Here is a 57,671-nt window from a genome sequence, read left to right as displayed (position 1 = left end):
ACGTTATTTCCGTAGGCAGAAAAGAAGATTCCTTGTTTTTCATTATCTTTTTCCCCAAAGACTGCAGGATAAGAAGATTTAGATATTGCTGCCCGCGTATCATCTAACAATGCGCTTTGGTGACTGACATCTGCAAAACCTGCGGAAAACAAAGCGCTCAACACTATCATATAAATATCATGAATATTATGCTATTTTTCTATTCATAAAACAGGGAATTTTTATAAAAAAAGCATTTTTTTTTGTCATAAAAGAAAGATTTCTTATTTTGGCATAATAATGACAAGCCTTACTTTTAAAAACTTTTAGTTGTAAAATTGCCATATAGAGCTTTTTTGTTGTATGTACATAAATGTAGAGTTAATGAAATTTGATATCTTTAAAGTCGGTATTGTTCCCAATTTTTTTAAGATCACTGTAATGTTTAATCTTTGAAATTGAATATGATGAGCATTGCAAAGCGTATTTATGGAAGAGATAATAGGAAATGATCTAAAGACGCTTTGATGGATTATTTTAAAATGTTAATGAGCTTTCTTCTAATTTATAGAGTGTGTAATAACATACGAAAATTCTGCAAAATTCTATTTTTATATTATCATAAATGAACGCATTTTTTTATTTAATCGAAAACTATAGAATATCATTTCACTTTTAGAGAATTGCAGAAGATAATTGATGATGACAAGATAAAATCTCTAAAGAAATTAAAAAACAACTATACAGTAAAATAAATGAGCCTAAGACCTTAAGGTTTTGAGAGTTTTTACAATAAAGATCGGTTTTATTAAAAATTGGCTGGGGAACCTGGATTCGAACCAAGATTAACGGAGTCAGAGTCCGCTGTTCTACCATTAAACTATTCCCCAGCAGACAGGTGTTGCCATTTTTAGCAGATTTTGCAGTGTGTGCAAGCACAAAAAGAAACTTTATGACTATTAGCGATAGGGGAACTTATTGATAATAAAGGGCGATTGGTACACCATTAATTGTTTCGATCTGAATATCGACATCATAAATATCTTTAAGAATTTCTGGCTGCATAACTTCTTTCGTTGTGCCATAATAAGCTGCTTTACCATTTTTAAGTGCAACAATCATATCGGAGTATGATGATGCAAAATTAATATCGTGCATAACAATGAGAATAGTTTTTTTTAGCTCATCAGCTGTACGGCGTAATTGCTTCATCATGGAAACGGAATGTTTCATATCAAGATTATTTAAGGGCTCATCCAACAAAAGATAATCGGTATCTTGGCAAAGGACCATCGCTATAAAGGCACGCTGACGTTGTCCTCCAGAAAGTTCATCTAAAAAACAATCCTTCAATTCTTGTAAGCCTAAATATCGGAGCGCACTATCAATAAATTGTTTATCTTCATTGGTATAGCGACCTTTAGAATAAGGATAGCGTCCAAAACTGACTAAATCATGTACAGTTAAACGAACAGATAAAGGATTATCTTGACGCAAAAGTGAAAGCTTTTTCGCCAAAACATTGTGTGGTGTTTTATAAATATCTAAACCATCAATATGAACTGTACCTTTATGATTGGGGAGAAGGCGTCTTATCATCATTAAAAGAGTTGATTTCCCAGATCCATTTGGACCAATAAGAGAGATAATTCCTCCTTTTGGAAGACAAAGACATAAATCATCGATGATCAATCTAGCTCCATACGCTTTGGAAAGATGATTGATTTCGATCATTTAAATTTCCCCTTCATCAGCAAGATTAAGAAACAAACGCCACCACAGAATTCAACAATAAAGCTCAGACGTCCTGCCATATGAAAAATCTGTTCTAACATAAATTGTCCACCTACTAAACAAATAATAGCCAATAATATTGCAACTGGCACAACAACAATGTGTTTTGCTTGAGGTGAAAGTTCATAAGCGAGATTAGCAACTAACAACCCAAAAAAAGTGACAGGTCCGACAAGTGCTGTAGAAACGGATACAAGGATAGAAACAAGAATGAGAATGGTCATTGCGATTTTGTGGTAATCAATTCCAAGGTTGAGAGCTGTTTCACGTCCTAAAGCAAGAATATCGAGCATATAACGTAAGCGCCATACAATGATGCTCACAATAAACACAATGATTGCAGCAATACCTATCAATGATCTGTTGAATTTGTTAAAATTTGCAAACATGATGTCCGTTAAATTCATCATTTGGTCTGGATTTAGCTGTAATTGCATGAACATGCGTAAGCTGAAAAAAAAACCTCCTAAAATGACACCAATCAAGAGCGTTAGATGCAAGCCTTTTAGATTGCCCGAAAATAACCAACGAAATAGCCCTACTGAGAAGAGAATGAGAATAAGAGCTTCAATGATTAATTGCCCTTCTTCATGCAAAAAAGGAATAGAAAGAGAGCCGACAAAATAGATCGTGACGGTTTTGATTAAAATATAAAGCTGGTCAAATCCCATAATAGATGGGGTGAGAAGGCGATTATTAACAATTGTTTGAAATAAAACCGTAGAGACTGTAATTGTGTAAGCAATGAGAAGAAGAGAAGCAAGCTTTGTGAAGCGGAATGGCCATGTATAGATATTGATATTCCATGTCATGTAAAAGCTGACTACGATGCACGCCATTATGGTAAGAGTTGTCAACACAAGTGTTGTTGCTTTCTTTTTACCCAAGACGGTTTCTCCAACGTAAAAGCAATGTAATAAAGATAAAGCTACCAATAATTCCCATTATGGTGCTAATGGGAATTTCTAGCGAAGGATGAATGATTCGTCCTAAAAGGTCGCAGATTAATACCAGTCCTGCTCCGCAGATTGCTACCCAGGGAGCCGTGTGGCGCATGTTATCGCCCATGAAATTTGATACAATATTGGGAATGATAAGTCCTACAAAGGGGATTCGACCAATTGTAGAAATTGTTACGGCAGTGATGGAAGAAACAATAAAAAGACCAAAAAACATAACGGTGCGATAATTGAGTCCAAGGTTGTTTGTTAAATCTTCTCCCAGACCTGCAACAGTAAAACGATCTGCAGTGAAATAGGCAAGAATGCACAAGGGCAGAGATAGCCATAAAAGTTCATATTTTCCATCTATAATCATAGCAAAGCTGCCAAATAAATAGGCTTGAAGAGAGGGGAGTAGCATCTCATAATCGGCAATAGCATTGGTTAAAGAACCAATAATGTAGCCCAGCATAATGCCTGTAAGTGGAACGATAAGGATAGATTTTAAAGGAATTTGGCGCAATATAAACATAAAAAGTAATGCGCCGCTCATAGCAAAAATTGTCGCAACAAGCATTTTGCCTAAAACAGGAATATCAGGGAAAAAAATCATAACGACAAGAATGCCAAGAGATGCAGATTCAACGGTTCCAGCGGTTGATGGTTCAACAAAACGATTGCGTGCAAGCAATTGCATAATCATGCCAGAAAGTGCAAGCGATGCCCCTACCAAAAGTACTGCAATTGTACGAGGAAGACGCGTTTGCCAAAAAATAAGCCATGCATGTGGATCATTTGAAAATAGCTCGGAAGGTGTTACGTCAGAATAACCAACAAAAATGCTAAGGATAGACAATAGAACAAGAACTATTATAGCTATCCAGTAGTTTTTCATGTTAAAGTATTTCCTAACAAAAAAGAGTAGAAGTTATATATTAAAACTTCTACTCTTAAATTTTATTTTTATTATAAGCAAGCCATTTGTATATGATTATTTGCTTTTCATAAAGGAATCACTAATCTGTTTAGTTGCTTCGTTAAGCCCGGTTAATCCACCGCTAACACGGTACCAGCTCCAAGAATCTAAATAAATAATTTGATTTTGTTTTCCAGCTGTTGTGCGTTTAACAAGCTCATTATCGAGTAGCTGTTCTGCTGATAATCCTTCTCTTCCGATAGCTGCATCGCGATCAATAACCAATAACCAGTCGGAGTTTGTTTCGAGAATAAACTCAGGAGAAATGAGTTGCCCGTGTTTTTCTACAGTTAATTTATCGGTTGCAGGAGCAATTCCAAATTCTGAATGAAGAATATCAAAACGGGACTGAGGGCCAAAAGCGCTTATTTTCCCACCAGAAGTCATTAATATAAGTCCTGTGCCTTTTCCTTGCGTACTCTTACGCACCATGGCTAAATTTTCATTGAGTGTTGCAATCTCTTGTTCTGCTTCTTTTTCTTTGCCAAAAATTTTCCCAAGAATTAACACATTACGTTCAATATCTTTAAGAGAATTTTGATTACTAACAGTTAAATCAATAGTTGGTGCAATTTTGGATAAATCTTGATATTTTTTTTGAGTCCGTGAGGAGATGATGATCAAATCTGGTTTAAGAGCAGCAATTTTTTCATAATCAGGTTCAAAAACTGTACCAATTTTTTCATATTGAGCACTATCAAACTCTTGCAAATATACAGGTTTTTTTCCTTCAGGAACACCAGCAACGGCCTTGATTCCGAGATGATTCATATTATCAAGCGATGCAAGGTCGAATACGACAACCTTTTTAGGAGAAGCGGGAACAGGAGTCGTGCCCGAAGCATGATTAATGGTAACGGTCGCCTTAACATTGACATCTGCCCACGAAAAAGTCGTCAAGCTCATCATCACAGCTAAGACAAAAGCTGTCCATTTCAGAGATTTCGTAATCATCATTTTATCCTTTTAAAAACATTATAAAAGTTTTTTGTCTTCCCTTTAAAAGGTCCAATTTAGGCATTTTTATGAGTAATGCAACAACTTTAATAGACCTTACCAAGCAACATTATGTTATAAAATTGTTTAATATGTGTTGCAAAATGTATTCTAAATCGTATATGAGTGTCCTATTTCGTGTTTCCTAGTGCTCTTACAAGAAATATCAAGGTTTATTTAATTAGAAAGTTGGACAAATGATTAACGTATTTAGAAATCATGCGCATTTGTGTGCTATTACAACGAGTGTTTTCTTATTTTTACAAGGTGTGGACGTTTCTGTTGGAAAGAACAATGAGGGCGTTCTTGTTGGAAAAGAGAATCGCGTTAGTATGGAGTTTCCATGCGTTTCTGCTACTATTGCTAAAAGAAGTAAGCAAGGGCAGCAACTCTCTTCTGCTCCCTACGTTTGTCAAAATGATGTGGCGAATATGCACGAGATAAGTGGATATACCATTAAAATTACTGACCCTAAAAGAAGTGCTTTGTATGTAGGAGTTGCAGAGGAAGATAGTCTGTTTGTTCAGGGATTGAAGGAAATTGATGAAGTTGTTGTAGGCCCTCAAGCGGTTAGTCGTACGGGTAATCTCCCATCCGATGCGTTGTTAGGGCGCCGTGCGACAGGGCGAGATATTGCTGTGAAGGAGCAAAAAATTGCTCAACTAGCGAGACAGTATTCTTCGCACCGGGGTGTTGAAGGAGGGGTCAACAGTTATGGTAACCATGTTGGTGGTGAAATTGGACATATTGATGGAGCATATGGTCTTCAAAGATCAGAAGATGGCAAAACAGTGATTATGGCATATAAGCTGACACTTGTTGGCCCAGCTGATTCTGATACATCCTTTAAAACAATGGATGGAGAGGGTATTTATGAAAAATACTTAAAAATAACGGATGATGAGAGGAAAGATAATAAGGGTCCTGATTTATTGAGTGGTGTTTATGCAGGAGAGGACGGGGAAATTTGGTTGATGTCACAGCCGCAGGGCACAACAGGTAAGGGTAGAGGTGGAAATGGAGGTAGAGCCCGTACTGTTGCGCAAAGTGAAAAAGGAAAATTTGAACTTCAAGCTTCTTCTATTAAAGGGTTTCCAATTGGACTTGAGGCTGAGTCCGGTGGAAAGATTATCATGAATGGAGGAAATATTGAGTCCTTTTACATAGGCGCTTTAGCCTCTCACATAGAAGTAGATGGTGCAGCTAATCCAGCAGATTTTTGGAACGTCTCTAGTATTGTTTTAACTAATGCGAATATTAAAGTGAGTGGCCCTCGTGCCTTTGCTGGTTTGGATAGTAATGGCGGACGCATACGCATGGACTCTGGATCGATTACTTTTTCTAGTGAAAAAGGCGTTGCGGCAGAGGGTGGAGGAATTGTAACATTAACAAACGTTACAGTGAATCGTGATAACCCATCGGATGCTCAGAGCGGTGATAATACGAAGGATGATAGTTCGGCTTTCTTTTTGGAAGGGGGAAGTTACATTAAATTTGATAAGGGAGAACTTACAACCCGTGGTAAAGGTATTTTGTTTGGGGAGCCTCTAGATGAAGATAGAGAATTGGATAGTAACTTCGTTGAGATAGAAGGTTCAAACATTCAAGTACAAGGTGAAGGATCCTACGGTATATATGGTAGATATGTGGAAAATGCTTCCTCTGAAAGCAATTCATTAGTAGTAGCTAAGACAATTGCCGAAAAGGTGCAGATTGTTAAGGATGCAATACATACTTTGGACAGTACTGGACCTCTAGAAAGGATGAAGGGGTTTCATGAGAAAGCGATTGTCTTTTTAGATAATAACACCAAATTTAAGGTTCCGGACGGTACGGCCTTTTACGGTGATAATTTATATGGTGCTGTCTCTTTAGAAGGAAAAGCAGAGCTTTCTGGTGATTTGCTATTGGTGTCTAAAAATAATTCTAATTTGTCTATTTCAGCTAATGATTCCAAAATTATAGGTGGGGCCTACACTGATAAAAAATCTCGTACTGCTATTGAGTTATTTAATAAATCTGAATGGCAACTAACAAATAGTAAACATACACATGATAATAGAGTTGCAAACCAAAATTCTTATACTTCATCTATTTCGTATATAAGTTTGATCAATAGTGCTATAAGGTTTTCAGAATCTTCTTCGGAATCTAACAAATATTCATTTCAAAAGCTCCAGGTTGGAAATGGATCAGGACTTGCTTATAATGCAGGTAGTGACGCTCGCATTTACTTTAATGTGCGTCCGGATTCTGTTGAAGCTAAAGGAACGCAAATATCTGATCAGCTTATAGTCAACGGTGATGTTTCTGGTAAAACAATAGTACATGTGCAAGCAGTTTCTGGGGGTGCAGGAAGTAGAGGCGATAATGGACAGCCTTATGATATTTCTACTTCTCTTATTCAGGTTTACGGAAATGCCAATTCAGATTCTTTTGTATTGGACAGCGTTAATGGTAATGGTGGATATGTCACATTGGGGAATCTTCCGTATCGATATTCCCTTCGTGTTCATGGTCCATTTGAGGTAAATGGTGAGACTCTTACTAAAAGTGAAAACGGCTCCTATGATTATAATTATGATAAGGAATTAATTAAATCCGGCCAAAAATTTTGGGATTTCCGCTTAGAAAGTGAGTATATTCGTGTTGCTTCCGTTCACGCCGATCCTGCTTCAGATGTGCGTGTACGTCAGCGTGTGCACCTTGTAAAACATGTTGCTAATAGTGAAGGGAATGGTATTGCTGAAGATATTTATGTTCTTGACAATCCCTATTCTCGTTCTGATGCTGATGAAGCACTTGCTGTACCTGCTGTGCGTACTCTTCTCTCTGTAAAGGGTTCTGATACTGCTAAAGTACGTGCTGTACCTGCTTTGTATACTACTCCCTCTTTGAAGAGTGGAAATACTGGTTTGTACAAAGCTCCTGCTTTGGATCCTTCTTTGGATCCTTCTTTGGGTCCTGATATGGGTCCTGATTTTGCTTTAATGGCTGCTAGGTCGGGTTTAGATACTGATGGTGATACTTATTATTATACTGATGATGAGTATGGTGAGTATGGTGAGTATGATGAGTATGATGGTGTTGAAGATCCTTCATATACGACAACAGGAAGAATCCTCCAGAATACAAATAGTTTTCCTTATGGTGTTACAGAAAGGGGTGATAGGAGGGTTGTTCCCACTAGCTTTACGGTTTTAGCTCGTACTGATTCTGATACTACAGAAGGTGTTAATAGTGGGTTTGTTTCCACTAGCTCTACAATTTTACCCCCTACCGCTACTACTACTACTACTACTACTACTACGGTTGAACCCATAAAACATCAGACATCATCTAGTGCCGATTCGAGCAAAGGTGTTGTAACTACAGATACAAAGGCAAAGGCCCCTAAGCCGAATATGAATTCTGAGATTACCGCTCCTAATAATGCCAGACCGGTTGGTCGTGTATTATTAGTGTCCGGATCTACTCCTACAAGCACTTTACCTCATGTTGTATCTAATGATATTACTGATTCTAAGGTTCCCACGCCTGTTAAACAGGTTCTATCTGCTGCATCCACTAATCGGATTCTACCTGCTGCAGCATCTAAAGCGCTTGTTGTTGAATCTGTTGCACACTCTGGTCAATCTAATCAAGAATCCAGTTTTACATGTTCCGTTAGTAATGGAGTTGCTTCCTCTAAAAATGGAGCTGCAAAAGGAGAAAGTTCTAAATTTTACTGGTGTAACAGTGGTACATCAAATGAAATAAAAGATCAGACTTTGACGATGAGTGACAAAAATACTCATGTTATCTATGCAAAAGGACAGCAAGCAGCTTCTAGTGAAAAAAATAATGGGAAACAGGAGAAGAAAACAACCATTGATGCAGAGAATGTCACTATTACTGGTATAGGCTTTAAAGATAGCAGTGCTAGTTTGGCTAACATTAAGCAGGAAGATCTCGTAAGTGCTGTGCTTGCAGAACAAGATGCAAAAATTATGGTTAAAGGGGATAAAACGAGCATTTCTGCTTTCCCAATTGGGCTTGAAGCGCGAACTGGTGGATTGATCGAAATGGACAAGGGGGAGATTGCAGCTCTTTATGTTGGTGCTTTGGCCGATTCTAAATCGTCAGCTGTTAAGCTGAATGGTACAAAAATTAATGTAAAAGGTTCTTTGGCTGTTGCTGGTTTGAGTGCTAACAACGGTGGTGTAGTAGAGATGGATTCTGGGTCAGTTAGCTTTACAAATGGGGTCGGGGTTCGGTCAGAATTAGGAGGACATGTTAAATTAAAAAAAGTTAATATTGTGAAATCAAAAGAAGAGAATGCTGCTACTGGAAGAAGCAAACGTGCAGACAAACATGTAGACACGATTACGAATTTAAAAAATATTGCTGATGGGGCAGCTTTTTTATTAAGTGATGGTGGTATTGTTGATTTTGCTCAGGGTACTGTTTCGACTAATAGTCATGGATTATGGTTTAAAAATATTAACGGGAACAGTAGTGCCCATAATATAGCCAATATAGAATCTTCAAGCATTACAATAAGTGCTAACGAGCACAGATCCTATGGTATATATTTTGATGGAGTAGGGAAAAAGCCTAGTGAATTAACAAATAAAGTAACAGCGGCACAGGCAAATTCAGGAAAATCTCCGGTAAAGGTGCCAGCAAAATCGAGTGTTGAGGAGCGAAATGTTATCGAAAATAACTCTATAGAGGAAAATGTTGTATCGGAACAAAATAATGGTAAAGTTTCGAATGTGATAACAACCACACTTGACACGAAAAAAACGCTTATAGCTAATGGATCTACCGAGAATAATGAGATTGTTTTAGAACAAAAAGCTCCGATAGTTAAGCGAAGCGTTCCACTCTTACAAAATAAAAGTATTAATTTGAAAGATCAGCCTACGAACGTTTTGTTGAAAGCAACCGAATTTGCAGTTTTTGATGGTGTGGCTGTTTATGCAAATAATTCTGAAGGAACTGTTTCTTTAGAGGAAAAAGCAATACTTAAGGGTGGTATGCTTTTGATCGCTAAGAACAATAGTAATGTGTCAATTTCAGCTCAGGATTCTATTCTGAGAGGTGGCGCTTATACTGATAGCAATTCCAATGCACATATTGCTTTGCATGGATCGCAGTGGCTTGTAAGTCCGATTAAATATACGAATTATCCAGAAGTTGTAAGATCGGATTGTTTAGATACGTGTATTTCATCTCTAAATATGTATGAAAGAAATGGCGGCACTTTAGATTATAGTATTATCACCTTTTTACTGTCAGAATCTCAATCAAATCGATTTCGCACACTCCGTATTGGGAAAGGAAGTGGGACTGTTTACAGCGTTCATGGAAAGGGTGAGATTGATCTTTCTGCAGATCTGAACCCTGAATTTGATTCGAAGGGTAAGCAAATAACTGATAGGCTCCTGATCCATGGTGATGTTTCTGGAACCACTACGGTGAATGTGCGTGCTAATCGTTATCATGATAAGAAAGATTGGAAGGATCATGTTCCTCAAAGTGTTTCAATTATTCAGGTTCATGGAAAAGCGGAAAAAGATTCTTTTAAGTTAGCAGGTGAATATGTTACGACCCATAACTCACCTTACCAGTATACTCTGCGTTCTTATGGTCCAAATGCCGTTTCAGATACAGTGTACTTTGATGAAGAGTTAGGTAAGAAGGGTGGAGAATTTTGGGATTTTCGTTTAGAAAATCAATATGTTACGCCGACAGTTTCTGTACAAACTTCTGTATCTTCTGGCGGCAAGCCTTCTGTGGTGACATCAAATGTTGGTTCTGAGATTAAACCTGTTTCTCCTTCTGAACATTTTGTGAGATCTGTTGTTCCGCAGGTTCCAACTTACTTACTTTTACCAAATACTGTATTTCATGCTGGTTTAATGGATATAAGCAATCAGAATAAGCAATTGGAAGCGTTACGAGGGGCTTCTAGTAATGGTATGTTGGAAATTCATGAAAATCCCGCTTTATTCTTACATAGTTATGGTGGTAATTACGGATATGTTTCAGATCTGTCTGCACTTGAATATGGTTACGGAGGCAATCTCGATTATCATGCTGTAGAGGCAGGGATTTTATTAAAAACAATTGAGAGTGCTTACAGTAATGTAGCTTTTGGGGTGATGGGTTCCTACGGAAGGGTTTCTCTACAACCTATCGATGTTGCAAAAAGTCAAAAAAGTGCCTTTGATAAATGGTCGGTTACAGCTTATAGCAGTATGCAGCACGATGGGGGATTTTATGTAGATGGTCTTTTCTCTTATGGTGCTCTTAAAGGTGATGTTCTTACCCTTGCACGTGGTAAGACAGCAACTCTAGAAGGTAATCCTCTAAGTGTTTCATTTACTGGTGGTCAGACATTTGCAACAGGATATGAAGGGTTTGTTGTGGATCCGCAAGTTCAGGTTGTTTATCAACGCCTCCAATTTAAAGAGGAACGCGATGTTGACAATTTTGACATTAAGATGGGGAATCTTGATCAGTGGATGGTGCGTTTGGGTGGACGTTTAGTGAAAAATCCGATAGGATTTGATAATGTACGTACTGTTTCTTTTTATGGTAAGGTGCACCTTTCTCATAACTTTGGAAAGAAACAATCTGTCAACTTTAAAGAGGATTTCCAGTTAGGAGCTCTGGGATCTTCTTTAGAGGCTGGATTAGGTTTTAATGCTCAATTACTTCCGAAGCTGACACTTCATGGTGACGTCATGTATCAGCATAAATTGACCAAAGCTGGTTTTTCTGGAGCGAGTTTCTCTGGTGGATTGCGTTACCAGTTTTAAAATAAGATAAATATTGTTTATACTTTGGTAAAAAGGCAGCACAATGTGCTGCCTTTTTTGTTTATTAACGATTTACAATAATCTGTATTGTTTCAGTAAAAAACGCGCGCCTTTTTGATATGACAAAAAGGGTTGATCATATTTTTTCTCTCGTTTGCAAATAAAAGGATGGGATGATTACATCCTTTTTCTTTATGGAAAGCGGCTTTTTTGAAATTTTTGATATAGCGTAATATTAATCGGTTTACTCTTAAGATTTTGAATAGCAAAGAATTTCGTGCCAATGCACCATATTTTAAAAGCTTTTACTTTATGATTATTTGAGTATTTTCCAAAATTTATTTTTTATAACCCGTTTTTCTACTGGTTTTGGTTATTTTTCTTACTTTTATTTGAGTTGAATCTTTTGAATGTTGTAAAGATAATTGCAATTATAATGATACATACTGTTTTATTTTCTCTTTACACGCGCCACATAACGTATTATACACGTATAAATTGTTTATAATGATTATTTATTTATCATAAGTTGTTATTGACGTGGAGGTTTGTCGTAGAGCAATTTTGTTTAGAGAGTTTTTTCATGAGTTAAATTGAGTATGAGACGCATCCTTTTTGTTTTGTTTGGAGGGTGTGGAGATGGGTGTTTTTATTTTTAATGAGGGGGGAGAAATTAATGGAGATATAGTCAAAGTGTTTAAAAATCATGTACGTTTATGTGCTTATACAACGGCAGCCATTTTTTTCTTACAAAGTGAAATAGGGGTGAGTGCTGATTCAAGAAGTCCTCGTGATTATAGTGAAGATTCTTATTATAGTGGAAGTTCTTCTTATTATTATAGTGGAAGTCCTTCTTATTATAGTGGAAGTCCTTATGTTATCGAGGTTACCCCTTTACCTCCTGTAGAATCTCCTGCAGATAGTTATTTTTCTCCCTCCGATCCCTCTGAAAAGCTTTATGTATCTTCTAATGGTCCTGGTACTTTTTTTTATTTCGGAAATTCCTATGATTCTTATCTTTCTGCGGGAAATTTCTATAAGTCTCTTGAAGGAGAGCGTTCTGATATAGTCTCTCCCAAAAATGACTTGAGCTATTCTAATAGAAGCCATCATTCTAATAGAAGCCATTCTAATGATGGGAATATGTATTATAGCATTGATGAAGAAGATGGTGATGCATCTGGTAATGATCGCATATTTTTTACATATTATACTAAATGCGATGATCCTATTTCTGGTTTATGTACTGAATTGCGTCTTTTTGGAGAGAAAGAAAATGGATATAACAAAAAGACTTTAGGTTTTGTTATTACTGATTGGGATAAAAAACACGGTCAATATATTAGTGAGACTTTATCTTTTCCTAAAATGTTTTACTTATGTACCACTTGCGGAGAAGAAAAAATTGATAATTACAGTTTTATGATGGGAGCTCATGTTTACGGGAAAGTGAGTGGTGAGAGTATTTATGCTATAAAGGTAAATAATATTCCGCAAACTGAGAATAAAAAAGCAAAAGTTGTTGGGAAAGGCGTAACTGTTAAAAGTGAAGTTTCAAGTAAACCTTATGGATATGCTGTCTTTGTCTCAGATAATGGCGAAGTTAGTTTGACAGATTTGACCGTTCAAGATGCAGAGGTAGCATTGTATGCTAATAATGGAAATATCGAGGTAAATAAAGGAAGTATTAAAGACGCTCCTACAGTTGCTGTTGCGGTAGGAACGTTAGCAAATGTTCATTTAAGTGATATGACAATCGAAACAAGCGGTGGAAAGACAAGCATTTACAGCGTTGGGGGATCAGAAATCACTGTTTCAAACGGACAAATTCACCTTAAGGGCAGTCATGGGGTTTCTGCGGCATACGATGGATCGGTAGAGCTCAGTGATGTGACTATTACTGGAGAGGGGGTATCTACTGGAGAGGGGGTATCCGATCAAAATTATGCTGTTTTTCTTATGGATGCAGGGGGAAAGATTACTTTTAGAGGGAAACCTGAGAAAAAAGCGGTTATAGATGTTAACAATATGCATGCTATAATGCGAGAAGCTCAGGTGCATATCACAATAGGGGGGAACGCGAATGGTGCGTCACAGGAGGATGAGGCTGTGACAGCGAAGAATAATATTTATCTTAAAGATTCTGACGTTCGTGTGAGTGGTGCTGGATATTACGGTGTATATTTTAGGGGAACAGAATGGCAATTTTATTATCCACAATTAGACACTGTAAATAGGCAATGGGTTACACTTAGAGAAGAACATGTTAAGTTAGAAAATGTGGATTTTAAAGTTACTGATACAGCTATTTATGGCTTTGGTGCTGTTTATGGCATTGTTGATTTGCTGCAGAGTACTCTCAGTTCAGAAAATTTATTGCTAAAAGCTGAGCAAGGCTCTTTTATAAGAGTTTCAGCGCATTCTTCTACTCTCCAAGGAGGGGCTGATACTGATGAGAGTTCTACTGCAGAGATCCTGTTAAAAAACAATTCGAGATGGAATATAAAATATCAGAAACAAAATCATTCACGTGAAGAGCAGTTACGAAATGCTTCTTCTGTTTCATATATAACACTTAATGATAGTGCAATTGATTTTGGTGAACAGGAATCTGGCTCGACTTATGATTATCAAGTGCTTTCTGTTGGAAATAAAAACAAGTTTGATGATGTTTATCACGCGCAAGGTGAGTCAAAGATTTATTTTAATACACATCTGAGCGCTAAAGGCTTGCATGATAACGCACAAACCGACCGTGTTTTGATTAACGGTGATGTTCAGGGACAAACGGAAATTTATGTGCGCCCTGTTTCAAAAACATCAACGAAACATGCTAAGAGCAAAAAGGATAGTGAAGGGATTTCACTGATTCAGGTTTCTGGAACAGCCCATCAAGATTCTTTTAAGCTGCATGGCGACTATGTTGCGTTGCGTGGTTCCCCTTATCAGTATAGGCTTCATGCTTATTATGGTGTAGCAGATGGTTTAAAGGGAGAAGTTGGTAAAAGATTTGTAAAAGGTGAGGGAAAGTTTTGGAATTTTTATCTCAAAAGTGCGTATGTCGGGCGCCCTGGTCATCCTAGACCTGATGAACCAGAGATAAGAGTTGTTGTTCCGCAAGTTCCAACCTACCTCCTTTTGCCCAATACGTTATTTCAGTCTGGTTTAGCCGATCTCAACAATCAAAATAAGCGTTTGGAAACTATGCGCTTTTCTGTTGGAGGACTGTTAAAAAGTGATCCCATATCTGCTATTTTTTTACGCGGTTATGGAAGTAATTATCAATATACTTCAAACCTGTCTGCTTTTGAATATGGTTACGGGGGAGAACTGGATTATAACTCTGTCGAGGCCGGTGTTTTATTGAAAACGATCGATGGGGCATATAGCACGACATCTTTAGGTATTATAGGCACCTATGGCAAAGTTTCTCTACAGCCTCTTGATGTTGATCAAAGCCAAAATAGTGCTCTTGATAAGTGGACAATGACAGCATATGGCAGCACGCGGTATGATAATGGTCTTTATGTAGATGGTCTTGTGTCCTATGGTTTATTTCAAGGTGATGTTTCGACCCTTGCACGTGGTAAGACAGCAACGTTGAAGGGTAATCCTCTCAATGTTTCCGTCACAGCAGGGAAAGCGTTGATGGCAGGGTCGAGAGATCTTGTTTTTGATCCGCAAGTTCAGGTTGTTTATCAACATCTCCACTTTAAGGAGGAGCATGATATTGATGGTTTTGACATCAAGATGGGTCATCTTGATCAGTGGGTTATGCGTGCTGGTGGTCGTTTAACGAAGACGCTTCCTGTCATGAAAGATGCACGGGTTGTTTCTTTTTATGGTAAGCTTCACCTATCTCATAGTTTTGGAGAAAAACACTCTGTCCATTTTAAGGATGCTTTTCAGTTGGGTGCTTTTGGTTCTTCTCTAGATGCTGGAGTGGGTTTTAATGTTAAAGTACTTTCCAATTTAGCACTTCATGGAGATCTTACATATCAGCATAAATTGACCAAGGCTGGTTTTTCTGGAGCAAGTTTCTCTGGTGGAGTGCGTTACCAGTTTTAAAATAAGATCAATATTGTTTATACTTTGGTATAAAGGCAGCACAATGTGCTGCCTTTTTTGTTTATTAACGATTTACAAGAATCTGTATTGTTGCATTAAAAGACGCGCGCCTTTTTGATATGACAAAAAGGATTGATCATATTTTTTCTCTCGTTTGCAAATAAAAGGATGGGATGATTACATCCTTTCTCTTTATGGAAAGCAGCTTTTTTGCAATTTTTGATATAGCGTAGTATTAATCGGTTTCCTCTTAAGATTTTGAATAGTAAAGAATTTCGTGCCAATGCACCATATTTTAAATGCTTTTACTTTATGACTATTTGAGTTGAATTTTTTGAATGTTGCAAAGGGAATTGCAATTATAATGATACATATTGTTTTATTTTCTCTTTACACGAGAAACATAATGTATTATACACGTATGAATTGTATATAATAAGCTGTTGTCCTAAAGATAGTTTCTGTGTTGTGAGTAGATTTTCACCGAGCTTATGCGGGTAAATTTTCACCAATTCAAGGGATTTAAGGTGTGTCCTTTTTGTTGGGAAATGTCCTGTATAGTTGTTTTTATTTTCAACAAGAGGGGAAGGGAGTTTTTTATGGGGCTATGGTTAAATTTAAAAATTACATATACTTATGTGTTTTCACAACGACTGTTTTTTCTTTTATGCAGAGTGGAGTGATAGGTTCTGCAAATGCAGAAGATGATGCAGAAGACGATGCAGAAGACAGAGCTCCTCAGTTAGATAAAAGGAGGAATGTTTCTTATGTGAATAATTCTGTTCCTCCTCGGGGTATGGAGACGTTTTTTTCTGGGATTTGTAGCAGAGAGAGTTGTTATATTTCCAGTATTGACAATCTCAGGTCCGGTAATAACAACTTAATGCAAATTGAAAATAGTAACGGCAGTTATTACATTAGCTTCCCTCCTGAGCAACCTCATCAGCGTCAAAGTGATAATTCCGATTCCGAGGAGAACGCGCAAAATTCTCAGAGAGTTTCTTTCATGTATTTTATTCATGATGGGGAAAATAGGAAAATTCGTGTTGATAATTACTACGATCCTAATAACGGTATTTGTGCTGAATTCAAACATAATCCTGTTTCATCTAATAATCAGTATATAGATGAAGATCTTGCGAATGGCTTTGTCGCTAACTATTACTATTCTCATTCCAGTGGTAGAGAGAGTTCTAGTTATGCGGATAAAAACTTTAAACCGTATATGTATGTCTGCGATAAGTGTGGAACTAACAACACGATTGATAATTACTTTTTTAGCATTACTTCCCAAAACAGTGATACAATTCCTGCTGATTATATTGCTGTTAATGTTAAAGTAGATAAAAGGGGGGATAACAATCATGCTGGTAATGCAGACATAAAAAAAATAAGAGCAGATGTTAAAGGTATCAATGTAAAAATTATTAGTGAAGTGCCAGAGATATCGTCTGAAGCGTTGGGCGTATCTGTATCGCAGGGGGGAAGAATTTCTTTAACGCATTTTACTGCTAAGAATATAGGAATAACTCTTTTTGCTGATGAAGGAATTATTGATCTCAGTAATGGAGATATTGAGATTAAAAAAGAGGATTCTGAAAATGGTATTTTTGCTGTTAAAGCAAAAGGTGGGAAAGCGGTTGTTACTTTAACTGATGTAAAAATTAAGACAAGCAATGAGGAAGATAATATTTTTAAAGCAAGAGGTGGAGAAGAGAACATTTTAAATAGTAATAATGGTGCAGAAGAAGAATGTGATTGTAGCGAAAACGATTCAGAAGTTCAGAGGAATGATGAATCAATTGATTTAACGAATGTTGATGGGGTTTCTCAGACAATAAATAGCGATGAGGAAGAAGAAAATCAAAAAGATCGTGCGGCTATCTTTGTGCAGCAAAATGCTTTTGTCGATTTAAAGAATGGAAATATTAATGTCACAGATTTTCATGGCTTTATGTTAAGTAATTCAGTTAAGTCAGAAAATGATCTATCACTTGATGAGAGATCAGATCTAATTGAGGATGATTGGCTTAATACTGATGTTGGTGCTAAGATTTATGTTAAAAATTCTCGTATTAGTGTGCAAGGTAAAGGATCTCATGGCATACATTTTTTAGGAAGTGATCCGTTGGAAGAACAAGAGAATGAAGAAGATGTAGAGGGAGAGGGAAAGCCTTTACCTAAAGTAAGTCTTGTTAATATAAAGGATGACACGATACTTTTTGTTGAGGATGTGGCTATTTATGGAGATGCTCTCTCTCATGGTGTTGTTAGCTTAGTGTATAGTACAATTAGCTCAGAAAATTTATTGTTGAAAGCTCAGAATGGTGCTTTTATAAAAGTTTTAGCTGATGCTTCTAGTATTCAAGGTGGTACCAGTGTAGATAATAATTCTAATGCTGGAATTTATTTGCAAAATAGTTCAAGGTGGATTTTACCACAAAGGCAACGGAATAATTTGCATGAATCTGATGATAAAGATGTTTCCTCTATTTCATTCGTAAGCCTTAAAGATAGCGCTATTAGGTTTGCAAAATCAAAACATCATCCGTTTTACGACTACCAAAAACTGTATATTGGAAATGGAGAATGGGGCGGATCAGTTTATGAAGCAGAAGGTGGGGCGAAGATTTATTTTAATACACATCTGAGTGCTAAAGGCTTGCATGATAACAAACAAACCGACCGTGTTTTGATTAACGGAGATGTTTCTGGGAAAACTGTGGTTTATGTGAATCCTGTTTTAGAAAATTTTAAGAAAGATGCCAAAAGCAAGAAGGATAGTAAAGGGATTTCACTGATTCAGGTTGCTGGAAAAGCCCATCAAGATTCTTTTATGCTGCATGGCGACTATGTTGCGTTGGATGGATCTCCTTATCAGTATAGGCTTCATGCTTATCATGGTTTAGAATCTGGTTTAAAGGGAGAAGTTGGTAAAAGATTCGTAAAAGGTGAGGGAAAGTTTTGGAATTTTTATCTCAAAAGTGCGTATGTCGGGCGTCCTGGTTATCCTAGACCTGATGAACCAGGGATAAGAGTTGTTGTTCCGCAAGTTCCAACCTACCTCCTTTTGCCCAATGCGTTATTTCAGTCTGGTTTAGTAGATCTTAACAATCAAAATAAGCGTTTGGAAATTATGCGCTTTGCTGCTGCGAGAGGACCGCTGAAATGTAATGGGATTTCTACCATTTTTCTACGCGGTTATGGAAGTAATTATCAATATACTTCAAACCTGTCTGCTTTTGAATATGGTTATGGAGGTGAACTGGATTATAATGCTGTAGAAGCAGGTGTTTTATTGAAAACGATCGATGGAGCCTTTAGCGCGACATCTTTAGGTATTATAGGCACCTATGGCAAAGTTTCTTTACAGCCTCTTGATGTTGAGCAAAGCCAAAAAAGTGTCTTTGATAAGTGGACAGTGACAGCATATGGAAGCACGCGGTATGATAATGGTCTTTATGTAGATGGTCTTGTTTCCTATGGTTTATTTCAAGGTGATGTTTCGACCCTTGCACGTGGTAAGACAGCAACGTTGAAGGGTAATCCTCTCAATGTTTCCGTCACAGCAGGGAAAGCGTTGATGACAGGGTCGAGAGATTTTGTTTTTGATCCGCAAGTTCAGGTTGTTTATCAACATCTCCACTTTAAGGAGGAGCATGATATTGATGGTTTTGATATCAAGATGGATCATCTTGATCAGTGGGTTATGCGTGTTGGTGGTCGTTTAACGAAGACACTTCCTGTAATGAAAGATGCACGGGTTGTTTCGTTTTATGGTAAGCTGCACCTATCTCATAGTTTTAGAGAAAAACACTCTGTCCATTTTAAGGATGCTTTCCAGTTGGGTGCTTTTGGTTCTTCTCTAGATGCTGGAGTGGGTTTTAATGTTAAAGTACTTCCCAATTTAGCGCTTCATGGAGATCTTACATATCAGCATAAATTGACCAAGGCTGGTTTTTCTGGAGCAAGTTTCTCTGGTGGAGTGCGTTACCAGTTTTAAAATAAGATCAGTATTGTTTATACTTTGGTAAAAAGGCAGCACATTGTGCTGCCTTTTTTGTTTATTAACGATTTACAAGAATCTGTATTGTTGCATTAAAAGACGCGCGCCTTTTTGATATGACAAAAAGGATTGATCATATTGTTTCTCTCGTTTGCAAATGAAAGAATGGGATGATTATATCCTTTTTTTTATGGAAAGCGGCTTTTTTGAAATTTTTGATATAGTGTAATATTAATCGGTTTATTCTTAAGATTTTGAATAACAAAGAATTTCGTGCCAATGCACCATATTTTAAAGGCTTTTACTTTATGACTATTTGAGTAGTTCTCAAAATTTATTTTTTATAACCCGTTTTCTACTGATTTTGGTTATTTTCTTACTTTTACTTGAGTTGAATTTTTTGAATGTTGCAAAGGGAATTGCAATTATAATGATACATATCGTTTTATTTTCTCTTTACACGAGTAACATAACGTATTATACACGTATAAATTGTTTATAATGATTATTTATTTATCATAAGTTGTTATGTGCGCGGAGGTTTGTCGGAGAACAATTTTGTTTAGAGAGTTTTTTCGTGAGTCAAAGTGGGTATGAGACGCACCCTTTTTATTTTGTTTGGAGGGTGATGAGAGGGGTAGCTTTGTTTTTAGTGAGGGGGGATAGATTAATGGAGATATAATCAAAGTGTTTAAAAATCATGTACGTTTATGTGCTTATACAACGGCAGCTATTTTTTTTCTACAAAGTGGATTAGGGGTCAGTGCTGTTTCAGAGAGGGATAGCAATCACGTATCTCCCCAGGATGGTTTTAGTGTAGTTAGCTCTCCTCCTTATACAGATACTTATCATAATGCTTATCAATTTGGCTATAGTCCTGATGGCTATTCCGGACGTGAGTATAGTTATTCTCCTTATGAGTATTATTCCAGTTATCCTTATGATCATGGCAATGATTATAGTACTGGTCTTGGTGATTACGGAGAGAGTGATGCCAGAACTTACCCTGAAATTGGTTCCGGAAGAATTTACCACACTGCAACGGTTCTTCCTGAAGATACTCCCAGGACACCATCCAGTGAATCTTTATCCCGGCATACTCATAGTTTACCTAGCTATCAAGAACATTCTCCCGAAAGTGTTTCTAGCTATTTTGATCGTAATGGATATATGATTACAGTTACCCCTACAGATAATAATATTGTGATTATTCCTAAAAATAATCACAATAGCGTTGAATCTAGGGATAGAAATGCTTCCTCCCGTGCTAATATCCCTCCCGTTTCTCCCTCTCGTTCACGTATTCCTCTTGTCATGCCAAATGATAAGGAGTGGGTGTATTATACGTGCATTGTTTGTGGAAAAAATATAACACTTGATAACAATAAGATTTATAAGATTACTAATGATGACGTTAAAAATAAAGATAAAGCTCTTCAATTTATTGCTGTAAGTGTGAAGAACGCAAAAGATAGTAATCAAAAAATTCAAAACGCAAGAGTTACGGGAAATAATATAACTATTTATAGTGAAGTACCAGAGAGACTTTATACATACGGTGTTCGTGTGTTAGACCATGGGAAGGCTATTTTACCTGGTCTTTCTATCAAAAATGCAGAGGTAGCTCTTTATGCCCATGCCGGAAAGATTATAGTAAGCGACGGAAAAATTGATGAGAGCCATGTTGCTGTTAAAGCAGTCGGAAAACCGGCACAAAAAAATTCAGCTTCCATTATTTTAAAGAATACAACAGTTAAGACTACAGGTAGTAAAGAGGGTAAGGCGAGTCCTTACAGTTTTTATGTTTATGAAAACGCAAAAGTTGAGATGACTAAAGGATCAATTGATTTCACGGATAGTAATGGAATTTATTCAGCAATTGGTGGTGAAGCGGTTTTTGATGGTGTTACTATTACCGCAAAGGGACAAAAGAACAACCCCGATAATTTTGCAGTTTTTGTTTTGGATAAAGCTGGAAATATCTCTTTTAAGAAGGGGAATGTTAAGGCGACTGATCTTCATGGTATTTTATTGAAAAACACACACAATGATCCTAATGCAATTCCGTTAAGGGAGGATTTCTCAGGTCAGTTTTCTGTAACTAAGATGACAGTTAAAAACTCCACTATCAAAATAAACGGCGAGGGATCCCATGGGATATATTTTGGGGGAGAGAAGCAGTGGGAAGACGCTGAAGGTATAAGACACGGCCTAGTAGAATATAAAATTCCTCCTAGAAGGGAAATTGTTGATTTACAGAAAACAGTTTTAAATGTTACAGGTGGTGCGGCTGTTTATAGTATGAGTGCTGTTGAGGGTACTGTTAATTTATTGGAGAGTACTCTCAGTTCAGAGAATTTATTGCTAAAAGCCGAGAAGAATGCTCTTGTAGTCATTTCAGCGCATTCTTCTACTCTCCAAGGAGGGGCTTATACTGATGAGAGTTCTACTGCAGAGATCCTGTTAAAAAACAATTCGAGATGGGATATAAGACATCAGAGACAAGGTCATTCACGTGAAGCGCAGTTACAAAAAGATTCTTCTGTTTCCTATATAACGCTTAATAATAGTTCGATTGATTTTGGTGAACAAAAATCTGGTTCGACTTATGATTATCAAGTGCTCTCTGTTGGAAATAAAGGCAAGTTTGATGATGTTTATGATGATGTTTATCATGCGGAAGATGGAGCGAAGATTTATTTTAATACATATCTGAGCGCTAAAGGCTTGCATGATAACGCACAAACCGACCGTGTTTTGATTAACGGTGATGTTCAGGGACAAACGGAAATTTATGTGCGCCCTGTTTCAAAAACATCAACGAAACATGCTAAGAGCAAAAAGGATAGTGAAGGGATTTCACTGATTCAGGTTTCTGGAACAGCCCATCAAGATTCTTTTAAGCTGCATGGCGACTATGTTGCGTTGCGTGGTTCCCCTTATCAGTATAGGCTTCATGCTTATTATGGTGTAGCAGATGGTTTAAAGGGAGAAGTTGGTAAAAGATTTGTAAAAGGTGAGGGAAAGTTTTGGAATTTTTATCTCAAAAGTGCGTATGTCGGGCGCCCTGGTCATCCTAGACCTGATGAACCAGAGATAAGAGTTGTTGTTCCGCAAGTTCCAACCTACCTCCTTTTGCCCAATACGTTATTTCAGTCTGGTTTAGCCGATCTCAACAATCAAAATAAGCGTTTGGAAACTATGCGCTTTTCTGTTGGAGGACTGTTAAAAAGTGATCCCATATCTGCTATTTTTTTACGCGGTTATGGAAGTAATTATCAATATACTTCAAACCTGTCTGCTTTTGAATATGGTTACGGGGGAGAACTGGATTATAACTCTGTCGAGGCCGGTGTTTTATTGAAAACGATCGATGGGGCATATAGCACGACATCTTTAGGTATTATAGGCACCTATGGCAAAGTTTCTCTACAGCCTCTTGATGTTGATCAAAGCCAAAATAGTGCTCTTGATAAGTGGACAATGACAGCATATGGCAGCACGCGGTATGATAATGGTCTTTATGTAGATGGTCTTGTGTCCTATGGTTTATTTCAAGGTGATGTTTCGACCCTTGCACGTGGTAAGACAGCAACGTTGAAGGGTAATCCTCTCAATGTTTCCGTCACAGCAGGGAAAGCGTTGATGGCAGGGTCGAGAGATCTTGTTTTTGATCCGCAAGTTCAGGTTGTTTATCAACATCTCCACTTTAAGGAGGAGCATGATATTGATGGTTTTGACATCAAGATGGGTCATCTTGATCAGTGGGTTATGCGTGCTGGTGGTCGTTTAACGAAGACGCTTCCTGTCATGAAAGATGCACGGGTTGTTTCTTTTTATGGTAAGCTTCACCTATCTCATAGTTTTGGAGAAAAACACTCTGTCCATTTTAAGGATGCTTTTCAGTTGGGTGCTTTTGGTTCTTCTCTAGATGCTGGAGTAGGTTTTAATGCGCAATTATTCCCCAATTTAGCACTTCATGGAGATCTTACATATCAGCATAAATTGACCAAGGCTGGTTTTTCTGGAACAAGTTTCTCTGGTGGATTGCACTACCATTTTTAATTGAGTTATATTTTAGATCAAATTGTTTAAAAGCCATAAGCATAGCTTATGGCTTTTTTAGTAGGTTTATCTCGTTAGAAATTTTGAAAACAAGTAGTAAGTATTTTGCATATCTTTAAAGATTTTTTTCAGTATAATCTTTCTGATTTTTTCTTAAAAATTGATTAGGTGTTCATACTGAGAGTTTTTCTAACATCTCCATGTCATAATGATTTATAAATTTTTTAAAGCTGTTTTAGAATAATTGCTTTTTGAGTAAGTTATATTATTCTTTTTTAATCATATTTTCTTGTTTCTTTATAAAAATCCCAAATTTTAATTATGGTTTTTTTGTTATTTTTTTAATTCTTGCTTTACATAAAACACAAAATGGATTAATAAAATACAAAATGTATTATACATGTAGCGCACGCAGTTAAAGAAAATAAGCAAAATGCGTGTTTTTTGTTTTTAATGTGAAGGGGAAGAAAGTTTGTAGTAAAATAATGGTTAAAATGTCTAAAAATTATCTACCTTTATGTACTTTCACAACAGTTATTCTTTTTTTTATAACTGATGTTAATACGAATGCACAGCCTTCTAAAAAAACTGCATCTCAATGTAATAATAATAATGATTTACCTTATCGATGTAGTGATGGCCAAGAGCATACAATTTCTAGCAAAACTTATACGTTATTTGGATCTGGGCAAGGTTCTGAGGATGTTGCAGTTATAGAAGCATCTAAAAAAAACACGAAAATCGATGCAAATAATATAACCGTAACCGTTAATCCCGCTATGAGGAAAAATGGTGATTTAGAAAAAAATTCTTTAAATTATGGTGTAAAAGTATCAGAGGAAGCGACAGTTAATTTAAATTCTTCACTTTTGAAGAATGTGCCAGTCGGTGTGAATGCTGAGTATAGTACGGTTAAAATGGAAAAGGTATTGATTGATGCAACGCGTGTAGGTGTTAGTGCTACCGGAAAAGGATCGTCTACGACTTTAGAGGATATAACAATTAAGACGGATTCTAATGGAATAAGTCTTTTGAGTATGAGTGGTGCAAATATTATGATGAAAGGAGGAGAGATTGGTTTTAAGAATGGCATCGGAGTTCAAATAGGAGGGGATGATGGAAAAATTTCCTTATATAATATTTCCGTTACCGATAATGGCAGTTCGGGTGCAAATATAGAAAAGAGTCATAAAAATGCAGCTTTGCATATGCTTCAAGGTCAAGGTGTTATTGACTTTCAGAATGGTAAGATTGAAGTTAAAGATGCGCATGGACTTTTTTTGGAAGGAAATAATAATAATAGCGCAAATATAAAAAATTCTCACATTTTAGTAGAGGGTAATCAATCTTATGGCATGAATTTTCTTTGGCAGGCAATGTTGAATGGGCAACAAAAAATAATGCTTGGGAAAGGAGCTGTTAACCTAGAAGCTACGACTTTAGCCGTTCCAAATAGTACAGCCATTTATAGTAAACGATTTGATAATTCGATTACACTTTCGAAAAATTCGACAGTGTGGGGAAGTGTATTGCTTAATGCTACTGATAAATCTTCTGTAAATCTTGTAGTTAACTCCTCTATCATTCAAGGGAAGACTTATGTTGATGACAGTTCTACTGCTAAAATTAAGCTTGAAAATAAATCGAAATGGATTTTGTCGGAACCAGAACGTAAACAGTTTAAAAGTGCTGAAGTGAGTAAGCCGTTTTCTAGTATGCCATCGATTTCAGAATTACATCTTAAGGACAGTTCTCTTTTTTTTAAAGATCCAGAATCTAAAGCAGCTTATAATTACCAAGATCTTCGTATAGGAGAGGGACAAGGTGTTGTTTATCAAGCAGAAGGTGATACACATCTTTATCTCAATACATATTTGGGTAAAGAAAGTGATGCTAAAAGTATAAAAACCGATAGGCTTTTCATTGATGGTGATGTTTCTGGAAAAACAATAGTGCATGTGAAAATCACTTCAGAAGGTCGGGGAAGAGAGGTAGGAAAGGATAGAAGTGACCCAGGGATTTCACTTATTCAAGTTTCCGGAAATGCGAGTGAAGACTCCTTTAAGCTGCAGGATGGTTACGTTACGCTGGGTGGGACTCCTTACCAGTATGATCTTGTTGCTTATAATAAACGTTCTTATTGGGATTTTTGTCTCAAAAGTAAGTTAATGGCGCCTACATCTCGTGTTATTATTAATCCTGTGATCGAAAGCAATTCTAATGGGGTAGAGTCTGAAATTGTTTCTCCTGCTGTTGATGCTGGTTCTACTTTTGTAACACCTATTGCTCCAGTTATGCCGGAATCCGGTTCTACTTTTGTAACACCTTCTGTTCCGATTGCGCCTGAAGCTGATCCTTTTATTATTCCACCTGATTCTGCAGAGACATCTCATTATGCGCCCGATGTAATTTCTGCTATTTCTACCTCTGTTGTGCCTGAATCTCATTCTTCTGACACTTCATCTGTGAAACCTAATATTGAATCTATTTCAAAGCCTGTCTCGCATTCTCAGCAATATATAAGGGCTGTTGTTCCACAAGTGCCCGCTTATTTGCTTTTGCCAAATAGTCTGTTTCAAGCTGGTTTGCTAGATATCATCAACCAAAACAAGCAGTTAGAAGCTGTTCGCGCTGCTCCTAATCGATTATTGAAAACGGACGAGAATCCTGCTCTTTTTTTCCGTGGTTATGGTGGGATTTACCATTATGCTTCCAATTTGTCTGAGATTGAATATGGTTATGATGGTGATCTTGATTATAAAGCCTTTGAAGCTGGTATTTTGCTGCAAAAAATCGAAAATAAGTTCATTACTACCTCCTTTGGGGTTATGGGAACTTACGGAAAATTTTCTTTTGAGCCTCAAAATGTTGAGCAAAGTCAGCAAAGCACATTCGATAAATGGGCAATTGCAGTGTATGGTGGTGTAGAACATGATGTTGGTTTTTATATAGATGGATTTTTATCTTATGGTTTGTTTAATGGTGACGTTTTCACTTTTGCACGGGGCAAGACGGCAACATTAAATGGTAGACCTTTCAGTGGTTCATTAACTGCTGGAAAAGTGTTCACGACAAAATGTAAAAATCTTGTTTTTGATCCGCAGATTCAGGTTATTTATCAGCGTCTTCAATTTAATAAGGCACATGATATTGATGGATTCGATATAGATATGAAAAAGTCTGATCAATGGATGATGCGTTTTGGTGGGCGTTTAACTAAAACGATTTCTGTAATCGGAGATTCTCGCGTTATTTCTTTTTATGGTAAGGTTCATTTTGTTAACGATTTTAGTTACAAACAGTTTGTGTATTTCAAGGATTCTTTTGAATTAGGAGCATTTGGCTCTTCATTAGAAGCAGGGTTTGGTATTCATTCACAATTATCTCCCAATATGACATTTCATAGTGACGTAGTGTATCAGCGTAAACTTGCTAAAGCTGGTTTTTCTGGAACGCACTTCTCTGGTGGTTTAAGTTATCGTTTTTAAGCTGTATTTTGGACACATTGATAAAATAGAGAAGCATGTGTTTGTTTTTTTCCTTAAGCAAGTATTTTGGTTGTTAAAAAATGGAGAAGGGAAATTTGAGACAAGTCATGATGAAAAGTTTTAAAACAAGAGTTTCTTTTTTTCTTTGTGAATTTTTATCGTCATCATTTATCCCTTTTCATAAATTGTCGGTTATTGTGCAAATTTTAAAAATGGTAAATCTCGGCGTGTCATTTCTGCTGTGGTGTGCAAAGAGAGAAAAAGTATAGAAGATGAATGTGTGGTGGCCGTCGGTATTCCGAATGCACGTATTGAAAAAAATAACTAGCCAGAGAGCTGGAGAAGGTAAATGTTAGCATTATGGATACAATAATAGAGACATTAAAAGAGTGTGCCTTTTTATTAAAAGGAATGATCTTAAATGTTAAAATATACATCGCACATCTTATTGATGTGCATTTTTTTTAATGGATGTATATTTTGTAGAAGATAATTGATGAATTCTTCCTTTATTATGAGGAATAGTCAGCATGCTGCCCTTATTGATAGGGGCAGCAATGTTTTTAAAAAATCTTGAAAACAAATAGCTTATGTCTTGAAAGATATTTTAGTTGAATTTTGTTGTTTTCGTTCTGAAAAAGAAGTTTTCTATTTATTTGTTTTTTATCTCACTTGATATTTTCACAATCATTTTGTTTGCTTGCATAAGCTTACAGGTACTGTTTTTGTGAGTGCGCATGGTGAGTGTTAAATTACATTTTAATTCTATTCTTTAATAATTCTTTTGTTTGTAATTGCGGCTGTAATGTGCCTGACACATTTTAGCTTTATTTTTTATACGAAACGTGTTATATGTCCGTTTAGCACATAAGCATATTTTTATTTTCTGATGTTTTTTAAGCTTTTTTCATATTTTAATATAATAGAAGAGGAAAGTTTTAGGTGCAATCATGATTAGAATGTTAAAAAAGAATGTATTTTTATGTGTTTTTACAGTGGCTGTTTGTTTTTTTTCACAAATCATGAGTGCGAGTGCACGCTTTTATGGACATAAGTCTCATGAAGCTATTTCTATGTCTGAAATAGTACAAAAAAACAACAAACTAACGAATTTAGTCGTTATGGGCGCTCTCGATAGAAGTACCAGAAATGAAAAAGAAGATACAATTGGGAAATTGGGAAAGGTGAGCCCTGTTGCTTTAGCTACAGCAACCACCGGACTTTTCAGTGCTATCTCACAGGGAGTAATTGTAAGTCTTATTAGTACGTTTGTTTTACAAATTGTACAATATTTATCGAAGCTTTTTAAAATTGCTTAGAAAATAATTCTAAATTGACTTCTCTAATCTCAAATATGTTCGTGCTATTCATGATAATGGCAGGCGGCTTATACCAAAATTTATGGTAAGCAGCTTGTCATTTTTTAGTATGTTTTCCGCATTTGGTGTATTTCATTTTGATTAAAAGGCAGATCGCATTTTAATGCTAAGTGCCTTATAAAGATTATTTTTTAACATATAATATGTAACATATGGTTGTAATTTTTATGCTATTCAACCATTTCACTTTACGTAAAATACATAATGTGTTATTTATATTGAGCATCTAATAATAAGTGTGTTCTCACATTTTGAGATTTTTTATTGGGTGCTTTTTGAGCTTTGCTCGTATTTTTTAAGAGGGGAGAAAGAAGTTTGAGGTGATGTTATGAGTAAAATATTTAAAAAAAAGAAATCTCCATATACTTTGATAGTATTTCTTTATTCTTTTTTGCAAGCGACCGGTGTCAGTGCCAGTGCAAATTTTGAAATGATGCAGCCTCGATATGTTTTTTCCGCTGTTACATTAGCAGAAAAAAATATGCAGGAAGTCCGTAGAGCAGTTGTCAGTATTGTAGATGAAAGTGCTGAAAAAAATAAAGTATTGACCGACAAAAAATTTAAAAAGGTAGCTGTTATTCTCGTAGGGGGGGCCCAAAGAGTATGGGGTGATCTTGGATTATGGTTTCAGTTTCTCTTTAAAAGTTTTTTAAAATTAGGTGTTGGTAAATGGCTTACAAATTTTGCTAGGATGATGTAAAAAGTAGAATTGTGAACTTTATTTTTTATTATTTGTATTATTATGGAGGAGCATATTGATATTAATCATGTTGACAGTGAGCCGTTTTTTCTAGGAATTTTATAGATGAGCGGCTTACTGTTTTTTATTGAGCTTATTTCTCAAGTCTAGTCTGTTGGTTCTTCAAGAATAAAAGAAGTCAGGGATTTAATTACTCAGTCATGGTGGGGAGGTTTTGTATGACCTTTTTTAGCCTGCGAAGACTGTTGTTTTGAATATTTTCTCAAGTGGTGATGTTTATAACGCCGCATGCACCATCTTCGCTCCCGAATGCGAGATTGTGTCCTGTCTTGTCCCAGTTTAGTGCGGAAATAGCGCTTTTTCCACAATTTTTGAGTTTGGCTTCTTTTCCATCAGGGAAATGTACACATGAAATCATGCCGTCATTAAAGCCTATCGCAACAACTTCTTCTTTTGGATGGCATGAAACTATGCTGACAAATGCGTCTGCTCGTGTACCAAGTTCTAACGGTGTTTTACCCATGGGCCCATCTTTTGTATGAAAAGGCCAAACAATAGCGGCTGATGCACCTGATGTGGCTAGCCATTTTCCTTTTTGGCTCCAAGACCAGCTTTTAACTTTGTTTGGATAGCCGCTCATGCGTAAATGTTGATTATCTGCGAGACGCCAGCCATGTAGAGCATTTTCTTGCATAGTAGAAATAACATAACGATTATCGGGTGAGAAAGTAACACCAAAATGTGCGCCTTTCCATATTAATGTTGTTGGGGCTGCTTGTGTTGACAACCAATGAAGGGTAACACCATTGTAATGGGCAACAGCAAGTCGCAAACCTTTTGGCGCAAAAGCAAGACCTTCTACACTATGTTCATGAATAAGTTCTTGTAACCCTTTACCGATATTCGCCATTGCTAGACGTGAAGAAGAAAAGGCAAACACTTTCTGTGGTCCAAAAGCGACATTATTGATCCATTTTCGTTCTTTGTTCCCTAGCATTTTTATGCAACCATCGGCTGTTGTTTGACAAACATTTCCATCTTCACCACCTGTGATGATTGCCATGTTATCATGAGAAAAACCGCTTGAAATGATGCCCTGATGAACTTCAATGGTTTGCGGGGTTGAGTCTAAAAAAACAATAAAACCTTCTGCTGAAACAAAAACTGGTTTACCATCTATAAAACCGCAGGAAAGGCAATAACTCTGAAGATCGTAATGAATAATGCTCGGCATTGTCACTCGCTTATGCGCAATTTTCAAAACCAGTTTTCAGTTTTTCGGCATCGAGGGTGCGACCGATAAAAACAAGCCGGCTTTCACGTTTTTCATTTTCGCGCCATGGTCGTTGATGTTGTCCTTCAAGGATCATGTGTATGCCTTGAAGGACATAACGATCATGATCCCCTTGAAATGCGATAATGCCTTTTAAACGCAAAATATCAGGACCTTGCTGTTGGGTAATTTGTTGAATCCATGGGAAAAATTTTTCTGGTTTTAGAGCTCCTGTTTTTAAACTTAAAGAAGTTATTGTAACATCATGAATGGTAGATACGTGATGATGTTCATGATCATGATGGCAATTGGAATCACATACATGGCTTGAGTGTTGGTGGTTTAGAAAATGAGGATCATTATCTAAAATGCGTTGTAAATCAAAAGAGCCGCGATTAAGAAGTTTATCAAGAGGGAGATTGGCGTGTTCTGTTGCGTAAAGGATAGCCCAAGGATTTATTGCAAGAATGAGTGATTCAACGTGTGCACGTTCTTCTGTACTAACAAGATCGGTTTTATTGAGAAGAATAATATCAGAGAAAGCAATTTGTTCTTCGGCTTCACGGCTTTTTTTTAGCTGGAGTGGAAAATGCTTTGCATCCACAACTGCTATGATACTGTCAAGAGCAGTTTTTCTATGTAGAGTATCATCCATAAAAAAAGTTTGTGCAACAGGAGCTGGGTCAGCCAGTCCTGTTGTTTCTATGATGATGGCATCAAATCGGTGTGCACGTTGCATCAAGCTTTCTAAAACGCGGATAAGATCTCCACGTATGGTGCAGCAAACACAACCATTATTCATTTGATAAATTTCTTCATCGGATTCAACGATAAGATCATTATCGATGCCAATTTCACCAAATTCATTGACAATGACTGCATAACGTTTTCCATGGTTTTCACTAAGAATGCGGTTCAGAAGAGTCGTTTTTCCTGATCCAAGGTAACCTGTAAGAACTGTAACAGGAAGTTTATCGGATATATTTTGTGTTTTTTCCATGGCTATTTCTTTTATTGTAAGGTGTCTATTTTAAATCGACTGATATCATCAAGTAAACCATGCAGCCCATCAAGAACATGAGAAAAGATTGCTTCACCTGCTTGGGATGTTGCTTCTTTTGCATTGCCTGCTGCTCCTTGTGGGTTAAGATCACGCATTTTCCACCCAAAGGCATGAGGTCCATAGGCGCGCAAATACTGATAATTTGCAATCATATCAGCTTGCCTATTATGAAAATTTTTAGCTTTTTCGATATGCACCTTTTCTGGTGCTAAATAAAGCATTAAGGAGGTTTCGATAAATCCTCCGTGGATATCAAGATGTTGTTGAGGTGGTTGCATTAAACCTGGTGGCAAGCCAAAACGATTCCAGCTTGTTGCTACAGCAAGCATCGAAAAACGTCTCCGTAATTCGGTAATGACAATACTCATTAAGGGGGAATTGCCTCCGTGGGCATTGAGAATAAAAAAACGCTTGATACCTTTGCGATAGCAGTTTTCACCAATGCTTATCCACCGTTCTATAGCCTCAGAAAAGGTAAGTGTTTTTGTTCCAGCAACATCCATATGTTCTACCGAATAACCGATCTTTTCAACAGGCAAGAGTGTGATATCAAATTGTTCTTTTGTTTGTAAAGTAAGTGTTTTTGCAAAAGCTTCAGCGATAATCCAGTCAGTTTCAAATGGGAGATGGTTTCCGTGGTATTCGTGTGCACCTAAAGGCAAAAGAGCGAGGAAAGGTGTGTCGGGTGTCATAATTTATTGCCAGAAAGAAAAATTAATAAACAGAGGATCCTAAAATGAAGTGAAATTACTCTTCTTGATCTTACTCTATATGTAAAAAAAAATACAAACAAGAATGTTTTGATATCAAATATAAATATGATGCAGTGAAAATGAGAGTTTTTTAGTTAAACATGATGAGAAAGTTTATCGAATGTTTTGTTTAAAGATCAATATTTTGATATTTAAAGATTGAATATATTTTGTAAAACTTGTTGATTAATGCTGTTTTTTTACGATTATTATAATGAAAAAAAACAAAATTATTGTTCTTTGTCATTTATATTTAACAGCCATTGAATGAACATACTTCTTTTTTTAATATAAAAACAAATTTTTTCATAATTTTAGCGATAATGAATAGTGATTGAGATCAGCGATGGAGTTTATTTTACTCCTATAGAGTTTTCATCATTTTGTCTCAGCGCTTATACAAATGATTTTCCAATATAGATGTTTAGAAAAAATTTTTCTTTAGACAAATCAAGTTAAGCTGGCATTTCAGAAAAGCATTTTTAGTCAATAATTTAAAAAAAATAAATTGTGGCTTTTTTGTGTCTTTACATGTAATACATAATGTGTTATATGTATAAATATAACTTATATAACATATCCTATAATATTTTTTGAATAAGATAACTAATTCAATGTGAGCCTTGATATTTATATTTATAAATAATGAACATTATTTAGCTACTTCAATGAATAAAAAAGGAGTGAAGTAAGTTATGCTTAAATTATTTAAAAATAGCATCTATTCATGTATTTTTGCATCATGTATTCTTTTTTTTGCGCATACTATAAATAGCAATGCAAATGTTATAAAAGCTCAATTGCAAGAAGAAATAGCTAAAACTGTATCAGGAAAAAATGCGGTTATGAGGGCAGAGGATATCGCTGTTATATTTGATACTGAGAAACAGGAAAAATTGGCTTTGGGTCAAGTTGAGAAAGTCGCTTTCTTTAATGAATATGCGGGAGTTTGGGGAGGTGTAGGGATTATCTCATTGCTAACCACTTTACTGACAGGAGATTTTCCTAACATTTTGTTGTCTCTTATAGCGCTATTGCTTTAATGACTCAATGACACCTATCTCATTGGTAAGTTTTGTTAATCATTTTATTACTTTTGAAAAATCAATATCCGAGAATGGTCTTTTCCGCATCGGATAGAGGGGGAGGGGAGGATTGATTGGTTAGATTACATAATGATTTTATAAATTGAAGACAATACCAAATATTCTTTCCTCTATGCACCAGAGAAATACTCAACTTTCTAATTTATACTTTTCCTCTTCAAAAGGGTAGTGTCTTCTTTTACAGGCTTATGAACTTTTTGCAATAAAGAGAATAAAGTTCTTAAGCATGAGCGGGGGGAAGGGAGCTTAACAAAACATCTTGCTTCGCTCTAAGTCGTGCAATCCATTGGTTTTCCCTAATAGTTGTATTATACACTGTGATAAGCTCATTCTTTTTAATTTCAGCTGTAACTGTTGCTTTTTCTAGAAGACCACATGGAATAGCTTTGTGAGCGCGCGCCTCTTTAATATTCATTATCCAAGCACGATAACTGTAAAGACCGATAAAATCTAATTTATCACCAGGATGTAAATCTTTTTTAGCAACAGCACAGACTTCTACTACCGGATGGTTAAGTGGTACCATATCTTTTTTACCATAAAGCATAACGCGTGCACAGGTTAAAGGCACTTCCATTGATGTTAAATGGTAGGGACGATGAAAGGTAAAGTAGGGACCTTGACCAATTTTTAAGTCTTCCATACGTTCTCGTAGACGTGGATGTGCTATTTCTGCAATGACAAAAACACCAGGAGAAACTCCTGGACCTATTGAGTATTCTACAACACCATACTGATCTAAAATACCACCATCTTTTTTGGGAATAAGCACTTTGCTTAAATCTTGGAGTTCTGCTTGTGGTCCATGCATGCCGGGGCGATCGGGAAGAAGTCCTGTTGCATTGGCAATAGCTGCCATTTCAACCATTGTTTTAGAGCCATCAATAAATTCAACAAGCATTCGGACATTCATATTACGTTTTAATGCTTCCTCTTCGTAAAGATCAGGTGTGGCATCAAAGTTAAGAGGATTGTTTTTGCCTTTTCCGGCTGCAACAATCTTGTGTCCAAGGGCTGAAACAAATTCAATGAGTTCCATGCAAGCAGAGGGTTCATCACCGGCGCCAAGTGTATAAATAAGTCCCCGTTTTTCTGCTTCATATTTTAAATAAGCGCCAATCGTCACATCTGCTTCAACATTCATCATGACAAGATGTTTATTGTTTTCAATTGCTTTTATACCGATTTCTGCACCAGCTTCTGGATATCCTGTTGCATCAACAATAACATCAATTTGTTCGTTGTATAAAACAAGATCAATATCGTCTGTTGCTGCAATCAAGTTTTCTTCAATAGTTTTTGTTAAGGCGCTAGCATTTTCAACTTCACGCGCATGACCAGTTTCGCCATAAGCGAGTGTTGCTGCATCAAAGATCCGTGATGGTGTTCGGCTAGCAACGGCTGCAATAGTTATGCCATCCATATGTGCAACGCTTGACAGCAAATCTGTTCCCATTTCACCGCAACCAATCAGCCCAATCCGGATAGGCTGATGATGTTCTGCACGTTGCTTTAAATCATGTGCTAAACCCGTCAGCTTTACATTGCTTGCCATTATTGTTTTCCTATTTTACCATCCTTTTTTCTCATTCAGAAGTTATTCTACCAAAAGAGATTTGTCTATTATGGAAGATGTGTTTACTCTTGATGCTCTAATCAATGGGCTTTATAAAAGCAAGAGGGCGTGTGGTCTTTTACTCAATAAAACAGGAATAGCGTTATGCAACGAAAAATAGCAGTGCACGATATAGCAAACTTCATAGGGAAAGAAGTGGGCTTATCGCAGTGGCGTCTTGTTACACAAGATATGATTAATCAATTTGCGTGCGCAACAGATGACCACCAGTGGATTCATGTAGATGAAGAAAGAGCAAAAGATACACCTTTTGGTGGCACTATTGCTCATGGTTTTTTGACATTATCTCTTTTGTCAACTTTGGCTTATGAAGCACTTCCAAAGTTAGAAGAGGCAACAATGGGGATAAATTATGGCTTTGATAAAGTACGATTTATGAGTCCTGTAAAAGCGGGAGCAAGGGTGCGTGCTCGTTTTGTTTTAAGTGATGCTGAGATTCGCCCTTCAGGTCGGGTTGTTTTTCATTATGAAGCTACCGTAGAAGTTGAACAATTAAAAAAACCAGCTTTAACTGCTCAATGGCTTATTATTGCTATGGTTGAGAAAAAAAATTAAATTTCAAATGATTTTAATGTTTTGTTTTATCAATCTTTTGTACAATTTTATCAGAGGACCACTGAATAATAACATTTAAAATGATTAAAAGAATGATAACTATTGTCATGATAGAGGTATTATAGCGTTGGTAACCATAGCGGATTGCCATGTCTCCCAAGCCGCCTCCGCCCAAATATCCAGCAAGTGAAGTGGCTCCGATAAGAGAGATGACCATGACTGTAAATCCCGTAACTAAGTGCGGGAGCGCTTCCGGGATAAGAACGTATCTGACAATTTGAAGACGACTACCACCCATGGAACGGACGGCTTCAATTAAGCCATTGTCGACTGTTCTAAAGGAAAGCTCTGCCATTCGTGCATAAAAAGGAATGGCTGAGATGGTGAGAACGAAAATGACAGAAGATATTCCTATACCGCTTCCCACAACCATACGGGTGATAGGGAGAAGGTAAAATGCAAGAATAATAAAAGGAATGGCACGAATACTATCAACAATAATGCTTAAAGGACGGTTTATAAGGCGTGATGCAAAAAGCCCTCCGCGTGCGGTTGTATAGAGTAGAAGTCCAAGCGGAAGTCCCATAAGAAGTGCCATCAAAGAAGCGCTTATTGTCATAAATAATGTATCAAAAATAGCACGGGCCAGTTCATGAGAGAGGACATTAAACATAGCCCAAAACCTCGCAATATCGACTTTTTTCTGTCAACCAGTCGACAGCTTTTTTCAAAACTTCTTTATCTTTCCCAGGAAGACTAAGGAATAGCCGTCCAATACTTTCTCCTTGGATTGTATCAATACCGCCATGCAAAATACGTGCCCTTAAACCAGTTGCATCTTCAAGTAGGCAGAGAAAAGGTTGCTGAGCAATTTCGCCTGCGATATTAATTTCAATAACGGCTTCTTGTCCTGTTGGTTTAAGCTGTTTTGCAAATTTTTCAGGAAGCTGTGGTGTAACAAGCTTGAGCATGGCAATGGTTGTTTCGTCTTGTGGTGATGCAAAAATATCTTTTACACTTCCTTCTTCTACAATACATCCTTGATTGAGAACAACAACACGATGTGCAATGCTGCGCACAACTTCCATCTCATGGGTAATGAGCACAATAGTAAGATGGAGACGTTTATTAATATCGGAAAGAAGTTCTAAGATAGATTGAGTTGATTCAGGGTCAAGAGCAGATGTTGCTTCATCTGATAACAATATTTTGGGATTAACTGCCAGAGAGCGTGCAATTCCCACGCGTTGTTTTTGTCCTCCTGAAAGTTCTGCGGGATAAGAATATTCTTTGCCACGTAACCCTACCAATTCAATCAGTTCAAAGACACGTTCACGACGTTGCTTTTTGTTTATGCCGGCTAGTTTTAAGGGTAATTCAATATTATGAATAACCTTTTGTGATGATAAAAGATTAAAATGTTGAAAGATCATACTAATGCATTGACGATAAGGTGCCCATTCTACTTCTGAGAAATTTGAAATATTGACTCCTTCGAAAAAAAGAGATCCTTTATCAATCCGTTTTAATCCATTTAAGCAGCGCATAAGCGTGGATTTTCCTGCACCACTGCGTCCGATAATACCAAGAATTTCGCCTGCATAGATGTCAAGAGATAGATTATTAATTGCTAAATTATCTTCTATCTTGTTAAAATAGCAGCTGACATTTTTTAAAGAAATAAGTGCAGGATTTTTCATTTACACTTACCAAGATGTTTGGGCAGCTGTACCAAAGATTTCTTTAATTTTTGCGCGGACAGGTTCACTATTGTAGGCTGCAACCAATTTTTGAACCCATGGTTCATCTTTATCAGCGCTACGCACAACGATAACATTATTATAAGGATTATTTTCTGTTTTTTCCCATGCAATGGCATCTTTTTGTAAGTTTAATCCGGTTGTTAAAGCCCAGTTCGTACTTACAATCACGATATCAAAATCATTAATTGCACGTCCTAAAATACCAGAATCTAATTCACGGATTTTCAAATTTTTGGGATTTTCAATAATGTCTAGTGGAGAGGCAAGAATATTTTGTGGATCTTTTAAGGTAATCAGATCTAAAGAATGGAGAATGAATAAGGCTCTTGCACCATTTGATGGATCATTAGGGATGCCAATATTTGCTCTATTTCGCAGTTCTTTGATATTTTTAATTTTGTGCGAATAGACCCCCATGGGAGTTATAAACGTATACCCTGCAATTGAAAGTTGATAGCCATGATTTTCAATTTGATTATTAAAATAGGGGGCGTGCTGAAAAGCATTTGCATCGATTTCTCCTGCATTTACAGCATCGTTAGGTAGAGCGTAATCAGAAAAATAGACCAGTTCAATATTTAAACCTTCTTTTTTGGCTTGTTCAACAGCAACTTTCCAAATGTCAGCCTCTTCTCCTTCCATAACACCAAGTTTGATATTGAATTTATCTGCTGCCATCAAAAAGGTTGTAAACGAAAAAAATGAAAAGAAAAAAAGAAGGAATCCTATGGTGGCACTTTGAGCCAGTTTTTTTGATATTATGTGCATTTAGCTTTTTTCCAACATATTTTTAAGGAAAGGCTGTGCTATACTTTGTATTACTGTAGAGAGGTCAAAAAATACAATAGTTTCTTATAATATTCAATTATTTTTATTCAAAACATGATTACTTTTTTGCAATTGTCGCATGTTATAATGAATAACTTTTAAGCAAGTAGCATGTATTCGCTGAAAAATATTTTTGTATTTTAGCCGTTTCCGATGGGAACCAATAGCTATTTTAAAACTTCTTTAAATGATGGTTGTCTGAGTAGAAAACAATCAGATTGTGTTATTGCAAGTAGTGAATCCATAAGAGACACACTGCTGTTTAGGCAACAAAACATATGCATAAAGTATAAAGCGTACAGGACAAAATAAGAGAATTATTCTCAAAATGTGTGGTGGACCTCTTAAAGAACAGATTATCACCACTTTGTATTGAGATCAGCAAATTTTTGTAAAAAGAGAGAAATGTTTTGTCCTCACATTATGGAGAGGAATAAGAGATAATGTTAAGTAGAAGTAAAAATTTGTTATCAACCGCAACGGTTTTATTGTCTGTAATAGGATCAGGATTTGGAGTTTCAGTATCGTATGCGAATGCTGGAATGGTTGCTCGTATAGCAACAGGACATGTCGTTTTACGTACAGGTCCATCTACAACTAACAAAATTATAGCAGTCATTCCAACTGGAGCAAAAGTACAAATTAACGGCTGCTTATCTAATAGAATTTGGTGCTCATTTAAATATAACGGAATGATTGGTTGGGCATCTGCACGTTATTTGAACACTAAAAATGTTCCGACAATTTCTTTTACCCCTATATATGTAAAACCAAATCCTATGATGAAAGAAAAAAAGAGCAAGACTGCAAAACAGGTTGTTCCACATGCAAAAGTGATTACAGTTCCCCAAAAAGTAGAAAAACGTATACAAAAGCACCATCAAAAACATGCCCCAATTCGGCATACAGGTGTAAAAAGAGATGAACGAATAATTTTGAATCCTTCAATGGAGGCACAGGCTATATCTGTCGAAAATGTAACTGCTTATAATCCTTTTTTTCCAGAAAACGTTAATTATAGAAATTTTGAACGTAATGAAACGCGTTATCGCATTGTGACATACCCTGCTTCTGTTGCCAGATAATGTTAATTATAGCAATTTTGAACGTAACCCATAATCGTATTATAACATATCCTGTGTTTCACTACAGGTAAAAAACTCTCTGTTACTGAAGGTGCAGAGAGTTAACACAGCAGCATAAGGCGTTTTTTGCTTTATGCTGCTGATTTAGGTGCTATTAAATTGCGGGAAACGAGCAATTCAGCAATTTGAATTGCATTTAATGCGGCTCCCTTTCTTAAATTGTCAGCAACAATCCAAAATGATAAACCATTTTCGACAGTAATATCTTCGCGAACACGACTAATAAAAACGTCATCCTCTCCTGTGCATTCATAGGGGGTTATATAACCGCCATCTTCATGTTTATCGATAAGTTGGCAACCGGGCGCATCACGCAGAAGGTTTTTTGCTTCATTGGCAGTTATTGGTTTTTCAAATTCAACATTCACAGCTTCGGAGTGTCCGATAAAGACAGGAACACGAACAGCAGTGGCTGTTAGTTTAATTTTAGGGTTAAGAATTTTTTTGGTTTCAGCAACCATTTTCCATTCTTCTTTTGTATAGCCATCTTCCATGAAAACATCGATATGAGGGATAACGTTAAAAGCGATGCGTTTGGTGAATTTTTTTACTGTAATGGGGTCGGCAACAAAAACCGCCCGTGATTGTTCAAATAGCTCATCCATTCCTTGCTTTCCAGCTCCAGAAACCGATTGATAGGTTGACACAACAACACGTTTAATAATTGCTGCATCATGGAGAGGTTTTAAAGCGACAACAAGTTGGATTGTTGAACAATTGGGATTAGCAATAATATTGCGCTTGGAAAATTCACTAATGGCTTCTGCATTCACTTCGGGTACAATTAATGGAACATTGGTATCATAACGCCAAGAGGATGAGTTGTCGATCACGACGCAACCAGTTGCAGCAATTTTGGGAGCATAAGCTTGAGAAATGCTTCCCCCAGCAGACATAAGACAGAGATCTGTATCGGAAAAATCGTAGGTATCAAGTGCTTTGACCTTTAAAGTTTTATCGCCATAAGATACGTTCTGTCCCAAAGACCGTCGGGATGCTAAAGGAACAACTTCACGTACAGGAAAACCCCGTTCTTCCAGAATTGTTAGCATTTCACGACCAACATTTCCGGTTGCGCCAACGACTGCAACTTTAAAACTCATTCTTTTAACGCTCCTGTCCCTCTCAGCTCATCTTCCTAGGTGTGCCCAAGAGAGGGCAAATTTTCTAGGAATATTAAATTATATTGCCAGTTTTCATAGGTTTAATTTTTTACACCCGCCAACTACAACTCACAAAGGAATACTCATCGGTTTCTTTTAAATGCACCGTTTTCTATTTCTTTGAGAGCTGAGAAGGCTTGAATATTTCATATCAAGTTATGTGAACATCTCTTTGATAACTTTTCAATCTAGTGGATCGCTCATATTCTGTCAATTTATTTACTTTAAGAAGTATGATTTTTGTAACAGTTGTGTTGCGCTATTGTGGGAATAAAATTTTTTCAATTTTTAGTTTGTGGTTTTCGTAAGCCAAAGCCTTTTCACATTCTCGATAAAACAGATGTTTTTATTAAAAATAAAGATGGGGTGGAAGTGTGTATTTTTATTATGGTGTTAATTTTATGTCATTGCCGAAAAGAGAAGTTTATTTAAACTTGTCTTATGTTGTTTTAAACAGATAACGCTGAGAATTTTACATAATACGAGAGATGTTCTTTAAGAAAAAACAATTAAGTAAGAGTGTGCTGTAATAAAAAATTCAATGGAAGGACTTTATTTTTTGAGGTGTTGCTTTTTATTTTGCTGCAAAGGACGCGCTTCTGAAGCAAGCATAATGGGAACGCCATCGCGAATGGGATAAGCAAGCTTTGCTTTGAGCGAGATTAACTCCTGCGTTTCACGATCCAAAGAGAGCGTCCCTTTTGTAAGAGGACAGACGAGTAATTCTAGCATTTTTGGATCGGTAGTGGCTTTTTTCATAATTAATTTAAATGATAATGTGTTCCTGTTTGTTTCATAAGTGAGCGTTCCGTTAAAGCGAGAAGAGTTTGGGCACGACTTCCAATATCTGGCGCTTCCAGCAGAGCTTGCTTTTCTGCTGGTGTAAAAGGAATGAGTGTCGAAAACGCATTAACCAATATTGTCGTAGGCGTTTGTACGATACTACTCCAATTATATTCTATTTCATGTATTGTAAGATATTTTTCAACAATATCTAATAGATTTTCTCGATTAATGCTTTCTGAAATAATAGTCTCTTGTAAATCTTTTGCATTTGATTGGATAAGAGCAATCCGATAAGATTTGGTACTCAAGAGCTCTTTTTCTAAAGTGAAGCGACAAATTCCTTGTAATATAATGAAAAGCTGACCATTTCCTGTTTCATTATAGTTTGTGATGCGACCTATGCACCCTGTTTTATACAACTCCGTAGAAAGACAATCTGCCTTTGATGGTGATGGAAGTGGTTGAACAATCCCTAATAGACGATTAGATAACATCACATCTTCAATCATTTCAAGAGATTCTGGTTCAAAAATATTCAGCGACAAAACTCCTCCTGGTAATAAAAGAGCACCTTCTAAGGGGAAAATAGGAATTTGCTCTGGGAGATCATTTTCGTCATTATAAAGGACATTGCCAGCTTTCATCCGTGTTTATAACCTTTGTCCGATAAGGTTTAGTATATGAATAATCGCACTTCGTGGTATTTTTTAGCGATAAAAAACTAAACCCTCATGCATTAAGATCGTTACCTTAGATATCTTCAGTGTTTACTGCTAAAAGTAAGAAAACTCTGTAGTTATCTCGAAATTGTACAAAATAGAATAATATTGTCCACTTTGTATGCAAAATTTTATACAGTTTTCAAGTGGTATATTTGTTTGTAGTCCTTGCTAATTTTTTTCTCCTTGCACGCTAACGTGTGCAGATTACTCGGCATTATTTACCATGTTAAAAATATCCGCCATTATAAGCCCTTTAAAACAGCCTGTGCAAGTTAAAAAATTAAGATACTCCATTCATTTTGCAGATGACAGTGTGAAAAAGATAGTTTATAGACCAAAACATGTCGAAAAGAGCATTATTGCATCTTTTATTCTTTTGCGGGAGAGTGCATGCGGGGAGAGTGCAGATTGCAAATTTTCGCGCCTGCCGCCGAAGGGGAAAACAGCCCATAATCTCTCAGGCTTTATGGACCGTAAAAGAAGAAAGGCAGATCTGGAAAGTCGGGATGACCCGCGCCGAAGGTGTAAGCGGAATTTTTTCGCGAGTCTCTCAGGTTTTGTAACAGAAGGGTGCAGAAACGACAACTGTGTGAGCGTTAGTGCAGCTTTGGAGATATCATGGGCACATTACAAGAATTTGAAACATCATCTTTAAAAACACTTCCTTTATATGAATTGCATGAAAAAGCTGGAGCTAAATTTGGTGCTTTTGCGGGTTGGAACATGCCTTTAACTTATCCTCTTGGGGTTTTGAAAGAGCATCTTCATACGCGTGCTCATGCAGGTCTTTTTGACATTTCTCATATGAAATTGATTAGCATTGAAGGAAAACAAGCAGTTGAATTTTTATCATATGCTCTTCCTCTTGATGCGGCAGCTTTAAAAATTGGACAATCACGGTATAGTTATTTGCTCAATGAGCAGGCTGGTATTCTAGATGATCTTATCCTGACCCGCTTAGCAGAATCGCGTTTTATGCTGGTTGCCAATGCCGGTAATGCACAGGCCGATCTTGCTGAACTTAAAAAACGTGCGGTTGGCTTTGAATGCCAAGTAACCGCTCTTGAAAGAGTCTTACTTGCTCTTCAAGGACCAGAAGCTGCAGCGGTTCTTGCTGATGCAGGTTTGCCTGGAAATCAACTATTATTTATGCAAGGGTTTGAGCCACAACAAGATTGGTTTGTAACGCGTTCTGGTTATACGGGAGAAGATGGTTTTGAAATAGCACTTCCAGCAGATCAAGCGCGTGCATTGGCTGAAAAATTGTTAAGCGATTCTCGTGTTGAGTGGATTGGTCTTGCTGCACGTGATAGTCTTCGGTTAGAAGCAGGGCTATGTTTACATGGTAATGACATTACGCCTGATACGACCCCTGTTGATGCTGCACTAACATGGGCTGTTCCAAAAGCTGTGCGAGAAAAAGCGCAATTTTATGGAGCAAAAGCTTTTCTTGAGGCTCTTCAAAAGGGTCCCTCTCGTTGTCGAGTTGGTTTAAAACCACAAACGCGTCAACCAGTGCGTGCTGGAGCACCGCTTTTTGATGATGAAGGAAATCAGATTGGGATAGTAACATCGGGTGGTTTTGGTCCTTCTTTTGACGGCCCTGTTGCGATGGGTTATGTGCCTGTTGATTGGAAAAATGTAGGAACGGAAGTCTTTACTGAGTTGCGAGGCAAAAAGATTGCGCTGTCTGTTCATTTACTTCCTTTTGTTGAACAACGTTACTTTAAAGGATAATTTTTATGTCTAAAATTTATTTTACAGAAGATCATGAATGGCTTAGCGTTGAAGGACAAGTCGTGACTGTTGGCATTACGCATTATGCTCAAGAGCAATTAGGTGATTTAGTTTTTGTTGATTTGCCGCAAAGTGGGACGCAGCTTTCTAAGGGAGAAGCTGCCGCTGTCGTAGAATCGGTCAAGGCTGCTTCCGATGTTTATGCTCCTCTTGATGGTGAAGTGATTGAAGTTAATGAGGCATTGGCAAATAGTCCTGAATTGGTCAACCAACAAGCCGAAAAAGAGGGTTGGTTATGGAAAATGAAATTACAGGATGAGACACAGCTTGAAGGGTTGTTGGATGAAGCTGCTTACAAAGCGCTGATTGGGTAAGATGCTATGCAAGAACGTTCTTTTTCTTCTCGGCATATTGGGATTCGTCCTGATGAAGTAAAAAAAATGCTTGATGTTTTAGCTCTTGATTGCGTTGATACATTAATTGCTCAAGCTGTTCCTCAGTCTATCCATTTGGGGCGTTCACTTAATTTACCAAAAGCTGCTAGCGAAGAGCAAGCTTTGGAAGAATTGTCTCAAATCATGGGGCAAAATCATGTCCACAAAAGCTTTATTGGACAAGGATATCACGGAACATTTGTGCCCCCTGTCATTTTGCGCAATTTTTTTGAAAATCCAGCTTGGTACACTGCTTATACACCCTATCAAGCAGAAATTAGCCAAGGACGTTTAGAACTTTTGTTTTATTTTCAAACTTTGGTTAGTGAATTAACAGGTTTACCTGTTTCTGCGGCTTCACTTCTTGATGAGGCAACAGCTTTAGCTGAGGCTAATGCGGTAGCTGTACGTTTCGCGCGTGGAAAAAAAACAAAGATTTCCATTCAAAGTCTTTTGCATCCTCAAACTCTGAGTGTTGCACAAACACGTGCACAAACACAAGGCATTCAAATTAGCGAAAAGAGTGAAATTTGTTCTGAGACCGCTGCTGTTGTTTTGTCTTGGCCAGATACAAAAGGTTTCTTTAATGATTATACTGATATCATTAAGCAAGCAAAGGAAAAAGGAGCGCTGGTCATTGTTGTTGCAGATCCCTTGGCGCTAACTTTAATGGAAGCCCCAGCCAAATGGGGTGCTGATATTGTGGTTGGCTCTATGCAGCGTTATGGGGTTCCAATGGGGTTTGGTGGTCCTCATGCAGGTTATCTTGCGGTCAGTGAAGCTTTAACGCGCTTAATTCCAGGACGGATTGTTGGTCAGTCCATAGATACAAGAGGACGAGTTGGTTTTCGTTTAGCATTGCAAACACGCGAACAACATATTCGGCGCGATAAAGCCACGTCGAATATTTGTACAGCGCAGGCTCTTTTGGCAAATATGGCAACCGCTTATGCAGTTTGGCATGGACCACAAGGTTTGCAGACAATTGCTCGGCGGATTCATCATTTAACATGCCGTTTTGTTGCTAGTTTAGAGGCAGTTGGTATCCCTTGTGAAGGGGAACATTTTTTTGATTGCGTAAGCGTTTTTGTGAAGGGAAAAGCTAAAGAGATTGCCGCTAAAGCGAAGATGGGTGGACGTCTTATCCGCATTCTCAATGATGATACAGTTGTGATCAACTTTGATGAATTGTCAACCCAAGAGGATGTTTGTGCGCTGGCAGAGCTTTTTGGTGCACAATTGGTTGAGCAGGCTTCTCCACGGCTTTTCGGAAGAGAGCGTGATGGAACTTTTCTTTCGCAGTCATTTTTTCATGCGGTTCATTCTGAAACAGAGATGATGCGTTTCTTGCGTCGTTTATCGGACAAGGACTTAGCGTTGGATCGAGCAATGATCCCGCTTGGTTCTTGTACAATGAAGCTTAATGCGGCAGTTGAATTGATGCCTTTAAGTTGGCCGACAGTTGCTCATATGCACCCTTTTGCTCCTCAAGAGGATGCGATAGGTTATAAGGAAATGATTGACCAATTAGGGGCGTGGTTGTGCGAAATTACAGGGTTTGCACAAGTGTCTTTTCAGCCAAACTCCGGTGCTCAAGGGGAATATGCTGGGCTTTTGGCAATAAGCCGATATTATCAAGCACGCGGAGAGCATCAACGTACAATTTGTCTTGTTCCTGCATCAGCGCATGGTACAAATCCAGCCTCAGCCCATATGGCGGGAATGGAAGTTGTTGTGGTAAAATGCTTGAGTGATGGCGATGTTGATATTGACGATCTTAAAATGAAAGCACAGTTGCATAAGGATCGTTTAGCCGCTTTAATGATTACTTATCCTTCAACCCATGGTGTTTACGAAGAAAGTATTAAAGAGATTTGCTCTGTTGTTCATGAAAATGGAGGGCAAGTTTACTTTGATGGTGCTAATCTTAATGCGCTTGTCGGGCTTGCGCGTCCAGCAGATATTGGAGCTGATGTTTGTCATATGAACCTTCATAAAACATTTGCAATTCCTCATGGAGGAGGTGGCCCAGGTGTTGGTCCGATTGGAGTTGCGGAGCACCTAAGAGCATTTTTACCCGGCCATGAACAAGAGGGAACGACACATGCCGTTTCAGCGGCTCCTTATGGAAGTGCATCTATTCTTGTTATTACGTGGATGTATATTCGGATGATGGGTGCTGATGGACTGAAATATGCAACACAAATAGCAATTTTAAATGCTAATTATGTTGCTGCGCGTCTTTCACAGGCTTATTCCATTCTTTACAGAGGTAAGCATGGGCGTGTTGCACATGAATGTATTGTCGATACACGTATATTAAAAGATCAGTATGGGGTTACTGTTGATGATATTGCAAAACGCTTAATTGATTACGGATTCCATGCGCCGACGATGTCCTTTCCGGTTCCTGGAACTTTGATGATTGAGCCAACAGAATCAGAACCAAAGGCAGAGATTGATCGCTTCTGTGATGCTTTACTTTTGATTGCTAAAGAAGCTAAAAAAGTTGGTGAGGGCGTTTGGCCAAAAGATGATAATCCATTAGTAAATGCTCCACATACATTAATAGATACTGTGGACGATTCTTGGTCGCGGCCTTATTCACGACAAGAAGCTGCTTTTCCTAATGACTCTCTTGACCCTGCGAATAAATACTGGCCTCCTGTTTCTCGTATTGATAATGTTGCGGGAGATAAAATGCTTATTTGTTCTTGCCCTCCATTGGGGAATACATATTAATCTTGTTTGTACATGTTAAAGATAAAAAGCTCTCACAATTTATGTGAGAGCTTTTTATCATTGTTCATACAGCTTACGTGATATTATTTTTTAATGTACGGACGGCATTTTAAAAAGAGATTGATCATTTTTCTTAATAATGATTTCATTGAAGTATTTTTAAAGCTCATATTGCCAAATAGTATTTGGATAAAAGTGTTGACAGATCCTTATTATTATCGGCTCTTGTAAGATATTTTTAAAAAATTTGTAAAACCATTTTTAAGGATGATGCTTTTTATCACTTTTTTATGGTTTTAAATGTAAATGCGTTTATAGCGAGAGCCTAGAGAAGTTAAAATTTCATGGGGGATAGTGTTAGCGTCTGCAGATACTTGCTCGATAGTTTGATGTGTTCCGATAAGCTCTACCCATTCACCTCTTTGGGGTTTTTGATCTTTCAGATCTGTAGCATCAACAACGATAGAATCCATAGAAATGTTTCCAACGATGGGTAGCTTATATCCATTATAATAAACGGCACCTTTATTAGAAAGTGCACGCAGCCACCCATCTGCATAACCAATAGAAACCGTTGTGAGAGTACTGGGTTTTTTTGTGATAAATGTCCCTCCATAACCAACAGGAACTCCAGCATCAACTTCACGGCTTTGAAGGACTTGGGCTTCAAGTTTTAAAACAGATTTCAGTATAGCTGAATATTTGGGGTTTGGGGAGATTCCATAAAGTGCTATGCCTGGGCGAACAAGATCAAAATGAAAATCTGAACCAAGAAAGATGCCTCCAGAGTTGGCAAATGAGACCTTACAGGTGGGAAGTTGTGTAAGAGCCTCTTTGAGCGTTTCCAATTGGGCATAATTGGATGCACAATGTATGTCACTTCCTCCATTAGCGAGGTGACTGATAATATATTTTACCTCTGCTTTTTCAAAAATAGTAGGCTCTTTTATCAACTGTTGTAATTCTTTTTTATCAAGCCCTAAACGGTTCATATTTGTATCAATTTGAATTATGGCGGGAAATTTTTTTCCTTTTTCTTGGCAAAGTGTTTGCCAGCTTTGAATTGCACTCCAAGAATTAAGAACGGGGATAATGCCAGTTTGCGCTACAAACTCTTCTGAGTTATGTGGAATTCCGTTAAGAACAGCAAGTGTAATATCTGGTGGTAAAACAGTTTTTAATTGAAGGGCTTCTACAATTTGAGCAACAAAAAAAGTACGACAACCAGCTTGATAAAGTGCAGGGACGATTTTATCAGCACCAAGTCCATAGGCATTTGCTTTGACGACAGCGGAACATTCTGTTGGAGCAGCATGCTGTGCTAAAGTTTTGTAATTAGCAACAAGAGCACCAACATCAATAGTTGCTACAGCTGTATAGTGGGATAATGCACTCGTTTTATCATCAATGGATTTTGTCATTCTAAATTTTGTTTTGTTGTATAAAATAACTATAGTTTTCTTTCTGACGTTGCATAATAGAATAATATAAGAATACAAATATTATTTTTCTTTTCAAGATTAGTCATCCTTTATGTTCAATTATGCACCAGAAATTTATTTTATGAGATAAAGTGCTTAAATTTTAATGTAATACAACGAACACTTTCATTTTTCTTGGTTTAGTTTGAAAATAACTTCTATTATTGAATAGAATTACTGTTTCAGTGTTATAGATTAACTTCATAATAACATATATTTGTATATATGTTATTGTTATTGCTGAACTAATTCATATCATTATTTTTAAAATATTTATATTGTGTTTTTCTTTCTTGTTTCATAACGATGCTATGTGTAACGGATATTATACTGTTTAACAAAATTTTGTCTTCTTGAGATATAATGAAAAAGTATTGTCATAGTTTTTACGAAAACGTTTAAGAAATTTTTGTGAGGGGCTTTCTTTGAAGACATGTATCTAGTTTATTGTAAAAATGAAATAAGATAATACACTGTAAATTTATAAAGAGTCTCAAAGGATATTTGTTGAGAAATAATCATTATTATCGCATAATAAAAATTCATCTTTTAAGTTGTCATATGCTTTTATTTCAGTTTTGCTATTTGGGTTAATTTTTATAAAAAGTGTTAATTAAAACGTTGATGTTTTAAGAGAAATGTTGGCAGATGGTCACATGATCATTATATCATGTAGATGATGTAAAATTTAATTTAGAATGTTCAATAAAAGATATAGGGAAGTCCTGTATGACTACGTCTGCCGTCAAACCTCAGCCAAATAACAGCGGCGTTCTATCAAATTTTCCGATTCCTGAGAATGTGTTCGCTCTCACTGTTCAGGAGGTTCGTCATTACACGGATCATTTGTTTAAATTTCGCCTAAACCGTCCAGATAGCTTTCGTTTTCGTTCAGGTGAATTTGTCATGATTGGTTTGCCGAATGCAGAAAAACCAATTTATCGTGCTTATTCGATTGCAAGCCCATTTTGGGATGAGCAACTTGAATTTTTTTCCATCAAAGTGCCAGGAGGACCGCTAACTGAGCATCTCCAAAAAATTAAAATTGGTGATACTGTTTTAATGCGAAAAAAATCTACAGGGACATTGGTGCTGGATGCTATTATCCCTGGAAAGCGTCTTTATCTTCTTTCAACAGGAACAGGCGTTGCTCCTTTTGCAAGTTTGATCCGTGATCCCGAAACTTATGAAAAATTTTCAGAGGTTGTGCTTATTCAGACAACGCGTAAGTTAGATGAGCTTACTTATGCAAAAGAGCTTGTTGCCTCTTTAAAACAAGATCCGCTAATTGGTACATATGCACAGCAACTGAGATTTTATCCCATGACAACGCGTGAACCGTCTGAACATATGGGACGTATTACCACTGTAATGGAGAATGGTGCTTTTTTTGAAACGACAGGTTTATCTAAAATTAATCCGGAAGAAGATAGAGTTATGATTTGTGGTTCGATGGCTATGTTAAAGGATTGCGCAAAAATGTGTGAAGCCTTTGGTCTTGTTGAAGGGGCCAATAATGCGCCAGCTACTTATGTTGTGGAGCGTGCTTTTGTTGGGTAAAAAGTTGTTTTGTTTGTGCAGTGTGCTTATACGGAGTTCCTGCTTAAGTTTTGTTCTAAAATATATTATTTAGAGCTATCCCACAATTGCAAGTGCAGAATAGGTGGGACAGTTAAAATCGATGAAGAGCATGATTGAATGTCGATTTATATTCAGCAATTTTATTGGATTAAAGGAATAAGCTTTCCACTGCGCTGACGGCGTTTCGTTGCGCTATATCACATATTAATAAAAAGAATAGATAAGATAATAGGGGTTGCATAATAAGCAATATTTTCTTTAGAAGAAAAAACGTAAGATATGCGTAGTTCTTTTCAGTATTTTATAGCAAATGAATTCATAATAGTGTTGTGGAAAAGAAGACATCAAATAATTTGTTGTTGTACACTTTGTGATTCATGAGATATTTTTTGTATATCTGATTTATTCATGATGAATATTTTAAAAAATTATTCCTAATTCAACAAATGATTCAGAAATTTAGTATTATTTTTAAAGGATATTGGTCTCTTAAGAATTTCTACGATATAATTTTAAGCGCGGTCTTCCTTATTTAAAACTATGGGACTGTGTTGATAAAAAAGCATTTTTGATCATTTAGGAATAAAAGAGATATGATGGTTTTTTCCTGGAAAAGTGGTAAATAAAAAGGAATTTATTTTGGGTGTGTAACGTGCTTTTCCTTAGATATCAATATTATCAGTATAGTTTGATGGGGCACAATACGTAAAGAAGTAGACGAATATGTCTTGAAATTGAATGAAACGCAGGTTATGGCAAGATCATGGAAAAGAATTTTAGAGTTGCTGCTGTCTATTGCTTCGCAGATCTGAAGCATTATCATCAATTACAGAAGCCTTTGCGCGATTTATGTCAAGCAAAGGGTATTAAAGGTACTTTACTTTTAGCAAAAGAAGGAATTAACGGTACCGTTGCTGGTTCTTGTGATGCGATTGAGGCATTGGTAGGTTTTATTACCGCTGAGCCAGCATTTCAAACGCCAGAGATTAAATATTCATGGGCATCAAAAATGCCTTTTAGTCGGTTAAAAGTGCGGCTGAAAAAAGAAATTGTTACCATGGGAATTGAGGGGGTTGATCCTTTAAAGGTTGTTGGAACCTATGTGGAGCCAGAAGATTGGAATGCTCTTATTCAAGATGAAGAGACAATTCTCATTGATACACGTAACGATTATGAATATGCGATTGGAAGTTTTCAAGGCGCGATAGATCCGCAGATTAAAACGTTTCGTGAATTTCCTGAATGGGTTGCAAAGCATGAAGCTGAATTAAAAAAGAAAAAGAAGATTGCCATGTTCTGTACAGGGGGCATTCGGTGCGAAAAATCAACAGCTTATGTGCGTGGGCTTGGTTATGATCAAGTTTATCATTTAAAAGGTGGCATTCTCAAATATTTGGAGACTATTCCAAAAGAAGAGAGTTTGTGGCAGGGTGAGTGTTTCGTTTTTGATGAGCGTGTTTCTGTTGGGCATGGACTTGAGGAATGTGGACGTGAATTATGTCATGCGTGCCGTAGCCCTTTGAATGCTGAAAGTAAATTATCGCCTCATTATGAAGCAGGTGTCTCGTGTGATTCTTGTTATAATGTGCGGAGCGATATGGATAGAGAGCGCTTTCGGGAACGCCATAGACAATTTCAATTAATAAAATTGCGTGCTATGCATGCACCTCAAGAGCCGTAAGGTTTCAGAATTTTAAGAGCAAAGATTTTTGTTTTTTAATTTTGAAGAAAAGACATTTGCAATATTGGCAGAAAAGTATTTTAGCTGGGCACTGTCCAGCTTTCTTATGTTCTACTTTTTTAGCCGAGAATATAAAGAGTGTGCAATCAGATAGTTGACTGGTTTGAAAAAAAATGTCGCTTTTTTACATCATTTTGTTGTAGCAAAGAGTAAAAAAATACTTAAAGTTAAAAAAATGATTGAAATAAATAAAGATTAGTTCTATAAGGATGCATGCCCAAAGTCGCACGTGCCTGTGGGTGTCCGCCAGTTCTCAAATGGTGAGGTTAACTGGTACGGTACCTGGAACTAACCGCTCCAGTCATTCTTACGGCCAATCGGAAGAGTGAGGACATCTTGAAGCAACGACGGTGCGGGCCTTTCTGGTGTCTTCCAGCTATCTAAATGCTGGGATAACTATAGAGGCACACCTCATTGCCTTCAGTGCGGAATTGGTTTTCTCTTCCAATCAAAAAGGCAGATTAAGATAAGTTAGGAACAACGCGGTTTCGCGCTGTTTTTCGCTGTATGCAATGCTGGTTTTTGTCTGATTTTTAAATTTAAGCAATCAGATTAAAGATTAAAGTGTTGTGTGTTTTGTCTTTTTGAATATTGGAAGCTCTATGGTGCTGAGTCCTAGAGCTTGGGGAGTTTATCCCTTTGGGAGAATGAGCAGATGGCAACGCAACGTATTCGTGATTTTCTTGCAAAACATCGTTCTGAAGGTCCATGCTTAATTGTTGACCTTGATGTTGTTCGTAAAAATTATTTAGATTTTGAAAAGTCACTTCCGCAATCTCGTATTTTTTATGCAATAAAGGCAAATCCTGCACCTGAGATTTTGAGTTTGCTCGTTTCTTTAGGGTCTTCTTTTGATGCAGCTTCTGTTGCAGAAATTGAAATGGCTTTAAAGGCAGGGGCAACGCCTGATCGTATTTCTTTTGGAAATACAATAAAAAAAGAGCGTGATATTGCGCGTGCGTACGCGTTTGGTATTTCGCTTTATGCTGTTGATTGTATTGAAGAAGTGGAAAAAGTTGCGCGTGCGGCTCCAGGATCTTGTGTTTTTTGTCGGGTTCTTACCGATGGAGAAGGTGCAGAGTGGCCATTATCACGTAAATTTGGTTGTGTCCCTGATATGGCAGTTGATGTGTTACGCCGGGCTCATCAATTAGGTCTTCAGGCGCACGGCGTTTCCTTTCATGTAGGTTCTCAACAAACAGACCTTAGCGCATGGGATCGTGCATTGTCAGATGCAGCAACAGTTTTTAAGCGTTTGGAGCAAGAAGGAATTGCATTGAAGTTGATTAATATGGGAGGTGGCTTTCCAACGCGTTATTTGAAAGATGTTCCCACAGCACAAGCTTACGGTACAGCTGTTTTTGATTCATTAAAAAAATATTTTGGTAATCGTATTCCTGAAACGATCATTGAGCCAGGACGCGGTATGGTTGGTAATGCTGGTGTTATTCGCACAGAAGTTGTTCTTATTTCTAAGAAAGCGGATAATGATAATGTCCGATGGGTTTATCTTGATGTTGGTAAATTTAACGGTCTTACTGAAACTATGGATGAAGCAATTCGTTACCCTATTGAAACTCCCCATGACGATAAGGCAATGGAACCTTGTATTTTAGCGGGGCCAACGTGTGATTCAGCAGATGTTCTTTATGAAAAAACGCCTTATCTTTTGCCCTTATCTCTTACGGTAGGGGATGAGTTGTTAATACATGGAACGGGTGCTTATACAGCGACTTACGCGTCTGTTGCATTTAATGGTTTTAAGCCTTTACAATCCTATGTGATTTGAAGATTTCTTTATAATGGTCAAAGTGTAATGGGGTGGGATGACAAGATGAATGTGATTAATTTTCAAACAAAAAACGGGGCATTTTTTACGCTTGCATATGAACAAGAAGCTGATAAACCATATAGAGAATGTTTACTTGATTTAGCTCTGGGCAAAGGGCGTAAGCGTAAATCATCAGAGGCTTTACGTCGTGGACGGTTGGCTGCAAGTGGGCTATCCTTTGTGGTTAAAAATGCGCTTGGAGAACTTGTGGGAAGTGTACGTCTTTGGCACGTTCGATTTAAGAAAGGAAAAAATGGGACACAGAACGCTTTGCTTTTGGGTCCTTTGGCTGTTTCCGCGGAATGTTCTGGCATAGGGATAGGATCAATTCTTATGTGGCATGCCATTGAAAGCGCAAAAAAGTTAGGTTACGGTGCTATTTTACTTGTGGGTGATTGTGAGTTTTATAAGCGTTTTGGTTTTTCAAATGGCTTAACAAAAAATCTATCAATGCCTGGTCCTTATGAAAAACACCGTTTTCAAGCGCTGGAATTAATACCAGAATTTCTTTCTGCATGTCATGGAACTTTATTTCCTAGTGGTGAAAGAGAAAATTTAAGTCGTTTTCAGCATCATAAAGTGGCTTAGAATTTTATTTTTCAGCTGTGGTCGCGTTGGGCAAGCTTCCAGTTTTATTCGTGGAAAGCCTTTTTATGAGATGTGAAGCTTTAGCGTCGTTTTATTGTGTGGCGCAGTGTTTTTTTCATTTGCGTTTTTAGTTCATTTATTAGTGATATTCAGTATTTTATTACTTTAGATTCATTTTATAAAACCATTGATATTATTTTTTTGATGATTTTACAGTATTTCATAGCTCATTGTTACTGAAAAAAATCTTAATTAGAGACTATGATAGCTGGTGAATAACAGTAAAATGATACTAAAATCTGCTTATTCAGATAGTAATGTACTTTAACCAATATAACGCATAAAGAAATTAGCCCCTTTTGCAATGATGAACGCATCACCAACAGTTAAAGCGCCTAAATAAACTTGTATTTCCAGATTTTATCAATGAAAAGAAGGGATTCACCAAGAGTGAAGAGGACATTTAAGTGTCTTTTTTACACCAGTACGTTTTGGTGCGTTAAAAAATAAGAACAGTATTGGCTTTGGATGGTTTGAATAAGGTCACATGTATACTGATAACTGAATAATGCGAAAGCATTTTGCTGTAATAAACAATTTTGAAGTAGTTATAATAGAAAAAAGAGTAAGTGTTAGGCGGGTAATACACAAATCAAAGAGTTATATTTTAAAAGAAGTATTTGAAAATTTTGGTATAACCTGAGGTTTATTTGATAATCATGATAGTGGTAGGAAGAAGTTTTTGTTCGTAGGGACAAACGTAATATTCGCTTCTTTGGAGCTGAATAAAATAACCACTTTATTGGCCTATTTAAGAACAATTTTTTGAAAGCAAGAATGCTCTGATCCCTGTGATCAAGATGCCAATACTTTTCACTGGTTTTTTATTGCGTGATAAGGAAACAAAAAAATCTAACGAAAACAGCAGTTTGATTGATACGATATAAAAATTTAAAAGCGTTTTAGATAAAGTAAAAACTTTGTTTACTATAATACAAAAACGTACAATCATCCATTTTAGAGTTAGAGCGATCTTTGCAAGAAAACATCTTCCTCATATTTTAAGGTGTTTGTCAGGGATGATTTCTTAACATAAAATTGGATAGTGTATCATATACCATACATTTATAGATGATAAAGTTATAGAAATATGAAAAAGCAATTCACCAAAGATAAAGAACGTTTCCTGACTTTCATAGAAATTACGTTCGTCTCTTTAATGTGTTTTTTTGATGGGTGATGGTACTTTTTTCAAAAAAATAGCCATGAATGCTACGGTGCTAAAAAGCAAGGTTATTATAAGGAAAATATCACTCAAAGCCATAACCATTGATTGTATGTGTGCCATATTAAAAAGTTGAAAGAGAGCAAGCGTATGCGGATCAAAGGTATAATTTTTGAAATATATAGTAAGATTGGAAAGCATTTCAATCGCTTGGTTATTTCCGTATTGGATAGTTTCTGCGATTCGTGCGTAATGCAGGTCTGTACGTTTCATTAAAATGGTGTTTACAACAGCAAGTCCCACGGCACCACCAAGATTACGTGTAAGATTAAAAAGTCCAGAGGCACTTTTTATCATTTCTCGTGGGAGTGATCCGAGAGCAATATTATTCATAGGGACAATACACAACATAGCAGAAAAGCCACGGAAAACTTGAGCCCAAAAAAATTCTTTAAAATCCCAATTATCTGTAATGGAGCTAGCTAACCAAGTTCCAATTGAAAAGCCGAAAAATCCTATTGCCATCATAAAACGCTGATCGATTCGTGCTGAAAGAAATCCAGCAAGAGGCGCAGTTAATAACATGACAAGCCCTGAAAGGAACAATGTTTCTCCGATCATGAGGGCATCATAATGACGGACTTGGCTTAAATAGACAGGATAAAGATATGTAAGTCCATAAAGACCTATTCCAAGCGTAAAAGAAAAAATAGCTCCAGCTGAGAAATTGAAATTGGAAAAAGCTGAGAGACTTACAATTGGTTCCTTCGTGGTAAGAACTCTCCAAAAGAATAAGATTGCAGACAAAATCATAATAATGAATAATTTGAAAATCAAATTATCATTTAGCCAGTCATTACGCGCTCCTTCTTCTAGAATATATTCCAAGGTTCCCAAAAAAATAGCCATAGTAATGAGACCTAACCAGTCGAATTTAGATAATAAAGAATGATCAGCTTTATCAAAATCGATTAATTTCCAAGATAAAATTGAGATAATAATTCCGCAAGGAACATTCATAAGAAAGAGCCAGTGCCATGATAAGAGATGGCAGATGTAACCTCCTACTGTTGGTCCAATAGTGGGGGCTAACGTTGCTATTAATCCAACGATCGGGATAACAACTGGACGTTTAGACGGAGGAAAAAGTATATAGGAGGCAGTAAAAACGCTAGGGATAATACCTCCACCAATAAAACCTTGTAGAGCGCGGTATACAATCATCTCTCCAAGAGATGTTGCTGTTGCGCAAAGAATAGAGGTAATTGTAAATCCAATAGCTGAAATGCTAAAAAAAACGCGTGTTGAAAGCAATCTCCCCAAAAAACCAGAAAGAGGCAGCATGATGACTTCAGCAATAAGGTAGGAGGTCTGAACCCATGAAATTTCCTCAGAGCTTGCTGAAAGACCAGATTGAATTTCAGCTAAAGAGGAGGCAACGATTTGGATATCCAATATAGCCATGAACATACCAAAGGCCATAGCCATAAAAACTAAAACGTTGCGGAATTCTATACGCTCTTGAGAATGTGTAGGCTCTGGTATGGAAGATGTCATAATGCTAAGACCACTTGTTTTTTATAAAAGGTTTTTATTTTGTATAGCGTGTATCAATTTTTACTGAAACGCTCATTCCTGCTCGGATATGACCAGTTTTTAGCGCTTCTTCTGGAATAGAGATGCGCACGGGAATGCGTTGGACAATTTTGGTGAAATTTCCGGTGGCGTTTTGTGGAGGTAAAAGAGAAAAAATAGCTCCTGTTGCAGGTGCGATAGAAATGACTTCTCCTGTAAAAGAATCTTTCTTGAATGCATCAATGCTAATATAGGCCATTTGTCCAGCGTGGATATTCTGCAGCTGTGTTTCTTTATAATTTGCTTCAATATAAAGTGCATGTATAGGGACTAACGCTGCAAGATGTTGACCATTCATAACAAAATCGCCTGTTTTTGCAGTTAGATTTCCAATAATTCCGTCGAATGGAGCTCGTATAGTTGTTGAAGCAAGATCACGCTCTGCTTTAGTGCGCATAAGTTCCAGGTTTTTTGTTTGACTTTTTATTTCATTTAACTGCGCTTCTAAGACGTGAATATTCGCGTGCGCTGCGGCTATTTGTGCTTCTGCCCGGCTGACATTGGCATTAGCTTGTTCATAAGCTGATTTAGCATTGTCTACATTGGATTGGGAGATGTAGCGATCAGCTTTAAGTTCTGTTGCTCGTTGCAAAGTAAGCTGTGCATTTGTTGCTATTGCTGCAGCTGCAGATTTTTGAGCTTTGGCATCATCTAAAGCGCTATGAGCTGCTACAATCTGTGCT

35 protein-coding genes, 1 tRNA gene and 1 riboswitch (2 of these 37 cut by a window edge) are annotated in these 57,671 nt (G+C 37.1%); of the genes, 17 read left to right on the top strand and 19 right to left on the bottom strand.

What is annotated here, in order from left to right:
- The 6 genes from V4P55_RS04440 to V4P55_RS04415 all read right to left on the bottom strand — a co-directional run.
- Positions 1–170: the beginning of an autotransporter outer membrane beta-barrel domain-containing protein gene (locus tag V4P55_RS04440; RefSeq protein WP_455473908.1), read on the bottom strand. 859 nt of this gene lie to the left of the window's left edge; only the first 170 of its 1,029 coding nucleotides appear in the window; the start codon lies at positions 168–170; its stop codon lies beyond the left edge, outside the window.
- Between the two features lie 625 nt (positions 171–795).
- Positions 796–869, bottom strand: a tRNA-Gln gene (locus tag V4P55_RS04435).
- Positions 870–954: 85 nt separating this feature from the next.
- Positions 955–1,713, bottom strand: a complete 759-nt coding sequence (locus tag V4P55_RS04430) for an iron ABC transporter ATP-binding protein (RefSeq protein ID WP_455473907.1) — start codon at positions 1,711–1,713, stop codon at positions 955–957.
- Positions 1,710–2,660 carry an iron chelate uptake ABC transporter family permease subunit gene (locus tag V4P55_RS04425; RefSeq protein WP_455473906.1) on the bottom strand — a complete coding sequence of 317 codons (951 nt, stop codon included), beginning with the start codon at positions 2,658–2,660 and terminating at the stop codon, positions 1,710–1,712. Before V4P55_RS04425 ends, V4P55_RS04430 begins: the two co-directional genes overlap by 4 nt.
- On the bottom strand, positions 2,653–3,609 hold the full coding sequence (locus V4P55_RS04420; protein ID WP_455473905.1) for an ABC transporter permease: 957 nt from the start codon (positions 3,607–3,609) through the stop codon (positions 2,653–2,655). Before V4P55_RS04420 ends, V4P55_RS04425 begins: the two co-directional genes overlap by 8 nt.
- Before the next feature lie 96 nt (positions 3,610–3,705).
- Positions 3,706–4,644 (bottom strand): siderophore ABC transporter substrate-binding protein, encoded by a 939-nt coding sequence (locus V4P55_RS04415; RefSeq protein WP_455475042.1) that lies wholly within the window; start codon positions 4,642–4,644, stop codon positions 3,706–3,708.
- Between the two features lie 239 nt (positions 4,645–4,883).
- On the opposite strand from V4P55_RS04415, the gene V4P55_RS04410 reads away from it, so the two are divergent.
- The 7 genes from V4P55_RS04410 to V4P55_RS04380 all read left to right on the top strand — a co-directional run bounded on the left by V4P55_RS04410 (position 4,884) and on the right by V4P55_RS04380 (position 29,201).
- Entirely contained in the window at positions 4,884–11,495 is a 6,612-nt protein-coding gene (locus V4P55_RS04410) for an autotransporter outer membrane beta-barrel domain-containing protein (protein WP_455473904.1), read from the top strand.
- Between the two features lie 639 nt (positions 11,496–12,134).
- Entirely contained in the window at positions 12,135–15,563 is a 3,429-nt protein-coding gene (locus V4P55_RS04405) for an autotransporter family protein (protein ID WP_455473903.1), read from the top strand.
- Positions 15,564–16,170: 607 nt separating this feature from the next.
- Entirely contained in the window at positions 16,171–19,566 is a 3,396-nt protein-coding gene (locus tag V4P55_RS04400) for an autotransporter family protein (protein WP_455473902.1), read from the top strand.
- Positions 19,567–20,256: 690 nt separating this feature from the next.
- Complete coding sequence (locus tag V4P55_RS04395; protein WP_455473901.1) at positions 20,257–23,634, top strand: autotransporter outer membrane beta-barrel domain-containing protein; 3,378 nt, start codon at positions 20,257–20,259, stop codon at positions 23,632–23,634.
- Between the two features lie 494 nt (positions 23,635–24,128).
- Complete coding sequence (locus V4P55_RS04390; RefSeq protein ID WP_455473900.1) at positions 24,129–27,122, top strand: autotransporter outer membrane beta-barrel domain-containing protein; 2,994 nt, start codon at positions 24,129–24,131, stop codon at positions 27,120–27,122.
- A 959-nt stretch (positions 27,123–28,081) separates the two neighbouring features.
- On the top strand, positions 28,082–28,441 hold the full coding sequence (locus V4P55_RS04385; protein WP_455473899.1) for a hypothetical protein: 360 nt from the start codon (positions 28,082–28,084) through the stop codon (positions 28,439–28,441).
- 388 nt (positions 28,442–28,829) lie between these two features.
- Entirely contained in the window at positions 28,830–29,201 is a 372-nt protein-coding gene (locus V4P55_RS04380) for a hypothetical protein (protein WP_455473898.1), read from the top strand.
- Positions 29,202–29,463: 262 nt separating this feature from the next.
- On the opposite strand, the gene V4P55_RS04375 is transcribed toward V4P55_RS04380, so the two are convergent.
- Genes V4P55_RS04375 through V4P55_RS04365 form a run of 3 tightly spaced genes read right to left on the bottom strand, consistent with a single transcriptional unit; the run spans position 29,464 to position 32,229 of the window.
- Positions 29,464–30,435, bottom strand: a complete 972-nt coding sequence (locus V4P55_RS04375; RefSeq protein ID WP_455473897.1) for a WD40 repeat domain-containing protein — start codon at positions 30,433–30,435, stop codon at positions 29,464–29,466.
- Between the two features lie 10 nt (positions 30,436–30,445).
- Positions 30,446–31,474 (bottom strand): CobW family GTP-binding protein, encoded by a 1,029-nt coding sequence (locus V4P55_RS04370; RefSeq protein ID WP_455473896.1) that lies wholly within the window; start codon positions 31,472–31,474, stop codon positions 30,446–30,448.
- An 11-nt stretch (positions 31,475–31,485) separates the two neighbouring features.
- Positions 31,486–32,229 carry a creatininase family protein gene (locus V4P55_RS04365; protein ID WP_455473895.1) on the bottom strand — a complete coding sequence of 248 codons (744 nt, stop codon included), beginning with the start codon at positions 32,227–32,229 and terminating at the stop codon, positions 31,486–31,488.
- Between the two features lie 755 nt (positions 32,230–32,984).
- Between V4P55_RS04365 and V4P55_RS04360 the strand changes: the two genes are divergently transcribed.
- Complete coding sequence (locus V4P55_RS04360) at positions 32,985–33,332, top strand: hypothetical protein (RefSeq protein ID WP_455473894.1); 348 nt, start codon at positions 32,985–32,987, stop codon at positions 33,330–33,332.
- Positions 33,333–33,615: 283 nt separating this feature from the next.
- On the opposite strand, the gene V4P55_RS04355 is transcribed toward V4P55_RS04360, so the two are convergent.
- Positions 33,616–34,950, bottom strand: a complete 1,335-nt coding sequence (locus V4P55_RS04355; protein ID WP_455473893.1) for an NAD(P)H-dependent oxidoreductase — start codon at positions 34,948–34,950, stop codon at positions 33,616–33,618.
- 165 nt (positions 34,951–35,115) lie between these two features.
- Here V4P55_RS04355 and V4P55_RS04350 point away from each other — a divergent pair, with 165 nt between their 5' ends.
- Positions 35,116–35,586, top strand: coding sequence for a MaoC family dehydratase (locus tag V4P55_RS04350; protein ID WP_455473892.1), 471 nt, complete (start codon positions 35,116–35,118; stop codon positions 35,584–35,586).
- A 13-nt stretch (positions 35,587–35,599) separates the two neighbouring features.
- Here V4P55_RS04350 and V4P55_RS04345 read toward each other — a convergent pair whose 3' ends face one another.
- The 3 genes from V4P55_RS04345 to V4P55_RS04335 are packed head-to-tail and all read right to left on the bottom strand — an operon-like array spanning position 35,600 to position 38,111.
- A complete protein-coding gene (locus V4P55_RS04345; protein ID WP_455473891.1) occupies positions 35,600–36,259 on the bottom strand; it encodes a methionine ABC transporter permease in 660 nt (219 codons plus the stop codon).
- The gene (locus V4P55_RS04340; protein ID WP_455473890.1) at positions 36,252–37,286 is read right to left on the bottom strand and encodes a methionine ABC transporter ATP-binding protein; all 1,035 of its coding nucleotides are present in this window, start codon (positions 37,284–37,286) and stop codon (positions 36,252–36,254) included. Before V4P55_RS04340 ends, V4P55_RS04345 begins: the two co-directional genes overlap by 8 nt.
- Before the next feature lie 6 nt (positions 37,287–37,292).
- Complete coding sequence (locus tag V4P55_RS04335) at positions 37,293–38,111, bottom strand: MetQ/NlpA family ABC transporter substrate-binding protein (protein WP_455475041.1); 819 nt, start codon at positions 38,109–38,111, stop codon at positions 37,293–37,295.
- Positions 38,112–38,620: 509 nt separating this feature from the next.
- Here V4P55_RS04335 and V4P55_RS04330 point away from each other — a divergent pair.
- Positions 38,621–39,262 carry an SH3 domain-containing protein gene (locus V4P55_RS04330; RefSeq protein WP_455473889.1) on the top strand — a complete coding sequence of 214 codons (642 nt, stop codon included), beginning with the start codon at positions 38,621–38,623 and terminating at the stop codon, positions 39,260–39,262.
- 131 nt (positions 39,263–39,393) lie between these two features.
- Here the strand turns inward: V4P55_RS04330 and V4P55_RS04325 are convergent, their stop codons facing one another.
- The 3 genes from V4P55_RS04325 to V4P55_RS04315 all read right to left on the bottom strand — a co-directional run bounded on the left by V4P55_RS04325 (position 39,394) and on the right by V4P55_RS04315 (position 41,915).
- Positions 39,394–40,425, bottom strand: a complete 1,032-nt coding sequence (locus tag V4P55_RS04325; RefSeq protein ID WP_455473888.1) for an aspartate-semialdehyde dehydrogenase — start codon at positions 40,423–40,425, stop codon at positions 39,394–39,396.
- A gap of 612 nt (positions 40,426–41,037) precedes the next feature.
- Complete coding sequence (locus V4P55_RS04320) at positions 41,038–41,244, bottom strand: Trm112 family protein (protein ID WP_455473887.1); 207 nt, start codon at positions 41,242–41,244, stop codon at positions 41,038–41,040.
- 2 nt (positions 41,245–41,246) lie between these two features.
- Positions 41,247–41,915 carry an LON peptidase substrate-binding domain-containing protein gene (locus V4P55_RS04315; RefSeq protein WP_455473886.1) on the bottom strand — a complete coding sequence of 223 codons (669 nt, stop codon included), beginning with the start codon at positions 41,913–41,915 and terminating at the stop codon, positions 41,247–41,249.
- 447 nt (positions 41,916–42,362) lie between these two features.
- A riboswitch (glycine riboswitch) is annotated at positions 42,363–42,477 on the top strand.
- A 134-nt stretch (positions 42,478–42,611) separates the two neighbouring features.
- Here V4P55_RS04315 and gcvT point away from each other — a divergent pair.
- The 3 genes from gcvT to gcvP are packed head-to-tail and all read left to right on the top strand — an operon-like array spanning position 42,612 to position 46,906.
- Entirely contained in the window at positions 42,612–43,730 is a 1,119-nt protein-coding gene (gene gcvT / locus V4P55_RS04310) for a glycine cleavage system aminomethyltransferase GcvT (protein WP_455473885.1), read from the top strand.
- Between the two features lie 5 nt (positions 43,731–43,735).
- Positions 43,736–44,104 (top strand): glycine cleavage system protein GcvH, encoded by a 369-nt coding sequence (gene gcvH, locus V4P55_RS04305; protein WP_455473884.1) that lies wholly within the window; start codon positions 43,736–43,738, stop codon positions 44,102–44,104.
- Positions 44,105–44,110: 6 nt separating this feature from the next.
- Positions 44,111–46,906: an aminomethyl-transferring glycine dehydrogenase gene (gcvP, locus tag V4P55_RS04300; protein WP_455473883.1), complete on the top strand. Its 2,796-nt coding sequence runs from the start codon at positions 44,111–44,113 to the stop codon at positions 46,904–46,906.
- A gap of 296 nt (positions 46,907–47,202) precedes the next feature.
- Here gcvP and alr read toward each other — a convergent pair whose 3' ends face one another.
- Positions 47,203–48,327 carry an alanine racemase gene (gene alr / locus V4P55_RS04295; RefSeq protein WP_455473882.1) on the bottom strand — a complete coding sequence of 375 codons (1,125 nt, stop codon included), beginning with the start codon at positions 48,325–48,327 and terminating at the stop codon, positions 47,203–47,205.
- Positions 48,328–49,116: 789 nt separating this feature from the next.
- On the opposite strand from alr, the gene V4P55_RS04290 reads away from it, so the two are divergent.
- From V4P55_RS04290 to V4P55_RS04275, 4 genes are all read left to right on the top strand, one after another.
- The gene (locus tag V4P55_RS04290; protein WP_455473881.1) at positions 49,117–49,947 is read left to right on the top strand and encodes a ferredoxin--NADP reductase; all 831 of its coding nucleotides are present in this window, start codon (positions 49,117–49,119) and stop codon (positions 49,945–49,947) included.
- A gap of 784 nt (positions 49,948–50,731) precedes the next feature.
- Positions 50,732–51,649, top strand: a complete 918-nt coding sequence (gene trhO / locus V4P55_RS04285; RefSeq protein ID WP_455473880.1) for an oxygen-dependent tRNA uridine(34) hydroxylase TrhO — start codon at positions 50,732–50,734, stop codon at positions 51,647–51,649.
- Positions 51,650–52,364: 715 nt separating this feature from the next.
- On the top strand, positions 52,365–53,498 hold the full coding sequence (locus V4P55_RS04280; protein ID WP_455473879.1) for a type III PLP-dependent enzyme: 1,134 nt from the start codon (positions 52,365–52,367) through the stop codon (positions 53,496–53,498).
- Positions 53,499–53,543: 45 nt separating this feature from the next.
- Positions 53,544–54,128 (top strand): GNAT family N-acetyltransferase, encoded by a 585-nt coding sequence (locus tag V4P55_RS04275; protein WP_455473878.1) that lies wholly within the window; start codon positions 53,544–53,546, stop codon positions 54,126–54,128.
- Between the two features lie 1,216 nt (positions 54,129–55,344).
- Here the strand turns inward: V4P55_RS04275 and V4P55_RS04270 are convergent.
- Together V4P55_RS04270 and V4P55_RS04265 are read right to left on the bottom strand one after the other, a co-directional pair.
- Positions 55,345–56,910 (bottom strand): DHA2 family efflux MFS transporter permease subunit, encoded by a 1,566-nt coding sequence (locus tag V4P55_RS04270; protein WP_455473877.1) that lies wholly within the window; start codon positions 56,908–56,910, stop codon positions 55,345–55,347.
- 34 nt (positions 56,911–56,944) lie between these two features.
- Positions 56,945–57,671 carry the 3' portion of an HlyD family secretion protein gene (locus tag V4P55_RS04265; RefSeq protein WP_455473876.1) on the bottom strand. Its footprint extends 356 nt past the window's final position, so 727 of the gene's 1,083 nt are visible here — the last part of the coding sequence; its start codon lies off the right edge, out of view — the gene reads right to left on this strand; its stop codon occupies positions 56,945–56,947.

It is taken from the genome of Bartonella sp. B30(2025), assembly GCF_053793825.1.
Note: the sequence above shows the minus strand (reverse complement) of the source record. Positions and strands in the feature narration are given on the sequence as shown.

Coding starts and splice junctions, on each gene's coding strand:
- V4P55_RS04350 (WP_455473892.1), top strand. CDS start 35,116: ATGCAACGAAAAATAGCAGTGCACGATATAGCAAACTTCATAGGGAAA.
- V4P55_RS04355 (WP_455473893.1), bottom strand. CDS start 34,950: ATGGCAAGCAATGTAAAGCTGACGGGTTTAGCACATGATTTAAAGCAA.
- V4P55_RS04370 (WP_455473896.1), bottom strand. CDS start 31,474: ATGGAAAAAACACAAAATATATCCGATAAACTTCCTGTTACAGTTCTT.
- V4P55_RS04365 (WP_455473895.1), bottom strand. CDS start 32,229: ATGACACCCGACACACCTTTCCTCGCTCTTTTGCCTTTAGGTGCACAC.
- V4P55_RS04320 (WP_455473887.1), bottom strand. CDS start 41,244: ATGAAAAAAGCCACTACCGATCCAAAAATGCTAGAATTACTCGTCTGT.
- V4P55_RS04345 (WP_455473891.1), bottom strand. CDS start 36,259: ATGTTTAATGTCCTCTCTCATGAACTGGCCCGTGCTATTTTTGATACA.
- V4P55_RS04340 (WP_455473890.1), bottom strand. CDS start 37,286: ATGAAAAATCCTGCACTTATTTCTTTAAAAAATGTCAGCTGCTATTTT.
- V4P55_RS04360 (WP_455473894.1), top strand. CDS start 32,985: ATGCTTAAATTATTTAAAAATAGCATCTATTCATGTATTTTTGCATCA.
- V4P55_RS04400 (WP_455473902.1), top strand. CDS start 16,171: ATGGTTAAATTTAAAAATTACATATACTTATGTGTTTTCACAACGACT.
- alr (WP_455473882.1), bottom strand. CDS start 48,327: ATGACAAAATCCATTGATGATAAAACGAGTGCATTATCCCACTATACA.
- trhO (WP_455473880.1), top strand. CDS start 50,732: ATGGAAAAGAATTTTAGAGTTGCTGCTGTCTATTGCTTCGCAGATCTG.
- V4P55_RS04275 (WP_455473878.1), top strand. CDS start 53,544: ATGAATGTGATTAATTTTCAAACAAAAAACGGGGCATTTTTTACGCTT.
- V4P55_RS04290 (WP_455473881.1), top strand. CDS start 49,117: ATGACTACGTCTGCCGTCAAACCTCAGCCAAATAACAGCGGCGTTCTA.
- V4P55_RS04410 (WP_455473904.1), top strand. CDS start 4,884: ATGATTAACGTATTTAGAAATCATGCGCATTTGTGTGCTATTACAACG.
- V4P55_RS04405 (WP_455473903.1), top strand. CDS start 12,135: ATGGGTGTTTTTATTTTTAATGAGGGGGGAGAAATTAATGGAGATATA.
- V4P55_RS04390 (WP_455473900.1), top strand. CDS start 24,129: ATGTCTAAAAATTATCTACCTTTATGTACTTTCACAACAGTTATTCTT.
- V4P55_RS04270 (WP_455473877.1), bottom strand. CDS start 56,910: ATGACATCTTCCATACCAGAGCCTACACATTCTCAAGAGCGTATAGAA.
- gcvT (WP_455473885.1), top strand. CDS start 42,612: ATGGGCACATTACAAGAATTTGAAACATCATCTTTAAAAACACTTCCT.
- V4P55_RS04280 (WP_455473879.1), top strand. CDS start 52,365: ATGGCAACGCAACGTATTCGTGATTTTCTTGCAAAACATCGTTCTGAA.
- V4P55_RS04330 (WP_455473889.1), top strand. CDS start 38,621: ATGTTAAGTAGAAGTAAAAATTTGTTATCAACCGCAACGGTTTTATTG.
- gcvP (WP_455473883.1), top strand. CDS start 44,111: ATGCAAGAACGTTCTTTTTCTTCTCGGCATATTGGGATTCGTCCTGAT.
- V4P55_RS04315 (WP_455473886.1), bottom strand. CDS start 41,915: ATGAAAGCTGGCAATGTCCTTTATAATGACGAAAATGATCTCCCAGAG.
- V4P55_RS04420 (WP_455473905.1), bottom strand. CDS start 3,609: ATGAAAAACTACTGGATAGCTATAATAGTTCTTGTTCTATTGTCTATC.
- V4P55_RS04380 (WP_455473898.1), top strand. CDS start 28,830: ATGAGTAAAATATTTAAAAAAAAGAAATCTCCATATACTTTGATAGTA.
- V4P55_RS04430 (WP_455473907.1), bottom strand. CDS start 1,713: ATGATCGAAATCAATCATCTTTCCAAAGCGTATGGAGCTAGATTGATC.
- V4P55_RS04325 (WP_455473888.1), bottom strand. CDS start 40,425: ATGAGTTTTAAAGTTGCAGTCGTTGGCGCAACCGGAAATGTTGGTCGT.
- gcvH (WP_455473884.1), top strand. CDS start 43,736: ATGTCTAAAATTTATTTTACAGAAGATCATGAATGGCTTAGCGTTGAA.
- V4P55_RS04415 (WP_455475042.1), bottom strand. CDS start 4,644: ATGATTACGAAATCTCTGAAATGGACAGCTTTTGTCTTAGCTGTGATG.
- V4P55_RS04375 (WP_455473897.1), bottom strand. CDS start 30,435: ATGCCGAGCATTATTCATTACGATCTTCAGAGTTATTGCCTTTCCTGC.
- V4P55_RS04385 (WP_455473899.1), top strand. CDS start 28,082: ATGTTAAAAAAGAATGTATTTTTATGTGTTTTTACAGTGGCTGTTTGT.